Raw genomic sequence first — 57,671 nt, 5'->3', positions numbered from 1 at the left:
CCGGCGTCATGTTCGAGAAGCCCGGAGTGCTCGGTCCGACCTCGAAATTCTTCACCGGCATCAAGACGGTGTTCGAACATCCTGACGCCTATGACCATTTCTCGGTCAAGGGCGACATCGGCGTCTCCTACGACCTCGACAAGCGGCAAAGGGTGTCGGCCGAGTTTGACCTCGACTATTCGAAGATCCACGACGCTTTCGGCAAGCATACCTATCTGATCGCCAGCGTGCCGCTGCAATATGTCTATGACAGCCGCGACAACAAGCTGAACCCGACCCGGGGTTTCCGCTTCCTCGCCTATGCCGAGCCGAGCTACGACATATTGAACGGCGCCACCTTCCTGAAGCTGAAGGGCGAGAGCTACACCTACCAGTCGCTCGACACGGCGAGCCGCTTCGTGCTCGCCGAGCGCGTCGCGCTCGGCTCGATCGTCGGTACCGGGCTGCAGAGCGTGCCGGCCGACCGGCGCTTCTACTCCGGCGGCGGCGGCTCGGTGCGCGGCTATTCCTACCAGGGCATCGGCCCGAAGGACATCAACGGCCAGCCGATCGGCGGGCTGTCCTTCTTCGAGACCTCGGTCGAGATGCGCATCGGCGTCACCGACACGATCGGCATCGTGCCCTTTGTCGATGCAGGCACCGTTTCGACCAAATCCTTCCCCAATTTCTCGGATGTGAAGGTCGGCGCAGGTGTCGGCCTGCGCTACATCACGCCGTTCGGGCCGCTGCGCATCGATGCGGCGGTGCCGCTCAACCGCGATCCCAGCGATCCGCATTTCGGCATTTATGCCGGCATCGGTCAGGCGTTCTGACCATGAAGATATTCTGGCGCATCCTTCGCATCTTCATCTACACGCTGCTCCTCCTGCTGGTGGTCGCGATCGGCGCGCTTTTCGTGCTGACCGGTACAGAAGGCGGACGGCAGAATCTCGCCAGCCTGATTTCCAGGATGGCCTCGAGCGAGGACCGCAAGGTCACGATCGCCGGCATCGAAGGCATCTGGTCGGGTGCGCTGAGGCTCGACCATGTCGTGGTCGAAGATCGCGCAGGTCCCTGGCTGGTGGCGCGCAAGGTGGTGCTCGACTGGTCGCCGACGGCGCTGCTTTCCTGGAACTTCGACGCCGACCGGCTGGCCGCCGAGCGCATCGAGCTGGCGCGGTTGCCGCAGCCGAGCCAGCAGCCGTCGCAAGGCGGTTCGGGGAGTCTGCCGGTGTCGATCGACGTCAAAGCGATCGACCTGCCGGAGATCGCGCTCGGCCAGGAGCTTGCCGGCAGCGGCATTGCCGAGCTGGCCGCCAAGGGCTCGGTCAAGGCCGACCCGTCGCCGCTGGCGATCGAGAGCGTGCTCAATATCAGCCGCCATGACGGCAAAGAGGGCAATGTCGACGCCAAGATCCATTTCGCGCCGGCCGACAACAAGCTCGACCTGGATCTCAAGGCGTCGGAGCCGGCCGGCGGCATCATCGCCAATCTGCTCAAGCTGCCGAATGCGCCGCCGGTCAACATCGTCGTCACTGGTTCCGGGCCGCTGGCGAACTGGAGCGGCGTCGGCACGTTCATGGTCGACAACCAGATCGTCACCCAGTTCACCGGCCGCCATCAGTTGTCGGACAAGGGCCACCATATCGAGGCCAAGGGCGACGGCGAGTTCGAGCCGTTCATGCCGCAGAAGATAAGGGCGCTGTTCGCCGGCAAGACAAGCTTCGACGTCGCCGGTACGGCGACCACGGCCGGCGGCATCGATATCGAACGTGCCATCATCGAAAGCGAGGCCGTGCACGGCACGGCCACCGGCAATGTCGATCCGAAGGGCGCCAGCGACCTTGCCGTCGAGCTGTCCGCCAAGGGCAAGCCGGTCACCATCGATGTCGGCAACAGCGCGGTGCCGATCCTGGTCGCGATCGAAAAGGCGACGGTACGTGCTTTCGGCGACGGCAAGGCGCCGGCGATCGATATCGGGACAACGCTCAACTCGGTCGCGGTTGGCGGCACGCAGCTCAACAACATTACAGGCGAGATCCATTCCGACGGTTTCGATATCGAGAACCGCAGCGGCCCGGTCAATATCAAGCTCGCCGCGGCCGGTCTGAAGACCGACGTCGCCACGCTGGCGCCGATGGTGACGGGCAAGCTCGCCGCCGATCTGTCCGGCACGATCAGCCGCGAGAATGTGACCATCGAGAAAGGCACGTTGCGCAGCGATGCGCTCAACGCCGCGCTTACGGCGGCGGTGTCGCTTACCGACCTGTCGATGACATTGAAGATGAATGCCGACGCTGACTCGAAAGCATTGCCGCCGCAGATCAGCTCGCTGCTCGGCGATCGGGTGACGTTCTCGGCGACGGCGACACGCGATCCGCAGGGCGCGTTCGCCGCCAATTCGCTCGAGCTTACCTCCGGCTCGCTCAGCGCCAGCGGAACGGCCAGCGCGCAAGGCTCGGACATCGAGGCCAATGTCAAAGGCACGCTGGGCGATGTCTCGGCGCTGTCGTCGCTCGCCGGCACGCCGCTTGCCGGCGGGGTCAATTTCGCGCTGACCGCGAGCGGGCCGCGCCTGGCGCCGGACTTTACCGTCTCGGCCGACAGCGCCAGCCTGACGGCGGCCGGCCGCACGGTGAAGGACATCAAGCTCTCGGCCAAGGGCAAGGCCGACATCGTCAACCCGTCGGCCGATGTCTCGCTTACCGGCAGCGCCGAAGGGCAGTCGCTCGACATTGGGGCCTCGCTGGTGACGGCCGACGGCAAGCGTTCGATCAAGGGGCTGACCCTGGCGCTCGGCGACAACAAGGTTTCGGGCGATCTCGTGCTCGACGACAAGTTCCTGCCGCTCGGCACGCTGACGCTTGCTGTGCCCGACATCGGACCGCTGGCGGCGCTCGGCAACCAGAGTGCGACCGGCGACATCAACGGCACCATCGCCTTCGCCAAGGATGGCGGGGCGCCAACCGTCACCGTCAATGCCGCCAGCACATCGATCGAGCGCGGCGATCTGGCGGCAAAGGCCATCACCGTCAACGCGCTGATCGCCAATTACATAAAAGGTCCTGCGATATCTGGAACGATCAAGGCTGACAGCGTGACCTCCGGCTCGACCGTGGTCAGCGGCATCGGCATCGATCTCAAGCGCGACGGCGACTGGACCAATTTTACCGGCGGCGCCACGGCGTCCGGCATTCCGGCGACGGCCACTGGGCGCGTGAAGATCGCCAACGGCACGACCAGCGTGGAAATCGCTTCCGGCGAGGCGACGGTGCGCGGCATCAAGGCGGCCATAGCCGAGCCTTCCAGCGTGTCGGTCACCAATGGCGTCGCCACGGTCGAAAAGCTCGCGCTCAATCTCGGCGGCGGCTCGGCGACGGTTTCCGGCACGGCCGGCCAGACGCTCGACCTGACGGCCAATCTCGCCAACCTGCCGGTGGCGCTCGCCAATGATTTCGTGCCCGGCCTCGACGGCGCCGGAACGGTTGAGGGTACGGCGCATGTCACGGGTCTATCGTCCAACCCCGACATTCAGTTCAAAGCCAAGGTGGCGAGCGCCGAGACCAGCCAGACACGGCAGGCGGGGCTCGGGCCGCTCGATATCGACGCCGCCGGCAGCTATACGCTGGCAGGCGGCGTCGCCCTGGACCATGCCATGCTTTCGGGTGACAAGATCTCGGGCAAGGCCGCCGGCACCCTCAATCCCAATGGCGCCAGCGATTTCTCGCTCGACCTTACCTCGTCCGGACCCAGCCTGCCGCTGACGGTCGGCAGCGCCGCAAGTCCGATCAAGCTCGAAGTCCAGTCGCTGTCGGCAAAGATGGCGGGCGAAAGCACGCAGGCGCGGCTGGATGTGTCCGCGATCCTGCCTTCCATCGCCGCCAGCCAGGCGAAAGTCGACGGCCTGACCCTGGTTCTGCATTCGGACGCCTTCGACCTCAAGGGGCGGTCGGGCCCGGTCTCCGGCACGGTGTCGGTGGACAGGATCGGCCTCGACAATCCCATGATCGCGCCGCTGATCGCCGGCAAGGTCACCGCCAAGGTCGACGGCCGGCTGACGACCGATGCCGTCGCCGTCAACAGCGGTTCGCTGACCAGCGATGCGCTCAACAGCCAGGTTGCGGGCCGGGTGTCGCTTGGCGACGGCGTCGTCGACCTGAATCTGAAAGCCGACGTCGCGTCTTCCGCCTTGCCGGCGGCGGTGCGCGGCATGCTTGGCGAGAGCGCGCAATTGAGCGGGGCGCTGAAGCGCGACGCCCAGGGCAATGTCAGTGTCGACAGGCTGAAGTTCACTTCGGGCGCGCTCAGCGCCGACGGGCAGGCGAGCCTTGCCAATGGCAAGCTCGCCGCCGGCATCAAGGGCGCGCTAAGCGATGTTTCTGGCCTCTCGAAAGATGCCAAGGGCGCCATCGCCTTTGTCCTGAATGCGCAAGGTCCGGTCATCGCGCCCGACCTGTCGATGACTGTGGAGAGCGACCGGCTTTCGGTGGCGGCGCGCGAGATCACCGGGCTGAAGTTGACGGCGACCGGCAAGGCCGACGCCGCCAATCCGGCCGCCAATGTGCAGTTGACCGGCAATGTCGCCGGCCAGCCATTGCAGGGCAGCGCGGTGCTTGCCACCACCGATGGCAGCCGCGCGATCAACGGGCTGTTGCTGTCGCTCGGGCCGAACAAGATTTCCGGCGATCTTACGCTCGACGATGCCTTCGTGCCGGTCGGCACGGTGTCGCTCGATCTGCCCGATATCGGCCCGCTGGCGGCGCTTGCGCTGGAACAGGCCGAGGGCAATGTACGCGGCACGATCGCTTTCTCCAAGACCGCCAATGGGCCCAACGTCGTGGTCAAGGCAAACACTTCGCAGATCAAGCGCGGCGACCTCTCTGCCAGGAACGTCGCCATCGATGCGCAGATTGCCAATTACATCGCCGCACCAGTGATCGCTGGCATGGTGCGCGCGGAGAGCGTCATCTCGGGCGGCACCGCCGTCACCGGTATCGATGTCGATTTGAAACGCGACGGCGACTGGACCGGCTTCTCGGGTGGCGCGACGGTCAAGAACATTCCGGCCAAAGCGACCGGCCGGGTCAAGGTCGCGAACGGCATGACGACGATCGAGCTGTCGTCGGGCGAGGCGACGGTGCAAGGCATCAAGGCGGCGATCGCCCAGGCCTCGACCGTCACCATCGCCAACGGCACGACGACGCTGGACCGGCTGGTGCTCAATCTCGGCGGCGGCACGGCGACGGTGACGGGAAAGGTCGGGCAGGCGCTCGACATCAACGCCAATCTGTCGAGGGTTCCAGCCTCGCTCGCCAACGGTTTTGCCAAGGGTCTCGACGCGGCCGGCTCGATTTCGGGCACGGTCAAGGTCAGCGGTGCGCCGGCCAGCCCCTCGGTCGCCTTCAATATCGATGCCTCCGGCGTGCAGACTTCGCAGACGCGCGGCGCCGGGCTCGGCGCCATGAGCGTGTCTTCGTCGGGAAATTTCGCCGGCAACAGGCTCACCTTCGACGCCAATATCAGCGACGGCGCCGGGCTTGGCCTCAAGGGCGGTGGCTCGGTGACGACGGCCGGCACGCCGGCCCTGGTGCTCGACTTCAACGGCAAGGTGCCGTTCTCCTTCCTCGCCGCAAAGCTCGCCGCGCAAGGCCTGGGGCTCACCGGGACGGCCAATGTCAATGTCCAGGTGCGCGGACCCGCGTCCTCGCCGGTCATCGGCGGTACGGTGAATACCTCCGGAGCGCGCCTGATCGATGCCCGTTCGGGCCTCGCGGTCAACGACATCGCGGCCGACGTTTCGATCGGCGGAGGCGTCGCCAGGATCAATCGCCTCACCGGCACGCTGTCGACGCGCGGCAGTCTGTCGGCGAGCGGCACGGTCGGCATCGTGCCGGCGCAAGGTTTCCCGGCCGATCTGTCCATAAAACTCACCGACGGCCGCTATACCGACGGCCGCGTGGTCACCGCCAATCTCGGTGGCGACCTGACCATCAAGGGTCCGCTCGTCTCGGCGCCAGCGATTGCCGGCACCATCAACCTGGCCAGGACCGTGATCACCGTTCCGGACAAGCTGCCGGCATCGCTGTCGGAGCTGGACGTCAAGCACCGGAATGCGCCGGCCGCGGTGCGGGCGCAAGACAAGGCGCTGCGCCCGGCAACGGCCAGCGGCGGCAACAGCGGCAGCGGCCTGACGCTCGACGTCACGGTCAACGCGCCGAACCAGATCTTCATCCAGGGCAGGGGCGTCGATGCCGAACTGGGCGGCTCGCTGAAATTGACCGGTCCGGCATCCTCGCCGCAGGCCGTCGGCACCTTCACCTTGCAGCGCGGCCGGCTGACCATCCTCGCCAAGCGGCTGACTTTCACCGAGGGCACCGTCGGGTTCCAGGGTTCGCTGGTGCCCTATCTCAACATGACGGCGACCACGACGACGAGCAGCGCCACAGTCACTATCGTGGTGTCGGGCGAGGCGACCAATCCGAAATTCACCTTTTCCTCCGTGCCGGCGCTGCCCCAGGACGAGGTCCTGGCACAGCTCATCTTCGGTCAATCCATGTCCAAGCTGTCGCCGCTGCAGATCGCGCAGCTTGCGAGCGCGGCCGCGCAACTGGCGGGGGTCGGCGGTTCGACCTCGCTGCTCGAGAACCTGCAAAGCGCCATTGGCATCGACGATCTCGATGTGACCACCGACGACAAAGGCGGCACCGCCGTTTCGGCCGGCAAATACCTCAACGACCGCACCTATGTGACCATACAGAAGGGTGACAAGCCGGGCTCCGGCAAGGCGACGATCGACCTCAATGTCGGCAAGGGCGTCAAGCTGCGCGGCGAGGCCAACGACGCCGGCGAGGCCAAGGGCGGCGTCTTCTACGAGCGCGAGTATTGAGGTTGTGGCGCCCGCCCGCGGTGGGGCCAAGAAGACTTGTCCCGCGCGAGAGCGGTCCCTATCCGCCTAGAATGTCTTGATTTAATCGCCTCGGCGTTTTTCCGGGAATTCGAGGCGCAATAGCAATTTTGCGTCAAGACTGTCGCTATCGCGCGAACCGGCCTCATTCCAAAGTTGCACATTCCCTAACATGTTCTAGCTCCATGCCCTCTTTGACATGATGGTCTGGATGCGGAATGTTAAAAGGCGGAAAGCCAACAATGGGAGATAGTCATGGCATTCTACAAGAGTAATAGCGATCGCGTTCCGGATCACATCCTGGCCCTGGCTGAAGAAGCCAAGGCAGGAAAGGTCGATCGCCGCGAATTCCTGGCGCTGGCGAGCGTTTTCGGGGCGTCCACGGCGATGGCCTATGGCCTGATCGGCCTGGCCGATCCGACCCCGGCGCGCGCAGAAGACGTGCAGGGCAAGAAGGGCGGCACGCTGAAGGTCGCGCAGTGGGTCAAGGATCCGAAGGATCCGCGCAAGGCCGACTGGTCGGAAATCGCCAATGCCGAGCGCCAGGCGCTCGAGCCGCTGGTCAAGTACACCACCGACTACACTTTCCGCCCCTATCTCCTGGAAAGCTGGGACGTCAACGACGACGCGACCGAATACACGCTGCATGTACGCAAGGGCGTGACCTGGTCGAACGGCGATGCCTTCACCGCCGATGACGTCATTTTCAATCTGAAGCGCTGGGCCGACAAGAAGGCCGAGGGCAATTCGATGCCAGGCCGCCTCGGCACGCTGGTCAAGGACGACAAGCTCGACGAGAGCGCCGTGACCAAGGTCGACGACATGACCGTCAAGCTTAAGCTCGGCAAGCCGGACATCGCGCTGATCCCGAACATGTGCGACTATCCGGGTCTGATCGTCCACAAGAGCTTCGACGAGAAGGGCGGCGATTTCAAAGCCTGCCCGATCGGCACCGGCCCGTTCGAGCTCGTCTCCTACGACGTCGGCCAGAAGGTCGTCTACAAGCGCCGCGCCGACAACAAGTGGTGGGACGGCGAGGTGTTCCTCGACGGTATCGAATTCATCGACTACGGCACCGATCCGGGCGCCATGGTCAGCGCTTTCGAGGCCGGCGAAGTGCACACCAACTTCGAAACCTCGGCCGACTATGTCTCGATCCTCGACGGCATGGACTTGGTGAAGTCCGAAGTGGTGACGGCTGCCACCATCGTGTGCCGCACCAACGTCAACAACAAGCCCTACGACAACCAGAAGGTTCGTCAGGCGCTGCAGCTCGGCGTCGACAACGCCGTCGTCCTGCAGCTCGGCTACGGCAATGCCGGCACGGCCGCCGAGAACCATCACGTCAGCCCGATCCATCCGGAATATTTCGAGTTGCCGAAGATCAAGCGCGACGCCGCCAAGGCCAAGGCCCTGATGGCGGAAGCCGGCCAGGCCGATTTCGAGCACGAGCTGATCACCGTCGACGAGGACTGGCACAAGAACACCGGCGACGCGATCGCCGCACAGCTGCGCGACGCCGGCATCAAGGTAAAGCGCACCGTTCTGCCGGGCTCGACCTTCTGGAACGACTGGACGAAGTATCCGCTGTCGATGACCAACTGGAACATGCGCCCGCTCGGCGTGCAGGTTCTTGCGATCGGCTACCGCACCGGTGAAGCCTGGAACGAGACCGCCTGGTCGAACCCCGACTGGGATACCAAGCTCAACGCCGCGCTGGCCGTCGCCGACGCCGCCAAGCGCAAGGACATGATGAAGGACATCGAGCAGATCCTGCAGGATTCCGGCATTATCATCCAGCCGTACTGGCGCAAGCTCTACAGCCACTCGACCAAGGCGGTGCAGAATTACAAGATGCACCCGACCTACGAGCACGACTACGGCAAGGTCTGGCTGGAACAGGCCTGATCCGAGCGAATGGACAAAGGGGCGTTCGGCCCCTTTGTCGCCTTCCTCGCGTGATCCGGAACCGGAGAGAAGCTGCAGCAAAAAAAGTTGCGGACTCCTTGAGCGGGTCATGCATAAACTGGGTTGATCGCATTCGAAGGTCTGCTTGCCGGCTTGCTCCGCGTCGCGGCGGCGATGGTCGGCCAATCAGGCTCCCCCAACCCATCGGCAGGGGTCCGCCATGCTTTCTTTCATCCTGAGACGCCTCGGCACCATGGCGCTGACGATGCTGTGCCTGACCTTGATCGTCTTCTTCCTGATCAATCTCGGTCCCAATCTGAAGAAGCTGGCGATCAGCCAGACCGAAATGCACACATCTGCCGAGGATCTCGAGAACTGGCTGGTCGAGCATGGCTACCGGCAGAATTTCTTCGTCCGCTACGGTCAGTGGCTGGGGGTGCTGCCCAAGCAGCCGATCACCGACCCGGCGACCGGCAAGCCGGCACAGCGCTTTTCTTTCTGCAACGACCCGGTCGAGCCGAAGTTCTCGGGCGTCCTGCAGGGCGATTTCGGCTGCTCGACAAAATTCAAGACGACGGTCGCCTCGAAGCTCTTCCCGGCGCTCGGTGCCACCGGGCTTTTGATGTTCTGGGTGCTGGCTGTGATGGTGCCGATCTCGCTGCTGATCGGCATCCTTGCCGGCATGCGCGAGGGCTCGCGTACCGATCGCACGCTGTCGGTCGCCTCGATCGCCTCTACGGCGACGCCCGAATATGTGTCGGGCGTCATCTTCACCGTCATCTTCGCGTCCTGGCTCGGCTGGCTGAACGGCTCGGCGGCATCCGCCAGCCAGGGCATCACCTTCTATAATTTCACCCTGCCGGTGATGACGCTGGCCATCTATGGCATCGGCTACATCGCGCGCATGACACGCGCCTCGATGGTCGAGGTGATGACGCAGCAATATATCCGCACCGCCCGCCTCAAGGGCCTCTCCTTCGGCAGCGTCGTCGTCAAGCACGCGCTGCGCAACGCGCTGATCGCTCCGTTCACCGTGATCATGCTGCAGTTTCCCTGGCTGCTCACCGGCGTCGTTATCGTCGAGGTGATGTTCCGCTACCAGGGGTTCGGCTACACGCTGGTCGAGGCCGCCGGCAACAACGACATCGACCTTCTGCTCGGCTGCTCGCTGGTTTCGGTGTTCATCGTCTTGATCACGCAGCTCATCTCCGATGTCGGCTACGCGTTCCTCAATCCGCGCATCAGGGTTCAATAGGGGGCACGGCCGATGCAGACCGAGTATATCAACGCCTTCGGCATCATTATCGGCGTGCTCTGGCGCTTCTGGCCGGTGTGGATCGCGTTGATCCTGGTGATGGGCGCGAGCTTCACCTACAAGAAGCGGCTCGGCCTTTACGGCCAGCTCTTCGACAGCGGCGTCGGCATCGCCGGCGTGTTCATCTGCCTGTTCTGGCTGTTCACGGCGATCTTCGCCTCGACGATCTCGCCCTTCGATCCGCTGGCGCAGGTCTCGGTGATGAAGGACACGCTGCCCGGCGCGATCGAGCCGGCCTCGAAGCTGGTCTATTATTTCGGCGGCGACAAGCTGGCGCGCGACGTGTTCTCGCGCATGGTCTATGGCAGCCAGATCGTGCTGATCATTGCGCCTGCGGCGACCGGCTTCGCGCTGATGGTCGGCATCACGCTCGGCCTGCCGGCCGGCTACTATGGCGGCAAGATCGACACGATATTGTCGTTCCTCGCCAATCTGGTGCTGGCCTTCCCGGTGATCCTGTTGTTCTACCTCCTGGTGACGCCGGGGATCATGGACACGCCGATCCCCTATGCGATGGCCGGGCTGTTCTTCCTGTTCCCGATCATCTTCTTCAGCGTGTTGTTCTGGACGCGTTTTAAGAACCGGCCGGACCGGCTCTACATCCTGCTCGGCATCACGCTGATCCTCGGCGGCTGGATCTATGTCGGCCTGGTCTTCGACAAGGACCCGCTGCACATCGTCCACATCGATCCCAACCAGCTCAACATCTTCGTGGCGGTGGTGTTCGCGTCCAGTCCGGGCGTATTCCGCATCGTGCGCGGCCTGACCATGGACATCAAGACGCGCGACTATGTGGCGGCGGCGCAGACGCGCGGTGAATCGCCCTGGTACATCATGCTTTGGGAGATCCTGCCCAACGCGCGCGGACCGCTGATCGTCGATGCCTGCCTGCGCATCGGCTACACGACGATCCTGCTCGGCACGCTCGGCTATTTCGGCCTGGGCCTCGCCCCGGAAAGCCCCGACTGGGGCACCGCGATCAAGGACGCCAGCCGCCTGCTGCGCTCCTTCATCCATCCGGCGCTGCCGCCGACGATCGCGCTGATGTCGTTCGTGCTGGGGCTGAACCTGTTGGCGGATTCGCTGCGTGAACAGTCGATGAAGGATTGACGGCGGGATCTCGGATCCCACGTGATGAAGAACAAGGATTGGAGCGACCCATGAACGAGGCAGTTCGAGATCCAGCCAAGTCGACCGGTGGGCCGATCATCGAGATCGAGAACCTCTCGATCTCCTTCTTCACGCGCAAGGGCGAGATTCCGGCCGTGATGGATTTTTCGTGCACGGTGATGCCCGGCGAGGCGATGGGCATCGTCGGCGAATCCGGCTGCGGCAAGTCGACCGTGTCGCTCGGCATCATGCGCGACCTCTCCAACATCGGAAAGATCGTCGGCGGCAAGATCAAGTTCCAGGGCAAGGACATGGGCGAGCTCTCGGAAGAGGAGCTTCGCGCCATCCGCGGCAACAAGATCGCCATGATCTACCAGGAGCCGATGGCGAGCCTCAATCCGGCGATGAAGATCGGCCAGCAGCTGATGGAAGTGCCGCTGATCCACGACAAGGTGTCGAAGGAAGAGGCTTACACCAGAGCGCTTGAAATGGTGCGGGCGGTGAAGCTGCCCGATCCGGAGCGCATGATGCGGTCCTATCCGCACCAGCTTTCCGGTGGCCAGCAGCAGCGCATCGTCATCGCCATGGCGCTGTTGTCCAAGCCGGCGCTGCTTCTGCTCGACGAGCCGACTACCGCGCTCGACGTCACCGTCGAGGCCGGCATCGTCGAGCTGGTCAAGGGTCTGGGCGAGAAGTTCGGCACCTCGATGATCTTCGTGTCGCACAATCTCGGCCTCATCCTGGAAACCTGCGACAAGATCACGGTGATGTATTCCGGCGAGGCGGTGGAAACCGGCAAAATCAAAGACGTGTTCGACCGGATGCGCCATCCCTATACGCAAGGGCTGTTCCGTTCGATCCCGCTGCCCGGCGCCGACAAGAATTCGCGGCCGCTGATCTCCATTCCGGGGCAATTGCCGCTGCCGCATGAGCGGCCGAAGGGCTGCAATTTCGGCCCGCGCTGCCACCATTTCGTCGAGGGCGTCTGCAACGCCGCCGAAATCCCGATGGTCCCGGTAGAAGGCCATGAAGGCCATTTCTCGCGCTGCGTGCGCTTCAACGAGATCGACTGGGAGGCGCTGCCGCCCGGCGCCAAGAAGGTCAACGAAAAGGTCGAGCCCGGCGCGCCGGTGCTGAAGATTCAGGACCTCAAGAAGTACTACAAGGTCGGCGGCAGCGAGGTGTTCGGCTCCAGCGAGGGCCGCGTCGTCAAGGCCAATGAGACGATCTCGTTCACCGCGCGCGAATCCGAGACGGTGGCGATCGTCGGCGAGTCCGGCTGCGGAAAGTCGACGCTGGCCAAAGTGCTGCTGGGGCTTGAGACGGCAAGCTCCGGCACCGTCACCTTGGCCAACAAGGAAATACAGTCGACCGGCATCGAGAGCCGCGGCGTCGACACCGTGTCGTCGATCCAGATGGTGTTCCAGAACCCGTTCGACACACTGAACCCCAGTCACAGCGTCGGTTCGCAGATCATCCGCACGCTGGAAAAGTTCAATGTCGGCAAGAATGTCGCCGAGCGGCGGCAGCGCATGCTGGAACTGCTCGACCTGGTGAAGCTGCCGCGCGCCTTCGAGACGCGCAAGCCGCGCCAGCTTTCCGGCGGCCAGAAGCAGCGTATCGGCGTGGCGCGCGCCTTCGCCGGCGATGCCAAGGTGGTGGTGGCCGACGAGCCGGTCTCGGCGCTCGATGTCTCGGTGCAGGCGGCGGTGACCGAGCTGTTGATGGACATCCAGCGCAAGAACAAGACGACGATGCTGTTCATCAGCCACGATCTGTCCGTGGTGCGTTACATCGCCGACCGCGTGGTCGTGATGTATCTCGGCTATATCGTCGAGCAGGGCACGACCGACCAGATTTTTTCGCCGCCCTATCACCCCTATACGGAGGCGCTGCTATCGGCGATCCCGATCGCCGACACCAGCGTGGTCAAGAAGCACATCGTGCTCGAAGGCGACATTCCCTCGGCGATGAACCCGCCGACCGGCTGTCCGTTCCAGACGCGCTGCGGCTACAAGAAGCTGGTGCCGGACAATCTTTGCGAGACCAAGGTGCCGCCGGCGAAGAATCTCGGCGACGGCCATATGAGCCTGTGCTGGCTGTCGGACGAGGTGCTGGCCAAGATGGAGCCGGTTATCAAGTTCGACAAGGAGCACGCCGCGCATGAAGGCGTGCCGGAAGATGCGCTCGGTACCGGCCCGGGCTTGACCGGAACGGCGCCCAACCGGCCGCGCGGCAAAACGGGCAGCGCGGCGGCCGATGAGATCGGGGATGCCGTGGAGCAAGGCGAGGCCGGCATGCGTGCGCGCCGCCATGCAGTCCGTGACGAGGTTTCCGAAACCGGCGTTCGAAAGCCGAAGGATACGACAAGGCGGCACTAAACCCGGAGGGTGCTAGTTTCCGCACTCCCGCAACTGCGCGGCGTAATCCTGCGCCATCTTGTCGGTGGCGCGGGCGTAACCCTGGACGCCGGCGTCGCCACGGTTGCCGCGGCCGTAAGCCGTCCAGCCGAGATAATAGGCGAGATAGAGATTGTAGGTGTCGTTGCGGGCGACGCCGAACGTGTCGGCGGTCTTTGAATGATACCAGCCGACGAAATCGACGGCGTCGGAGAATTTGGTGCGGCGCGCCGTCCAGTTGCCGGTCTCGCTCTGATATTGCGACCAGGTGCCGTCGAGCGCCTGCGAATAGCCCGTGGCGCTGGAGACATGCTTCCAGGGGATGAAGCCGAGCAGCTTGGTGCGCGGCGGCCGGGCGTTGCTCTTGAAGCCGGATTCCTTGCGCACCGTCGCCATCAGCAAGGGAACGGGGATGCCGTATTTCTGCTCGGTGCGCTCGGCGGCCGACTGCCAGTTGTCGAACCAGCCGTCATTCTGGTCGAAGACGGCGCAGACATTGTTGATGTGGCTGGGCGCCGTCGCGCAGGCGGAGAGCGCCAGCAGCAGGGACACCGCTACAATTTTACTAAAACTCGACCTACGCATTGGAAGACGAATAGGCCGAAATCATAAAGGGAGTCTTGCGGCGTTCCTTAACGCGCGACCAATTCGACGCAAAATCAATTGTCATAATTTCGACCTAAGATGTCGCTTTGTTATTCATACCTGTCGAAAAATGCCGCCTTGGCTAAAATCACGCCGGCAAATGACGCAATCCTGACAGCCGGCGTTTTCGTGCGGGCGCTCTGATGCGCGCATGAGCGAACCAAGACGCAAGCGCGGCGCCGAGCGCACCAGCAACCGAGGCCCAGCCGCCATTCCGCAACTGCCGCCGCGTCGCGTGCAGAACCCTTATCCGCCGATGGCGCTATTGTCGGCCGACCAGATCGAGGCCATCCATCAGGCATCGATGCATATCCTGGAGAATTTCGGCATCGAGGTGATGAGCGCGCGAGCGCTTTCGCTGTTCGAACGCGCCGGCGCTCGGGTCGATCATGCCTCGATGAATGTGCGCATCGACCGCGGCATGGTCGAGGAAGCGCTGAAGACGACGCGCTCGACCTACACGCTGACGCCGCGCAATCGGCAAAACGTCATCCATCTCGGCGGCAACACGATCAACTTTACGCTGGTCGCCGGGCCGCCCAATGTGCACGACATGGAGCGCGGCCGCCGCGCCGGCAATCTCGCGGATTACTCGGACCTCGTGCGGCTGGCGCAGCATTTCAATTGCATCCACATGCTCGGCAACCAGGTCTGCGCGCCGATCGAATTGCCGGCGAACACCAGGCACATGGACACCTACTTCGCCAATCTGACGCTGACCGACAAATCTTTCCACGTCTCGGCCATCGGACGGGGCAGGGCGCTGGACGGCATCGAGATGATGGCGATCGCGCGCGGGCTGACGCTGGACGAGATGGCCGACGACCCCGGCATCGCCACCATCATCTCGGTCAACTCGCCGCGCCGCTTCGACGAGATGATGGCCGAAGGGTTGATGACCATGGCCGAATACGGCCAGTCGGTGGCGGTGACGCCGTTCACGCTGATGGGCGCGATGAGCCCGGTGACGCTGGCAGGCGCGTTGGCGCAGCAGAACGCCGAGGCGCTGTTCGGCATTACGCTGACGCAATTGGTGCGCCCCGGCGCGCCGGTGATGTATGGCGCCTTCACTTCCAATGTCGACATGAAGTCGGGCGCGCCGGCCTTCGGCACGCCGGAAAACACCAAGGCCAACATCGCCTCCGGCCAATTGGCGCGGCGCTATAAATTGCCCTACCGCACGACGCCGGGCTCGGCCTCAAATGCGGCGGATGCGCAAGGCGCCTATGAAACGCTGATGGCGCTGTGGGGCGCCGTGCTCGGCCACGGCAACCTCGTCTATCACGCCGCCGGCTGGCAGGAGGGCGGGCTGACGGCTTCGTTCGAAAAGCTCATCATCGATGTCGAGATGATGCAGCACATGATGGAGTTCCTGCGCCCGATCGTGGTCGACGAGGCCGAGCTGGCGGTGGAAGCGCTGGGCGCGGTGCCGACCGGCGGCCATTTCTTCGGCGAGCCGCATACGCTGGAGCGCTACGCCACCGCCTTCTACCAGCCGATGCTCTCCAATTGGCAGAATTACGAGGCCTGGCAGGAGGCCGGCGCGCCCGACACCACGGCGCGTGCGACGCGGCTGTGGAAGAAAGCGCTGGAGGAATATGTCCAGCCGGCCATGGACCCCGCCGTGCGCGAAGCGCTCGAAGCCTATATGGCGCACCGCAAGGAAGCGATCGGGCAGGGCGAGCCGTGATGCTTCCCATTTCGGTTAAACGCCCTACCATTTTGAATCCGCTCAACCGTCCAACGCGCTGAAATCAGAGAAAACTCCATGAAATCGCATGCAAAGGTCGTGGTCATCGGCGGCGGTGTCGTCGGATGCTCGGTGCTGTTCCATTTGGCACGGCACGGCTGGACCGATGTCGTGCTTCTGGAGCGCGACGAGCTGACCTCCGGCTCGACCTGGCACGCGGCGGGCGGCATGCACACGATCAATGGCGATCCCAACGTCGCCAAGCTGCAGAAATATACGATCAACCTCTACAAGGAGATCGAGGAGCTTTCGGGGCAGGCGACCGGCGTGCACCTGACCGGCGGCGTGCTTTTGGCGGCGACCGAGGCGCGGCTCGACTGGCTGCGCGGCGTGGTGTCCAAGGGCCGCTATCTCGGCATCGACCTCGAGGTGATCTCGGCCAAGGAAGCGGCGGAAATGATGCCGCTGATCGACCCGAAGCAATTCGTCGGCGCGGTGCGCAACAAGGAAGACGGCCATCTCGATCCGTCCGGGGTGACGCATGCCTATGCCAAGGCGGCGCGCAAACTCGGGGCCGAGGTCGAGCGCTTCACCAAAGTCGAGGACATCGTGCGCCGGCCCGACGGGTTGTGGCGCGTCATTACCAACAAGGGCGAGGTGGTGACCGAGCATGTCGTCAATGCCGGTGGGCTGTGGGCGCGCGAGGTCGGCCGCATGGTCGGGCTCGAACTGCCGGTGCTGGCAATGGAGCACATGTACCTTATCACCGAGGACATGCCGGAGGTCGCCGACTGGAACAAGAAGACCGGTACGGAAATCATCCATGCGGTCGACTTCGACGGCGAGCTTTACCTGCGCCAGGAGCGCGGCGGCATGCTGATGGGCACTTATGAGAAGGCCAACAAGGTGTGGTCCGAGTTCCAAACGCCGTGGAATTTCGGCCATGAGCTGCTGGAGCCGGATATCGACCGCATCGCGCCATCGCTGGAAGTCGGCTTCCGGCATTTTCCGGCCTTCGAAAAGACCGGCATCAAGCAGATTATCAACGGCCCCTTCACCTTCGCCCCGGACGGCAATCCGTTGGTCGGGCCGGTGCGCGGACTGCCGGGCTTCTGGGTCGCCTGCGGCGTCATGGCCGGTTTTTCGCAAGGGGGCGGCGTCGGCTTGGCGCTCTCCAACTGGATGATCGAAGGCGATCCCGGAGCCGATATCTGGGCAATGGATGTGGCGCGCTACGGCGACTGGGCGACGATGGCCTACACCAACGCCAAGGTGCGCGAGAACTATTCGCGGCGTTTTTCGATCCGTTTTCCCAACGAGGAACTGCCTGCCGGACGCCAACTCAAGACGACGCCGGTCTACGACACGCTTGCCGCCAAGGGCGCGCAATGGGGTGTCTCTTACGGGCTGGAAGTGCCGCTCTGGTACGCGCCGGAAGGCGTCAAGGATGAGTTCTCGTGGCGGCGCTCGACCGACTTCGACCATGTGGCGCGCGAAGTGGCCGCGGTCCGCAACGGCGTCGGCCTGGCCGAGATTTCCAACTTCGCCAAATACGCTGTGACGGGCGAGGGCGCCGCCGCCTGGTTGGACCGTATATTCGCCTGCAAGCTGCCCAAGCGCGGCCGCATGACGCTGGCGCCGATGCTGAAGGACGATGGCAAGCTGATCGGCGATTTCACGCTGGCCAATATCGACGACCCAAGTTCGAACGAGCATGAATGGTTCATCGCCGGCTCCGGCATTGCCGAGCAGTATCACATGCGCTGGTTCGAGGCGCATCTGCCCAAGGACGGTTCGGTGCGCGTCGAGGCGCTGGGCCAAAAACTCACCGGCCTGGCGATAGCCGGACCGAAGGCGAGGGAGGTGTTGGCGAAAGTCACGCGCGCCGATGTCTCCAACGCGGCCTTCCCCTTCATGGCGGTGGCCAGGATGGATATCGGCATGGCGCCGTGCCTTGTCGGCCGCGTCAGCTACACCGGCGATCTCGGCTACGAGATCTGGGTGGCGCCGGAATATCAGCGCGCTGCCTATCAGGCGCTGATGGCGGCGGGCGAAGAATTCGGCATCGGCCTGTTCGGTTCGCGCGCGCTGAATGCGCTGAGGCTGGAAAAGAACTACGGCTCGTGGGCGCGTGAGTACCGGCCGATCTACGGGCCGCTTGAGGCCGGGCTCGACCGTTTCGTCGCCTACAGCAAGGAAGCAGACTTCATCGGCAAGCAGGCGGCGCTGGCCGAGCGCAAGCAGGGCGGCAAGCTCCGCCTGCGCGCCTTCATCGTCGATGCGGCCGATGCCGACGTCATCGGCGACGAGGCGATCTGGCATGACGGCGCCGTGCGCGGTTGGGTGACGTCGGGCGGCTATGCGCACAATGCGAAGACGTCGGTCGCCATGGGCTATGTGCCGAAGGAGATCGCCGACAGGCCAGATGGGTTCGAGATCGAAATTTTAGGCAAGCGCCATGCGGCGCGCGTCCAGGCGGCCCCACTGTTCGATGCCAATTTCGAGCGGATGCGCGCTTGACCTGCAGGCGCGCATTAGCGTCGCGGTCAGCCGCGCCTGTTGTCGAGCGCGAAGGCGCCGGAGCCGGCGAAGACCAGATAGAGGAAGATGAAGCAGAACGAGATCGCCGCGTCGCCGCCGTTGTTGACGGGGAAGAAATCCTTCGGGAAATGCGCCATGAAATAGGCAATCGCCATTTCGCCGGCGAGCAGGAACGCGACCGGGCGGGTGAACAGGCCGAGCGCCAAAAGGATGCCGCCGACGAATTCGAGGATGCCGGCCGTCGTCGTCAGCCCGCTGAGGGCGTGCGGCTGGGCACTGACCGGGAAATTGAACAGTTTTTGCGAGCCGTGTTCGATGAACTGCAGCGCGGTCATGATGCGCAATATGCCCAAGGCCTGCGGCCGGTACTGGGAAAGGCTCTCAAAAAGCTTCATCTAAAACTCCATTTTTCAACCCTTCCGTCGGCCATAGAATATCGACCGGCGCTGGGCTATTCACACCCCATGGCCAGCCATCAACAATCGGTGATGGGTGGTGTTCCGCCGATCCGGCTTTCTACGATTTTTCTCTCGTTATGGTTGCATAAGTATCGCTATGGTTGTATCTATATGCAAATACCTCCAACGTGGATGCCCTTCGTCATGAGAAAAATCGTCATCAGCCTTTTTGCAATCCTTGCAGGCACCAGCTTCTCCATGGCTGACGACGCAGGCTGCGCCAAGTTCAAATGGCCGGTCGCGCGTGAGCAGTCCTTGTTCGCCACCGCGCCCGCCGCACAGCCCGGCGCTACCCTTGCCGTCGGAGCCGCCGCGGATCTGGCGCTTGAGCCGGCCGATGCGGTCAGCTTCACCGTGCCGCCCGAACGCGCGCCTGCCGCCGGCACGTTCGGCGCGACGGCGAACGTCACCGTGCCGCCGGATGGCGAGCTTCAGGTCAGCCTTTCGGGCGAAGCCTGGATCGACGTCATCCAGGACGGTCATGCCGTGAAATCTTCGGCCTTCAGCGGCGTGAAGACCTGCCCCGGCATCCGCAAGAGCGTGCGCTTCAAATTGGCCGGTGGCGCTGCGATCATCCAGGTGAGCGGCGCCAAGGAGGAGAGCATCAAGGTCGCCGTATTGGCGCCGGAATGACAGACAAGTCCCACCGCGTCGGCAGCGCAGTGGGAGCTCTTCAGTGTTATCGGACGGGCTGGATCACCGCCCCGGCGCGATCAGCGCGAAATGCGCGCCCTGCGGGTCCTGGCACTGGATGATCCACTGGCCGCTCGGCACGTCCATCGGGCCCATGATGACCTTGCCGCCATTGTCGGTGACGCGCTTGGCGGCTGCATCGATCGCATCGACGTTGAAATAGAACTGCCAGAACGACACCGGGATCTGCGGCGGCTTGTTCATGATGCCGCCGCCGGATTCCGGTCCGGCCGAGAACGTCTGGTAGATGCCCATTTCGCCCATGTCGAATTGGCCGGCGCTCTGCCAGCCGAACTGGCTGGAATAGAAGTCGAAGGAGGCATTCCAGTCGCTCGTATAGAGTTCGTGCCAGCCGACATGGCCGAAAGTCGTTGCCGGCACCGGCGGCTGGTCGGGCTGGTTGGGCTGCAGGAACATGAAGGTGGCGCCTTGCGGATCGGCGACGACGGCGAAGCGGCCGACGCCCGGAATATCGTCCGGTGCGCGGTGGACGGCGCCGCCCGCCTGCTTCACCGCTTCGGTCGAGGCGTCGGCATCCCTGGAATGGATATAGCCGAGCCAGGTCGGCGGCATGCCCATCTTGGCCGGCTCTTCCGGCATGGTCATCAGGCCGCCGACGCCGCGCAGGCTTGAGTTCATCACGATATAGCGCGGCATGCCCGGCGTGCCTTCGAAAGGCTCGGCCTTCCAGCCGATGACGGCGGTGTAGAAAGCCTCGGCGGCGTCGAGGTCGGTGGTCATCAATTCGTACCAGAAGAAGGGGCATTGGGAATTCGGCATGGTCGGTCTCCTCACCGGTTCAGGCAGCGATCGCTGTTCGATCCATCCTAGGACGTTCTGGGCGGCAGGATTCCGACATGGGCCATAAATCGATGGCGGCAAGGCCGGCATTCTTGCGCGCTCGCCTGTTTTCGACTTTGCTTGCCGTCGACGAGGGGATTGCCGATTCATGCGCCAGATGTCGCTCACGCCAGAGCTTGTCGGTCTGTGCCACCGAGAGGAGGCGGATCCAGGTCCTAGCGGAGACTGGACACAGCTGAGCGACGACGATTTCCGGGCGCTGTCGCAGCGCCTTGCCGGCGAGGCCGACGCGGGGCCGCTCTGGGTGTTCGCTTATGGATCGCTGATCTGGAAACCGGCCTTCGAATCCGTCGAGCAGCGGCGCGCATCCACTTATGGCTGGCATCGGTCCTTCTGCCTCGACCTGATCCGCTGGAGAGGCAGCAAGGAGCAGCCCGGGCTGATGATGGCGCTCGAACGCGGCGGCCGCTGCGACGGCGTGGTCTACCGCCTGCCCGATGGCGACAAGCAAGCCCATATCGAGACGCTTCTGCGGCGCGAGATCGACGATCATGAGGCGGTCAGCTCGGTCAGATGGGTTCCCGTCCGCACGGCCCAGGGGCCGTTGCGTGCCTTGGGCTTCTGGGTCGGGGTGACAGGTCGGGGAACGTCGCTCGGGCAGCCTTTGGACAAGGTTGCAGGGATTCTGGCTCGCGCCTGCGGTCATGTCGGTTCCGGCGCCGAATATCTCTACAACACCGTCAGCCACCTCGAGACATTCGGCATTCACGACCGCAATCTGTGGCGGCTGCAGGAGCTGGTCGCTGACGAGATCAGGTCAATCCATGGCCACGGGGTCTCGAACAGCGAACCGGCAGCCGCGACAGTTGCAGGAAAAACATGAGTATGATTATCATGTTTTTATTCAGGTTTTTCAGCTACTTGGCCGAAAATTGACCAATTGATAAAAAAATAAAACGTGCTAGCCTTCCCCAAAACGACAACAAGGGGAACTGGAATGGCGACTGGTCATTTCATCGAAGGCATTGCCGGCGGCCGGCTGTCTTCCGAGCAATATGCCGACAATTTTTCCGACCTGCACCCGCCGCTTGATCATCACGAGGCGCTGGTCGAATCCGACCGCTGCTATTTCTGCTACGATGCGCCGTGCATGAATGCGTGCCCGACCTCGATCGACATTCCGCTGTTCATCCGCCAGATCGCCACCGGCAATCCGCTGGGCTCGGCCAAGACCATCTTCGACCAGAACATCCTTGGCGGCATGTGCGCCCGCGTCTGCCCAACCGAGACGCTGTGCGAAGAGGTCTGCGTGCGCGAAGTGGCGGAGGGCAAGCCGGTGCAGATCGGCCGGCTGCAGCGCTACGCCACCGATGTCGCGATGAGCGAGGACAAGCAGTTCTACCAACGCGCGGAAGCGACCGGAAAGAGCGTCGCCGTGGTCGGCGCCGGACCGGCAGGGCTGGCGGCGGCGCATCGTCTCGCCCGCCACGGCCATGAGGTCACGATCCTGGAGGCGCGGCCAAAGGCCGGCGGTCTCAACGAATACGGCATCGCCGCCTATAAGAGCGTCGACGACTTCGCCCAGGCGGAGGTCGACTATGTGACCGCGATCGGCGGCATCGACATCCAGAACGGCAAGGCGCTCGGCCGCGATTTCCAGCTCGCCGACCTGATCCGCAACTACGATGCCGTGTTCCTCGGCATGGGGCTGAGCGGCGTCAATGCGCTGCGCGCCGATGGTGAGCACGCCGACGGCGTCGCCAATGCCGTCGAGTTCATCGCCGAGCTCAGGCAGGCGAGCGATCTCTCCAGCCTGCCGGTCGGCCGGCGCGTCGTCGTCATCGGCGGCGGCATGACGGCGGTTGATGCCGCGGTGCAATCGAAGCTGCTCGGCGCCGAGGAGGTGACGATCTGCTACCGGCGCGGCCAGGAGGATATGAATGCCTCCGGCTTCGAACAGGATCTGGCGGCCGCCAACGGCGTCAGCATCCGCCACTGGCTGCAGCCAAGGCGCGTCGTTGCCGAGAACGGCAAGGTCGTGGCGATCGAGCTTGAATACACCGCCATGAAGGGCGACAAGCTCGCCGGCACCGGCGAAACGCTGCGGCTTGCCGCCGACCAGGTGTTCAAGGCGATCGGCCAGAGCTTTGTGCCGGCACATCTCAACGGCAGCGGCGAGGAGATCGCGCTCGAGGCCGGCCGCATCAAGGTCGATGGCGAAGGCCGCACGTCTCTGTCAAAAGTCTGGGCCGGCGGCGATTGCATCTTCGGCGGCGACGACCTGACGGTTTCGGCCGTCGCGCAAGGGCGCGACGCGGCCGAGAGCATCCACCGGGCACTGACCTCGAACGGGAGGGCATGAGCATGGCAGACATTCGCAACAATTTCGTCGGCATCAAATCGCCCAATCCGTTCTGGCTGGCCTCGGCGCCGCCGACCGACAAGGCCTATAATGTCGAGCGCGCCTTCAAGGCGGGCTGGGGCGGCGTGGTTTGGAAGACGCTGGGCGAAGAAGGCCCGCCGGTCGTCAACGTCAACGGCCCGCGCTACGGCGCGATCTGGGGCGCCGACCGCCGGCTGCTTGGCCTCAACAACATCGAGCTGATCACCGATCGTGACCTGCAGACCAATCTGCGCGAGATGAAGCAGGTCAAGATGAACTGGCCGGACCGGGCGCTGATCGCCTCGATCATGGTGCCTTGCGTGGAGGAAAGCTGGAAGGCGATCCTGCCGCTGGTCGAGGAGACCGGCGCCGACGGCATCGAGCTCAATTTCGGCTGCCCGCACGGCATGAGCGAGCGCGGCATGGGCTCGGCGGTCGGCCAGGTGCCGGAATACATCGAGATGGTGGTGCGCTGGTGCAAGCAGTATACGCGCATGCCCGTCATCACCAAGCTGACGCCCAACATCACCGATATCCGCAAGCCGGCGCGGGCGGCGCATGCCGGCGGCACCGATGCGGTGTCGCTGATCAACACCATCAACTCGATCACCGGCGTCGATCTCGACTCCTTCGCGCCGCAGCCGACCATCGACGGCAAGGGCTCGCATGGCGGCTATTGCGGCCCGGCGGTGAAGCCGATCGCCATGAACATGGTGGCCGAGATCGCGCGCGATCCCGAAACCCGCGGCCTGCCGATCTCCGGCATCGGCGGCATCACCACCTGGCGCGACGCCGCCGAATTCATGGCGCTCGGCGCCGGCAACGTGCAGGTCTGTACGGCGGCGATGACCTACGGCTTCAAGATCGTGCAGGAGATGATCGCCGGCCTGGAGAACTGGATGGACGAGAAGGGGCATGCCTCGCTCTCCGACATCATCGGCCGAGCCACGCCCAACGTCACCGACTGGCAGTATCTCAACCTCAACTATGTCGCCAAGGCGCATATCGATCAGGACGCCTGCATCAAATGCGGCCGCTGCCACATCGCCTGCGAGGACACCTCGCACCAGGCGATCACCAGCATGGTCAATGGCGCGAGGCATTTCGAGGTGATCGAGGCCGAATGCGTCGGCTGCAACCTGTGCGTCAATGTCTGCCCGGTCGAGGGCTGCATCACCATGGAGCCGCTGGCGGCCGGCGCGATGGACGAGCGTACCGGCAAGCCGGTGTCGCCGATCTACGCCAACTGGACGACGCATCCGAACAATCCGATGGCCAAGGTCGCGGCGGAGTAGGGTTATCTTCGCAGTTTTAGCTCAATCGCCCCGTGTATTCGCATGGGGCGATTTTGTTTGGCACGCGGCGCCTCGATTTGAGAAGTTCGCGCCGCCCCTCATCCGCCCTTCGGGCACCTTCTCCCCGTGAACGGGGAGAAGGCAAGCTGTGGCGCCCTCGGCGCTTTTCTTGCAACGCTGACGATTGGCGAAATCATAGGCGAAGGCGTCTTTCGCCCCGTTTACGGGGAGAAATGCCCGGCAGGGCAATGAGGGGCAGCGCCGACTCCTCACGAGAATGAACAACGAATTCCTTAGCTTTCCGTCCCTCCGCGAGCGCAACCCAATATCGCCATGGGCCGTATATGAATCTCCGCATTCTCTTATTGCAGATAAAAATTATCCAGGATAAAAGATATCCATGAATTGGAGATCGGCATCATGAAGCTGGGCGAGGGCGTCGAGGCGGCCATCCACTGTGCGGCCACGCTGGCGAGCGTCGACGGCAACAGCACGATGCCGGGCGCTGCGCTGGCGGAGTGCTTCGGGCTGTCGCCGAGCTATCTGCTCAAGCATCTCAACCAACTGACCGCGGCGCGCATTCTGGAATCGGTGCCGGGTCCGGCCGGCGGCTACCGGCTGGCGCGGCCGGCCGACCGCATCACGCTGCTCGATATCGTCCTGGCGGTCGAGGGCCGCGAGCCCGCCTTCCGCTGCGGCGAGATCCGCCGCAACGGTCCGGTCAAGGTCGATGCGTCGGCCTATGTCAAACCCTGCGGCATCAATGCCGCGATGCTGAAGGCCGAGCGCGCCTACCGGGCGGCGCTCGCCGAAGTGAAAGTGTCCGACGTCGTGGCGGAGTATGCGGCGGAAGGCGACCCGCGCGCCTTCGCGGCGAGCTGCGCTTTCGTCGAGCGCCACCAGCGGCCGCAGAAATCCGGTTCAACCAAGCAAACCTAACCCGCCAGACAGATGTGAAAGGAAAGACGATGAAACAGAGATTGCAGTTCTACGCCAAGGCGCCGGCGCTGATGAAAGCGGTGACCGAGCTCAACAATGCCGTCGAGGCGAGCGGGCTCGAGGCCAGCCTGATCCATCTGGTCAAGCTCAGGGCCTCGCAGATCAATGGCTGCTCCTACTGCGTCGACATGCACAGCCGCGAGGCCCGGCGCGACGGCGAGACCGAGCAGCGGCTCTATCTGGTCGCCGCCTGGAAGGAGTCGCCGCTGTTTTCCGAGCGCGAGCGTGCGGCGTTCGCCTGGACCGAGGCCGTGACCAACATTTCCGACAATGGCGTTCCGGACGATCTCTATGCCGGCACGCTGGAGCATTTTTCCGAGGAGGAGTTGGTCAAGCTGACCGTGCTGGTCGGCATGATCAACATGTGGAACCGCCTCGCCATACCCTTCCGTTCGGTCCATCCGGTCGAGAAGGCCAAGGCTGCCTAGAGCAACGAGGCGCGCGGACGAGAAATCCACGCGCCTGGCAGCTACGCGGCGAACCGCAACCCACCATCGCAGGTCAGCACCTGGCCGGTCATGAAGCCGTTGGTGACGAGGAAGGCGATGGCGTCGGCGACGTCCTCGGCGCGGCCGATGCGGCCGACCGGGGTCTTGCCGGCATATTCGGTGAAGACCGCTTGCCGCTGTCCGTCGGGCAGGAAATCCCACCAGGGCGTGTCGATGACGCCGGGCGCCACGACATTGACGCGCAGCGGCTTCAGCTCGATCGCCAGGATCGGCGCCACGGTCAACAGCATGCCGTTGATGGCGCCGATGCCGGCGACGCCGGGCGCGGCAATCTGCGCCGACACGGCCGAGATGAACGTCACCGAGCCATGCTTGTTCAGCGTCGGCAGGGCCGCCTGCAGGCAGGAGAGCTGCGGCTTGATTTTTTCGTCGATGCCGCTGCTGATGTCGGCGAGGTCGAGCGTCGCGAACGGTCCAAGGCCTTTGCCGCCGCTTGCCGCGAGAACCAGGTGATCGAACGGGCCGAGATTCGCGAAGAACTGGCGGACCTCGTCCGGTTTCGTGGCGTCGAAAGCGGCCTTGTCTGCGGTGCCGTCGAGGCTCTTCCAGGCGCTCTGAAGCTTCTCCTCGTTGCGACCGGTGATCGTCACTTTCATGGTGGGGCTAACCAGCCGCCTGGCCGTGGCAAGGCCGATGCCGGACGAGCCGCCGATGACGACGCAATGTTCGATGGTCATGACTATTGTTCCTTTGATTTTGCTGATGGCTGCCCGATCAGGTCGAGGCTCAATTGCCGCAACTGACGGCGGGCTTTCTGGTCATAGGCCTGCGCGTCGGCGCGCGATTCCCGCTGGCCGTCGAAATAGAGGCCGCTGCGCCCTTCGAGCACCGGCGATGCCGCGAGGTTGAGGATGGCGTCGGCGCCGGTCTCGATCGAACTCCATGGCGTCACGCCGGCCTGCCGGACCATGGTGGTGTCCATGTAGCTTGCCGGATGGAGCGCATTGACGGTGACGCCGGAGCCCTCGATCTGCTCGGCCAGGTCGATGGTGAACAGGATCTGCGCCAGCTTGCTCTGGCAATAGGCGCGCACGCCGCTATAGCCGCTGGTCAGCATGACGTCGGCGAAATCGATCGCCTGCTGGCCGGCCGAGGCGACGTTGACGATGCGCGCCGGCGCGCTGGCCTTGACGAGCGGCAAGAGTTCGGAGGTCAGCAGGAAGCCGGCGAGATAGTTGACGGCGAAGCGCAATTCGTAGCCGTCGGCGCTCACCTGCCGTTTCGCGCCCTGGCCGCCGGTGCCGACGCCGGCATTGTTGATCAATATGTCGAGCCGGCTGGTCTTCGCGCGGACGGCATCGGCAAGCCGCCGCACCTCGGCGAGCGATGAGAGGTCTGCGATCAGAAATTCGGCCTTGCCGCCTTCTGCCTCGATGGCGGCAACCGTCGCCTTGCCGCGGGTTTCATCGCGGCCATGCACCAGCACGCGGGCGCCGGCTGCGCCGAGCCTTTCGGCTACGACGCGGCCGACGCCGTCGGTCGAGCCGGTGACTAGAGCTGTTTTGTTCTTGAGATCCATGTTCAGAGCCTCCTTGTGCTCATCCGAACGCAAAGATGGGACAGGCCGCGCATCCCAAACAGTTCAAACTTTATCCTGGTATCGGTACTGCTATAGTAAGCGGATGGATGCCATCGCCCATTCCCCTGAAGATCATCGCCGGCGCGAGCTCGGCGCCTTCCTGCGCTCGCGCCGCGAGAAGCTCTCGCCTGATGTTGCCGGCATCGCCTGCGGCGCGCGGCGACGCACGCCGGGACTGCGGCGCGAGGAAGTAGCGATGATCGCCGGCGTCGGCACGACCTGGTACACTTGGCTGGAGCAGGGCAGGGATGTGCGGCCTTCGGTCGAAGTGCTTTCAGCACTCAGCGAAGCACTGAGGCTCGACGCCGCCGAGCGGCGGCATCTGTTCACGCTCGCCGGGCGCCAGCAACCCGAGCGGCGGCGCATCCTTGCGGGCAAGGTCGAAGGGCCCTTGCTGCACATGCTGCAGAGCCTGGTGCTGCAGCCCGCCTATGTCGTCGGCCCGCGCTGGGACGTGCTGGCCTGGAACGACGCGGCCGTGGCCATTTTCGGCGATTACGGTCTGCTGGAGGGCGACGCCCGCAACATCATCCATGGCGTGTTCACCGATCCGCACCGGCGGCATTTGCTGGTCGACTGGGAACAAGTGGCCCGCGCGACGCTCGCCGCGTTCCGCGCCGAGAGCGCGAAATATGTCGGCGATCCCGATTTCGAACGGCTGATCGCGCTGATGATGCGCTCCAGCCCGGAGTTCCGCGAATGGTGGCCGCAGCGCGACGTCGTGCATCGGCTGTCGGGCCTGAAGCATCTGCGGCACCCGATTGCCGGCGCGATGGCGTTCGAGCATATGAGCCTGTCGATCGACGATGGCTCGGACATGAAGCTGATCGTCTATACGCCGCTGGCGGAACAGAATTCGGTCGCGAAGCTCAAGAAGTTGCTTGAGGAGCTTCCCGGCGAACGGCGCAGCGCCTGAGGCTTCGTCATCCACGGGCGGAGCGGGAGCGAAGCGGACGCGGAGACCCGAGGATCCATTCCGTTACCTTGATTGTAGGCCGCAGCGGAGCAGAATTCTGCACCGTGGTAACGCCTTGAAGTCACGGAATGGATCCTCGGGTCTGCGCTGCGTCGCTACGCTTCTTGCTCCGCCCGTGGATGAAGAAGCGGAGGGGCTGTGGCCAATCCTCAGCGGCAGCAACTACCAAAAGACGAGACGCTAATCCTTCGGCTTCAATCCATCCAGAAACAACTGCTCCAAAAACCGCGCCGCATCCTCGAAGCGGCCGTCGCCGCCGCGGTCGGCGCCCAGCACTGCGCGCACCTGCACGTCGAAATCAGCATAGTGCTGCGTCGTCGCCCAGATCGAGAAGATCAGATGCCAGGGGTCGGTCTTGGCAATCTTGCCGGCGCGCATCCAGCCCTTGATGATGGTAGCCTTCTCGTCGACCAGCGTCTTCAGCTCGCCTTCCAACAGCGGCATGATGCGCGGCGCGCCTTGCAGGATCTCGTTGGCGAAGAGCCGGCTTTCGCGCGGAAAGTCGCGCGCCATTTCGAGCTTCCTGCGGATGTAGCTGCGGAGCTCGGTCAGCGGATCGCCGATGTCGTCCAGTTCCCGCAGCGGCGCAAGCCAGGTGTCGAGCAGGCGCTGCATCAAGGTCTCGTGAATGTCTTCCTTGCGCCGGAAGTAATAGAGGAGGTTGGGCTTCGACATGCCGGCGGCTTCGGCGATCTGGTCGATGGTCGAGCCGCGAAAACCGTTGGTGGAGAAGACTTCGAGCGCGGCTTCGAGGATCAGCTCGCGCTTTTCCTGCTGGATGCGGGTACGGCGGGGAGCGGAGCCTTCCATCGTGTCCGTCATCCTTGCGGGCTGTCGTGACGGGCTGTGTCTGGACCAATTGTCTGGACCAGTTTTTCCCTGAGCTGTGGAGCGCGCATTCGATGCCGCATTTCCGCTAGTAATCCCCTGACCGCCGGCTGGCGGCGCTAACGTTTGTCCAACCGGTCAAAATTTTGCGTAGCACGAAAACGCAGCAAAGACCAAGCGTTGGCCGCACCGAAACACGCTTACAAGGGGAAGTCCTGGTCATGTCCAACCGGCTGAAAGTTACGCCGAACGATCTCAGCGCATTCTGGATGCCGTTCACGGCAAACCGGCAGTTCAAGCAGGCGCCGCGCATGTTCGTGTCCGCCAAGGACATGCATTACACCACCAGCGACGGCCGCAAGGTGCTGGACGGCACGGCCGGACTGTGGTGCGTCAATGCCGGCCACTGCCGGCCGAAGATCACCGAGGCGATCCAGCAGCAGGCGGCGGAGCTCGACTACGCGCCGGCCTTCCAGATGGGCCATCCCATTGTGTTCGAGTTGGCGAACCGCCTGGTCGACATCGCGCCGAAGGGCATGGACCATGTATTCTTCACCAACTCCGGTTCGGAATCGGTCGACACCGCGTTGAAGATGGCGATCGCCTATCACCGCGCCCGCGGCGAGGGCGCGCGCACCCGGCTGATCGGCCGCGAGCGCGGCTATCACGGCGTCAATTTCGGTGGCATCTCGGTCGGCGGCATCGTCACCAACCGCAAGATGTTCGGCACGCTGCTCGGCGGCGTCGACCATCTGCCGCATACGCATCTGCCGGAGAAGAACGCGTTCTCGAGGGGCGTGCCGGAGCATGGCGCGGATCTCGCCAACGAACTCGAGCGCCTCGTCACGCTGCATGACGCCTCGACCATCGCGGCCGTCATCGTCGAGCCGGTCGCCGGCTCGACCGGCGTCATCCTGCCGCCGAAGGGCTATCTGCAGAAACTTCGGGAAATCTGCACGAAGCACGGCATATTGTTGATTTTCGATGAAGTGATCACCGGCTTCGGCCGCCTCGGCGCGCCGTTCGCGGCCGACTATTTCGGCGTCACGCCGGACATCATGACCACCGCCAAGGGCGTCTCCAACGGCGTCATCCCGATGGGCGCGGTGTTCGTCAAGAAGGAAATCCACGACGCCTTCATGACTGGCCCGGAGCACATGATCGAGTTCTTCCACGGCTACACCTATTCGGGCAATCCGATCGCCTGCGCCGCGGCGCTCGGCACGCTGGATACCTATAAGGAAGAGGGTCTTCTGACGCGCGGCGAGGAGCTGGCGCCCTACTGGGAAGATGCGCTGCATTCGCTGAAGGGCGAGCCGCATGTCATCGACATCCGCAACATCGGCCTGATCGGCGCGATCGAGCTGGCGCCGATCGCCGGCAGCCCGACCAAGCGGGCGTTCTCGGCCTTCGTCAAGGCGTTCGAGCGCGGCGCGCTGATCCGCACCACCGGCGACATCATCGCGCTGTCGCCGCCGCTGATCATCACCAAGGGCCAGATCAACGAGCTGATCGACCATGTTCGCGATGTGCTGAGGTCGATCGACTGATGACAGCGGATAAGGCGCGGCGCTCTAAGGTGCCGCGCCTTATCCTCACTTGTCGATGCTGACGGTGCCGGAGAGAGCTGCGCTAAGCAGGCTGCGCGCCGATGCCTGTCAGGATGACCCGCTTGATGTTCTCCTTGGCTTCCTGCCACTGTCGGTTGGACAGTGACTTGCCGCCATTGAGTGTCTCGATCTGGTGGCCGAAATCGGCATAGTGCTGGGTCGTGGCCCAGAGCATGTAGAGCAGATGCCGCGGGTCGACCGGGTCCATCTTGCCCTCTTCGATCCAGCGCCGGATGATCTCGACGCGGCCGTCGGTCCATTCGCGCAAAGTCGATTCCATATAGTCCTGAAGCACCGGCGCGCCGTGCATCACTTCGGAGGCCCAGACCTTCGAGCCGTCCGCATGGCGGCGCGATATTTCCATCTTGGCGTCGATATAGGCGCTGATGCCGTCCACCGGGCCGCGCGCCGCGTCGAAGCAGTTGGCCGCCTGCAGCCAGATCTCGAAGATGTTCTGGACGACGGAGCGGTAGAGCTCTTCCTTGGTGGCGAAATAATAGTGAAGGTTCGCCTTCGGCAGCCCTGCCAGGTCGGCGATCAGCTGCATGGTGGCGCCGCCAAACCCTGCTTCCGCGAACACTTTTTCGGCGGCCAGCAGGATGGCTTTTTCGTTCTCCCGTCGGATGTCCTGTCGCCGCATGGGACGGGTGGGTTCGGTCATGTCTCCCCCAAGATTCTCATTGACCGGTTGGTCAGGTTGTGTAGTCTGAAAGCTGACCATACGGTCAGGATGCAAACCACTCAAGAGGCGACAAGACCTCTGGTGAAAATGGGAACCGCAAATGGCCGCACCCGGCGAGAATCTGCGAATCAATTCAGATCGCTTGTGGGATTCCATCATGGAGATGGCGAAGATCGGCCCCGGCATTGCCGGCGGCAACAATCGCCAGACCGTGACAGACGAGGATGGTGAGGGCCGGCACCTTTTCAAGCGCTGGTGCGATGCCGCCGGGCTCGAAATGGGCGTCGACGAGATGGGCACCATGTTCGCCCGCCGCGAGGGCACTGATCCCAGCCTGCCGCCGGTCTATGTCGGCAGCCATCTCGACACGCAGCCGACCGGCGGCAAGTATGACGGGGTGCTCGGCGTACTGGGTGGCCTCGAGGTCGTGCGCTCGCTCAACGACCTCGGCATCAAGACGAAACATCCAATCGTCGTCACCAACTGGACGAACGAAGAGGGCGCGCGTTTCGCACCGGCGATGATGGCGTCTGGCGTCTTTGCCGGCGTGCTCGACCAGGCCGATGTCTATGAGCACACCGACAAGAATGGCAAGAAATTCGGCGAGGAGCTTGAACGTATCGGCTGGAAAGGCTCCGAGAAGGTCGGCGACCGAAAAATCCACGCCTTCTTCGAGCTGCATATCGAACAGGGGCCGATTCTCGAGGACGAAGGCATCGACATCGGCGTCGTCACCCACGGCCAGGGGCTGAAATGGCTGCAAGTGACGCTGACCGGCAAGGAAGCGCATACCGGCTCGACGCCGATGCCGAAGCGCCGCAATGCCGGGCTCGGCATGGCCCGCGTCATCGAACTGGTGCACGAGATCGCGATGGACTACCAGCCCGACGCGGTCGGCGCGGTCGGCCATATGGAAGTCTATCCCAACTCGCGCAACATCATTGCCGGCCGCACAGTCTTCACCATCGACATCCGCTCGCCGGAAAAGGAAGTGCTCGACGCCATGGATGGGCGCATCCGCGAGGGCATCGACACGATCTGCGATGCGCTCGACATCAAATACAAAATCGAGCAGGTCGGCCATTTCGACCCGGTCACCTTCGACAAGAATTGCGTCAAGGCGATCCGCGATGCCGCGGAGAGGCTGGGCTACACGCATCGCAACATCGTCTCCGGCGCCGGCCATGACGCCTGCTGGATCAACCGCGTCGCGCCGACCGCCATGGTGATGTGCCCGTGCGTTGATGGGTTGTCACACAACGAGGCCGAGGACATCACCAAGGAATGGGCGGCGGCCGGCGCCGACGTGCTGTTCCACGCGGTGGTGGAGACGGCGGGAATCGTCGAATGACCGACTAGACCTCGCAAACGCAGCTCGCAAAGAAGCGCGAAAGAACAGGGGAACAGACATGACCAAAGTCATCAAGAACGGCACTGTCGTCACAGCCGACCGTACCTGGAAGGCCGATGTGGTCTTCAGCCATGGCAAGATCATCGCCATAGGTTCGGACCTGCATGGCGACCACGAGTTCGACGCCACCGGCTGTTATGTGATGCCGGGTGGCATCGATCCGCACACCCATCTCGAAATGCCCTTCATGGGCACCTATTCGGCCGACGATTTCGAGTCCGGCACGCGCGCGGCATTGTCCGGCGGCACGACGATGGTGGTCGATTTCTGTCTGCCGGCGCCGCAGCAGTCGCTGCTGGAAGCCCTGCAGATGTGGGACAACAAGACCTCGAAGGCGGCCTGCGACTATTCCTTTCACATGGCGATCACCTGGTGGGGCAAGCAGGTGTTCGACGAGATGGCGATCGTGGTCGATCGGGGCATCACTTCGTTCAAGCACTTCATGGCCTACAAAGGCGCGCTGATGGTCGACGACGACGAGATGTATGCGTCGTTCCAGCGCTGCGCCGATCTCGGCGCGTTGCCTTTGGTGCATGCCGAAAATGGCGACGTGGTCGCAGCACTTTCGCAGAAGCTGCTCGCCGCCGGCAACAACGGTCCGGAAGGTCATGCCTATTCGCGTCCGCCGGAAGTGGAGGGCGAGGCGACGAATCGCGCCATCATGATTGCCGACATGGCCGGCGTGCCGCTCTATGTCGTGCACGTCTCGTGCGAGCAGAGCCACGAGGCGATCCGCCGCGCCCGCCAGAAGGGCATGCGGGTGTTCGGTGAGCCGCTGATCCAGCACCTGACGCTCGACGAGACCGAGTATTTCAACAAGGACTGGGACCATGCGGCGCGGCGCGTGATGAGCCCGCCCTTCCGCAGCAAGTGGCATCAGGATTCGCTGTGGGCCGGCCTGCAGGCGGGCTCGCTGCAGGTGGTCGCGACCGACCACTGCTCCTTCACCACCAAGCAGAAGCGCAACGGCGTTGGCGACTTCACCAAAATCCCGAACGGCACCGGCGGCCTCGAGGACCGCATGCCGGTGCTTTGGACCACCGGCGTCAACACCGGCCGGCTGACGATGAACGAGTTCGTCGCGGTGACGTCGACCAACATCGCAAAGATCCTCAACACCTATCCGAAGAAGGGCGCGATCGTCGAAGGCGCCGACGCCGACATCGTGGTCTGGGATCCGAAGCGCAAGAAGACCATCTCGGCCAAGAAACAGCAGTCGGTGATCGACTATAACGTCTTCGAAGGTTTCGAGGTGACCGGCCTGCCGCGCTTCGTTTTCTCGCGCGGCGAGCTGTCGATCGAGGAGGCGGACGTCAAGGCCAAGGTCGGCCATGGCGAGTTCGTTGCTCGCGAGCCGAACGCCGCGATCAACCGCGCGCTGTCGACCTGGAAGGAAATCTCCGCGCCGCGCAAGGTCGAGCGCACCGGCATTCCGGCAACGGGAGTTTGAGATGCGGCGCGGGGGACTGTTCTTAGGCGCTGCCTTGGTGCTTGCTGCCGGCCATGCATCGGCCGCCGGCATTGATCTCAGCAAGCCTTACGGGGACAAATATGGCTGCATCAACCGGAACGGCCAGGAGGTCGCCGCCGACAAGATGTTGCTTCTGACCGACAAGGAGCTGGTCACCGCCGCCAGCGCCTGCACCTTCAGCGACAAACAGGCCCAGGCCGACGGCTCGCTGGTGGTGACGGCGAAGTGCGAGGCGGAAGGCGAGGACGGACAGGCGCCGACCAAGTTCACCATCAAGCGCAGCGCGAAGAATGCGAAGAAGCTGGTGGTGGCCGACGAAGACGGCAATGTGATGGGCGAAGTTTCCCGGTGCAAATAACGGCAGTCCCGCCAGCTTCAAGCAACCAGAGCATCCAGTTCCGGCAGCAGGACGACGCTTTCCTGCTCGTTGGGATCGGTGCGGGCAATTACGGCCGAGGAGGGCGCGTTGCTGAGATTTGCCGGCAGATGCGGTACGCCGGCCGGGATGTAGAAGAGGTCGCCGGCCTTGACGACGATGTGGTGCTCGAGCCGGTCGCCATACCAGGTGTGGACCTCGCCGGAGAGCACGTAGATCGCCGTCTCGTGGTTCTCGTGCAGATGCGCCTTGGCGCGGGCGCCGGGCGGCATGGTGAGCACATGCATGCAGATGCCGGAGGAGCCTACCGTCTCGGTGGCGATGCCGGCGAGATAGGTCAGGCCCTGCTTGCCTTCATAAGAGGTTTCGGGGCGGATAAGATGACAAGTGGGTTTGGGCGACATCGGCAAGGCTCCGGGCGGCGTCGATCTGTTGGGACTGGACGAGTGGAAAACAACATCGACGCAAATGCAACAAGCTTTCATCCGGCGCGGCAGCGGCTGCGAAAGGCAGGCTGCCAGCAATGACCGGAACCTCGCCAGCCGTCGTAGCGGCAAGCAAGCTCGGCCTCACCTTCCAGACCAATGACGGTCCGGTGCAGGCGCTGTCCAATGTCGACCTGACCATCGGCAAGGGCGAGTTCGTCTCCTTCATCGGCCCGTCCGGCTGCGGCAAGACGACCTTGCTGCGCGTCATCGCCGATCTGGAGAAGGCGACTTCGGGGACGATCTCGGTCAACGGCATGTCGCCGGAGCAGGCGCGCGAGAAACGCGCCTATGGCTATGTCTTCCAGGCGGCCGCGTTGTTTCCGTGGCGCACCATCGAGCGCAATGTCGCGCTGCCGCTGGAGATCATCGGGCTCAGCCAGGCCGAGCAGGCGGAGCGCATCAAGCGCACGATGGAACTCGTCAACCTCTCCGGGTTCGAGAAGAAATATCCCTGGCAGCTCTCCGGCGGCATGCAGCAGCGCGCTTCAATCGCGCGTGCGCTTGCCTTCGACGCCGACCTCTTGTTGATGGACGAGCCGTTCGGCGCGCTGGACGAGATCGTGCGCGATCATTTGAACGAGCAACTCCTCGATCTCTGGGCCCGCACCAACAAGACGATCTGCTTCGTCACCCATTCGATCCCCGAGGCGGTGTACCTGTCGACGCGCATCGTGGTGATGTCGCCACGGCCCGGCCGCGTCACCGACATCATCGAATCGACGCTGCCCAGGGAGCGCCCCCTAGACATACGCGAGACGCCGGAATTCCTTGCGATCGCGGCGCGGGTGCGCGATGGGCTCAGGGCTGGGCACAGCTATGACGATTGAGGCGATGAAGGATGAGTGCGGACGAGGCGGCCGCCACGCCTTCGTCATCCTAGGGCGGAGTGACGCGAAGCGGAGCGCAGAGGGAGCATCCCACCTTAACTTCGTCATCCTAGGGCGAAGCAAGGAGCGAAGCGACGCGGCGCAGACCCTAGGATCCATGCCGTTACCTCGACGCTCCGCAGCGATGCAAAATACGGCTCCCTGTGCTGCGCTCTGCTCATTAGCTATTCTGAACCGCTTTGACCCTTCGACCAACGTCACGGCATGGATCCTAGGGTCTGCGCTCCGCTTCGCGTCGCTACGCCCTAGGATGACGAAGTCGCGAAGGTTGTCGCCACTACGGTCGAAGGTGCCCGGCCTTCGCTTCGCTCCGGCCACCCTCTCCCCGGTGGGGAGAGGAGAAGGGGAGCGCTGATGGACTCCTTCCGCTCCAAGATCATCCCCGTCACCTCCATCCTCGCCGGCGTGGTGGTGCTCTGGTATGTCTTTGCCGTCATCCTCAACGCGCCGTTCCAGCGCGATCTCGATAAGCGAGCCAATGAGACGCCCGGCGCGGTCGAATTCATCGGCAAGACGCTGGCGCAGCCGAAGCCGACGCTGCCGGCGCCGCATCAGGTGGCGGCTAATTTCTTCGAGAACACCTTCCTGCGCTCCGTCACCTCGAACCGCAGCCTGGTCTATAATGCCTGGGTGACGCTGTCCTCGACGCTGCTCGGCTTTGCCTTCGGCACGGCGCTCGGCATCGTCATTGCCGTCGGCATCGTGCATGTGGCGACGCTCGACCGCAGCCTGATGCCGTGGATCATCGCGTCGCAGACGATTCCCATCCTGGCGGTGGCGCCGATGATCATCGTGGTGCTGGCGGCAATCGGCATCACCGGCCTGATCCCGAAAGCACTGATCTCGACCTATCTGTCGTTCTTCCCGGTCGCGGTGGGCATGGTGAAGGGCCTGCGCTCGCCCGAACTCATGCATCTCGACCTGATGCACACCTACAATGCCAGTGCCTCGCAGACTTTTTGGAAACTGCGCGTGCCGGCCTCGGTGCCGTTCCTGTTCACCTCGATGAAGGTGGCGGTGGCGGCGAGCCTTGTCGGCGCCATCGTCGGCGAATTGCCGACGGGCGCGGTGGCCGGCATCGGCGCGAAGCTGCTCGCCGGCGCGTATTACAGCCAGACGATCGACATCTGGTCGGCGCTGGTCGCCGGCTCGGTGGTCGCGGCGCTGCTGGTGATGCTGGTCGGCATCGCCGGACGCCTCGTCGACCGCGCCATGGGCGGGAGGCCGGCATGACCTGGCTGAAACCCTCCTGGCAAGCGGTTCTTGCCGTCCTGCTTTGCCTGGTAGCACTGACGCTCGGCGCCATGACGAAACCGGAAGCCGCGGCCCTTGCGCAGCCTGCAGTGACCGTTGCCTACCCCTATATGGGCGCTAAGGCGCTGATCATCGGATTGCTGCTGGTCGCGGCTCTTGCCTCCATGGTGAAGCTCGCGCCGATCATCGAGGCGGTGTTGTTGTTCGTCGGCGCCCATGCCGTCGCCTGGCTGCTGATCAAGGGCATAGGAGGCTTCGAAGGCACGGCGCTGGCGCCCTATTTTCTGCTACTTGCGGCTGCCTGGCTGCTTGCCTGGCGCTGCGTTGCCCTGTTGTCCTCATTGCGTCCGAGCCAAAGCGTGGCCAGGAACGCACTCCGCCTGATCATCCCGGCGATCTTCGGCGCCTGGATCCTGATCATCTGGGAAGCGGTAACGCGCGGCGCCGGCATCCCGTTCATCCTTTTGCCGCCGCCAAGCGCCATCGGCGCGCGCATCGCCGGTTCGCTGCCGGTGCTGGGCGCCGATGTCCGGCAGACGATCTTCAAGGCGGTGCTGTTCGGTTATGTCGTCGGCAGCGGCGCCGGCTTCGCCGTCGCCATCCTTGCCGACCGCGTACCGTTCCTGCGGCGCGGGCTCCTGCCGATCGGCAACATGGTCTCGGCGCTGCCGATCATCGGCGTGGCGCCGATCATGGTCATGTGGTTCGGCTTCGACTGGCCGTCCAAAGCGGCTGTCGTCATCATCATGACCTTCTTCCCGATGCTGGTGAACACGGTCGCCGGGCTTGCCGCTTCCGGCCATATGGAGCGCGACCTGATGCGCACCTATGCGTCGGGCTATTGGCCGACGCTGCTCAAGCTCAGGCTGCCGGCGGCAATGCCTTTCATCTTCAATGCGCTGAAGATCAATTCGACGCTGGCGCTGATCGGCGCCATCGTCGCGGAGTTCTTCGGCACGCCGGTTGTCGGCATGGGATTCCGCATCTCGACCGAGGTCGGGCGGATGAACATCGACATGGTCTGGGCCGAAATCGCAGTTGCAGCACTGGCGGGTTCGGTCTTTTATGGCGTGGTCGCTCTCATCGAGAGAGCCGTCACGTTTTGGCATCCCTCTGTCCGCGGTGGATAGGGGCGGTGGGTATGGGTACTAACTTCAGAGGGTAAAAACATGAAAAGACTGCTGATTTCTGCTTTGGCCGGCGCCATGTCGCTGGCAGCGTTCCAGGCGATGGCCGCCGACAAGGTGACGCTGCAATTGAAATGGGTCACGCAGGCCCAGTTCGCCGGCTACTATGTCGCCAAGGCCAAGGGTTTCTATGACGCCGAAGGCCTCGACGTCGACATCAAGCCGGGCGGCCCGGACATCGCGCCGGAGCAGGTGATTGCCGGCGGCGGCGCCGACGTCATCGTCGACTGGATGGGCGGCGCGCTCGCGGCCCGCGACAAGGGCGTGGGGCTCGTCAACATCGCCCAGCCGTTCAAGAAGGCCGGCATGGAACTGGTCTGCCCCAAGGACGGACCGATCAAGACCGAGGCCGATTTCAAGGGCCATACGCTCGGCGTCTGGTTCTTCGGCAACGAATATCCGTTCTATGCCTGGATGAACAAGATCGGCCTCAAGACCGATGGCGGCCCGGACGGCGTGACGGTGCTCAAGCAGAGCTTCGACGTGCAGCCGCTGATCCAGAAGCAGGCCGACTGCATCTCGGTCATGACCTACAATGAATACGGCCAGGTGCTGGATGCCGGTTACAAGCCGGAAGACCTGGTCGTCTTCAACTACTCGGCCATGGGCAACGACCTCTTGGAAGACGGGCTCTACACGCTTGAGGACAAGCTCAAGGATCCGGCCTTCGAAGACAAGATGGTGCGCTTCGTGCGCGCCTCGATGAAGGGCTGGAAATACGCCACCGAGAACACCGACGAGGCGGCCGGCATCGTCGTCGACGCCGGTGGCCAGGACGAGAACCACCAGAAGTTCATGATGAAGGAAGTGGCCAAGCTGATCGACAACGCCGACGGCAAGCTGATCCCGGCCGCTTACGAGCGTACCGCCAAGGCGCTGCTCGACCAGAAGATCATCAGCAAGGAAGCGAGCGGCGCCTACACGACCGCGATCACCGACAAGGCGATCAAGTAGGCTCCAGCGGCCGGAACGTGAAAGGGGCGGGCGACCGCCCCTTTTTCGTTGCGGTAAAATAAGCGTGTTCCGGGAAACATCGGCCCATTCATCCGTTGCAGTTCTTGCATCCGCGCGCCGGGGAGCCGTGGAGGATGCTGTCATCAACGGAGGTTCTTCATGCGCATCCTGTCTGCGCCGATGCTCTCGGCACTCGCCGTTTCGACCGCTTTCCTGCTCGCGTCGCCGGCCATGGCCGAGACGATAAAATTCAAGGCGACGCTCGACGGCTCGCAGCAGAGCCCGCCCGTCACCACCAAGGGCAAGGGCACCGCGACATTCACCTTCAACACCACCAGCAAGAAGCTCAGCTGGAACGTTAAATATTCCGGTCTGAGCGGACCGGCCGTAGCCGCACACATTCACGGTCCGGCCGACATGGGCGCCAACGCTCCGCCAGTCATCCCGTTCAAGGCCCTCAAGAGCCCGATCAAGGGGTCGGCGACGCTGACCGATGCGCAAGCCGCTGACCTGGAGGCCGGCAAATACTACGTCAACGTCCACACCGCCGCGAACAAGGACGGCGAGATCCGCGGCCAGATCGAGAAGGCGATGTAGGGCGTCGCAGGCCGAGATTTTGGATGCCGGCGGGACAGCGCCCCCCTCTGTCCTGCCGGACATCTCCCCCACGAGGGGGGAGATCAGATGTCACGCCGGCTTTCGCCAATCACCAGCGTTGCAGGAATGGCGAGGCGATCGAACAGCCAATCTCCCCCCTCGTGGGGGAGATGGCCGGCAGGCCAGAGAGGGGCGCGAAGGAACTCGGCCTAAACTCTCTAATCTACTCTCAGCTCTTGTCGCGGATCTGCGTCAGTGTGCGGGTCGGCGTGATCGCCTCGGGATCGAGCTTGATCTCGACGATCGCCGGCTTGCCGCTGGCGCGCGCGCGCTCGAAGGCCGGCGCGAAGTCGGCGGTCTTCTCGACCGTCTCGCCATGGCCGCCATAGGAGCGGGCAAGCGCGGCGAAATCAGGGTTCTTCAGACTGGTGGCGACGACGCGGCTCGGATATTCGCGCTCCTGATGCATGCGGATCGTGCCGTAGATGCCGTTGTTGACGACGATGACGATGATCGGCAGGTCATATTGGACGGCGGTGGCGAATTCCTGGCCGTTCATCAGGAAGCAGCCGTCGCCGGCGAAGGCGACCACGGTGCGATCCGGGAACAGCGACTTGGCGGCGACGGCCGCGGGCGTGCCATAGCCCATCGAGCCGGATGTAGGCGCCGCTTGCGTGCCGAAGCGGCGGGTGCGGTAGAAGCGATGTACCCAGGTGGCGTAGTTGCCGGCGCCGTTGGTGAGGATGGCGTCTTCCGGCAGGACCTTGCCGAGATGCTCGATGATCGGCCCCATCTGGACCGCGCCTGGGCCGGTCTGCGGCGGCGTCGACCATTCGAGATAGGCGGCATGCGCCTTCTCCGTCTCGGCTGCCCAGGACGGCTTGGCCGAAGGCTTGCGCTTGGCAAAGGCCTCGACGAAGGCGGCGGGCGAGGCGTTTATGGCTATGGTCGGTCGGTAGACGCGGCCGAGCTCGCCGGCGTCGGCGTGGACATGCACCAGCGCCTGGTCAGGGTAAGGGCTTTTCAGCAGCGTGTAGTCCGACGACGGCATCTCGCCCAGGCGGCCGCCGAGCAAGAGCACGACATCGGCTTCCTTGATCCGCGCCGCCAGCTTCGGGTTGATGCCGATACCGACATCGCCGGCATAGTTCGCATGCAGATGGTCGAACAGCATCTGGCGGCGGAAAGAACAGCCGACGGGCAGCGACCATGTTTCGGCGATCGCGCGTATGTTTGCCACGGCCTGCTCGTCCCAGCGCGTGCCGCCGAGAATGACGAACGGACGCTTGGCATTGGCGAGCAGCATCTCGAGCGCGTCTAGCTCGGCTTCGCCGGGACGCGTTTCGACCGGTGTGTGCGGCAGCGCTTTCGGAGCCTCGACCTCGTCGGTCAACATGTCTTCCGGCAGCGAGATGACCACCGGGCCGGGGCGGCCGGAGGTCGCCACCGCGAAGGCGCGGGTGACGAATTCCGGGATGCGGGAGGCATCGTCGATCTCCACCACCCATTTGGCGATGTCGCCGAAGAAGCGCTTGTAGTCGACCTCCTGGAAGGCTTCACGCTCCTTGGCGTGGCTGGCGACCTGGCCGATGAACAGGATCATCGGCACCGAATCCTGCATGGCTATATGGACGCCGGCCGAGGCGTTGGTGGCGCCGGGGCCGCGGGTGACGAAGCAGATGCCGGGCTTGCCGGTCAGCCGGCCCTGGCAGTCCGCCATCATCGCGGCACCGCCTTCCTGGCGGCAGACGATGGTGCGGATCGAGGAGTCATGCAGCGCGTCGAGCACCGCGAGATAGGACTCACCCGGAACGCAGAAGATGCGATCGGTGCCGTTGGCTTCGAGCGCCTCGACGATCAGTTGTCCGCCCGTCTTCATTTTGCTCTCTCCAATTCGGCAAGGATTTCGTCCGTGTGCTCGCCAAGCCGCGGCGAGGCGCGCTCATAGACCAGCGGCGTTCCCGACATCACCATCGGCGCGCGCACCGAAGGCAAGAGGTTGCCGTGGCCGTCGTCGAGGTCGAGCCGCATGCCGCGCGCGATCGTCTGCGGGTCGGCGAACATCTGGCCGATCGTGTTGATCGGGCTCGCCGGAACGCCCGCTTCTTCCAACTTGGCCAGCAGCGGATCGCGGTCGAATGCGGCCAGCGTCGCGACGATCGTCTCGCGCAGTTTCGCGCGGTTGGCGACGCGCGCCGGGTTGGTGGCGAAATCTGGATTGGCGGGCAGATCGGTCAGGCCCACGACTGCGCAGAATTTTGCGAACTGGCCGTCATTGCCGACCGCCAGGATGATGTGGCCGTTCTTCACCGGAAGCACCTCGTAGGGCGCGATGTTCATATGAGCATTGCCCATCTGGACAGGCGACTTGCCGGAGACGAGATAGTTGAGGTTCTGGTTGGCGAGCGCCGAGATCTGGCTGTCGAACAGCGCCATGTCGATATGCTGGCCTTCACCGGTCTTCTCGGCATGGCGCAATGCCGCCTGAATGGCGATCACCGAATAGAGGCCGGTGAAGAGGTCCGAGATGGCAACGCCCGCCTTCTGCGGCTCGCGGCCGGCCTCACCGGTGACCGACATCATGCCGGCCATGGCCTGGATGATGAAGTCGTAGCCGGCGCGTGGCGAATACGGCCCATCCTGGCCGAAGCCGGTGATCGAGCAATAGACGAGGCGCGGGTTGACCGCTTTCAAGCTTTCGTAGTCGAGGCCGTATTTCTTCAGGCCGCCAAGCTTGAAATTCTCGATCAGCACGTCGGAGGTGGCGACGAGCCGGCGGAGCGTTTCGGCGCCCTCAGGTTTGGAGAAGTCGATGGCGATCGAGCGCTTGCCGCGATTGCAGCAATGGTAATAGGCGGCCGACAGGTTCTCGCCGTCATGGCTCATGACGAAGGGTGGGCCCCATTTGCGGGTGTCGTCGCCGCCGTCCGGGCTCTCGACCTTGATGACATCGGCGCCGAGGTCGGCAAGCTGCTGCCCGGCCCAGGGGCCGGCCAGGATGCGGGCGAGTTCGATAACGCGGATGCCTTTCAGCGGAGGTTCTGCCATGGATCACCGTGTTGGATGAAGCGCAGCCTCTAGCAACAGGGGGCGGCCGTGTCACGACCCATGCGATAGGCCACGCCGGTCACGACTTCAGCAAGCTGTCGGCCCAGGCGGCGAAATCGCTCGTGACGGCGTCGCGGTTGATCTCGTTGAGGCTTTCGTGGCGGGTCTCGGCGTAAACCTTTGAAACAAGATTCGAAAACCCCATCGCCCGCATGCGTCTGGCGAGATGGTGGACCGCCTTGCCGTAATCCGAGGCCGGGTCCTTGTCGCCGCCGATGAGGTTGATGGGCAGGTCGCGGCGAACGCCGGCGAAGCTCGAATCCTTGCCGGCATGCTGCGCCATGTTGACGACATCGCGCCACATCGAGACCGACGCATCCCAGCCGCAGAGCGGGTCGGCGACATATTTGTCGACCTCGGCCGGGTCGCGTGACAGCCAGTCGAACAGGGTGCGGTGGTTGGGCACCGCCTTGCCCCAGGCCTGGAAGGTTAGCTTGGGCAACAAGCGTGACGGCACGTCGGAGCCAAGCCGCATCCGTTCCCAGCCGAGGATGGCCAGCGCCAGTTGACCGAGGAGGCCTTGCGAGAAATTGCCATTCCAGATCGCGGCGGCATGGACGCGCCCGGAATGGCGCAGCACGAAGTTCAGCGCGATCGAGGCGCCGAGCGAGTGCCCGAAAACGATCACCGGCAAGCCTGGGTGCTCGGCGGCGATCAGGTCATGCACCGCGCCGACATCGGCGATCACCTTGCCGACGCCGTCGGCATCGGCAAACTTGCCGAGCGGCGCATCGGGCGCCTTGGTCGCGCCGTGGCCGCGATGGTCTTGGGCGTAGACGTGAAAGCCGCGCGGCGCCAGGTAATCGGCAAAGCGGGCATAGCGCGCCGCATGCTCGGCCAGTCCGTGATTGATCTGGATCACGGCGCGCGGGCTCGCCTTTGCGTGTTTCACATAGAGGTTGAGCTCGGCCCCGGTCGGTGAGGCCAGTCTCGTCTGCTTGTCGAATGGCATGTCTCGCTCCTTCGGCGACTGTTGGGCGAGCGTTTGGCCAGCGTCAAGAGAGTGCGCCGAGCGCGCAGGTGGGTTGAATGCCGGCAAACCCCGCGAACCGGCAATGGTTGCTGGGGATAGTTTGCCTGGCGGCGTGAAAAAGATCGCAATTCTGACACGTCCACTGTTCTAGTGTGATGAATCCAATACGGTTCAAACGATCGCCGGGAGGGACGGAATGCGGGTCTGGACATTGTGGGGTTCGATGTTTCTGGCCTTGGCCGGCGCAAGCGTGGCGCAGGCCGACGTCAAGATGAGCGGAACCTTCGTGGCCGACGGCGCCTGTCCGGCGACGCAGGCCATCAAGAGCGGCAAGAACCCGGGCAACGTCTCGACCGAAGCGGGCAAGAGCTATCAGCTGCTTTCCGGCAACAAGGACCAGCCCACCCACTATCTCATCCAGGTGCCGGGCGCCGATCCGGAGCGGCGCTGGGTGGCGATCACATGCGGCCATGTTACAGGCGGCAACGCCGCGACCACGCCGGCCGATCAGGGCAAGCCATCGAAGTCGGCCTCCGGCAAGCCGGAATATGTCTTCGCGCTGAGCTGGCAGCCGGCCTTCTGCGAGACCAAGGCCAGCAAGCCGGAATGCAAGGCGCAGAACCCCGGCGAGTTCGACGCCACGCATTTTACCTTGCATGGGCTGTGGCCGCAGCCGAACGGCAATTTCTATTGCCAGGTCTCGGCAAGCGACAAGGCCAATGACAATCCGGCGCATTGGGGCGATCTGCCGGCGGTCGATCTCGACGCCAAAACCCGCGCCGAGCTCGACCAGGTGATGCCGGGCACGGCTTCAAAACTCGAGCGCCACGAATGGATCAAGCACGGCACCTGCTACGGCAAGAACCAGCAGGACTATTTCGCCGACGCGCTCAACCTGATGCGGGCGGTGAACGCCTCGCCGGTGCGCGACCTGTTCAACCAGAATGTCGGCAAGCAGCTGACCTCGGAGCAGATCCGCAGCGCATTCGACAAGGCCTTCGGCGCCGGCGCCGGCGACCGGGTGCGCGTCTCCTGCCTGGTCGATCCGTCGAGCGGGCGCCGGCTGATCGGCGAATTGACGCTCGGTCTTTCCGGTCCGATCGCTTCGGACAGCAAGCTCGGCGATTTGATGTTGGCCTCGGCGCCAACGGCCAAAGCCGGCTGTCCGAAGGGCACGGTCGACGCGATCGGCTTCCAGTAGGCTGGTGCGCTAGGCGATTCTGGGCGCCGCTTGAAGGATGATCGCCTCGCTGCCCGGCTCGCCGACGACGCGGTCGCGGCCGCTGAGCTTGGCCTTGTAGAGGCGCTGGTCGGCCAGGGCGAAAATGTCGGCCAAGGACCGCGTCGTCTCGCTGACGGTGGAGATGCCGACGCTCACCGTGATGTTGAAGCGGCTGGTATGCGCCGAAGTCTTGGCCGCGTTCCTGATGGTTTCGCCGAGCAGCCTGGCCGGTCCGTGCGACTGCTGGGTGAACACGGCGAATTCCTCGCCGCCGATGCGGAACACCTGGTCGTTGCCGCCGACGGTCTCGGCGAGCATCGCGGCCATCGACTTCAGCACCTTGTCGCCTTCGGCGTGGCCGAAACGGTCGTTGATCGACTTGAAATGGTCGACATCGACGATGAGCAGGCTGAGCGGCTTGCCGGTCCGGATGGCGGCGGCGACGGCGGATTCGCCGTCGGCGTCGAAACTGCCGCGATGCAAGAGCCCGGTCAGGCCGTCGCGGCCGACATATTTGATCAGCGCTTCGTAGCGCTCGCGATAGGTGAGGGTGTCGAAAATATCGGATAGGCCGCGCGGCACGGCGATGTCGTTGTCCTCGATCCATTTGAGATAGGCGACGAGCATGCCGCTGTAGGCGAGCGCTGCCGCCATCTTGGCGAACCAGCCGCCGAAGAAGACTTCGATCGGCGCGCCGGCGACAAAATGCAGCGCGGTGAAGAAGCCGGCCTGGTCGAAGGTCAGCACGCAAGCGACCGAGGCCAGGATGCGTAAAAACGGCTGCTGACGCAGATAGGCGCCGAGCTTTTCGTAGAGCAGGATGATCAGGATGGCGTCGATGAACAGGAGCGTGGTGCCCCAGACCATCAGCCAGCCCATCTGATCGATGAAGCCGATATCGGGAACCTTGCCGTTGGGAAGCGGCGCGATGGCATGCAGGCGAAGGATCAGCACCAGGCCGATCATCAGCGCATTGCCGAGCAGCAGGCCGTAGATCGGCTGGCGCACGGTCGCCGCATCTTCCTTCATGTAGAGCAGGAGGATCATCACCAGCTTGCCGGAGAAAAGCACGGCCGAGCCCGGCGAGACCATGCCGAAAGGCAGCGCGACATAGAAGACGCTGGCGAGATAGGTCTCGAGGAAATGCATGACGCCGAGCGCGCAGATGAACACGCCAAGGCCGATCCGACGCCTGAAGCGGAAGAGTGTCACCATGGCGCCGAAGTACAGAACCGCTTCGGCAAGGAGCAGGGCACCGTTCAGCACGTCGTCGTTCCGATCTTTCCCCGAAATCGCGGTCCGCCCTGCGATTCCCCAACCTACATCGTTTTGCAGGCCAATGGTTAACCGCTTCTTTCGTACAATGCGGGAGGCGGCGAAAAGCTGCTGACAAACCGAGTGGGCGCAAAATGGGCGAATGCGCACGGATCGGCGCCCTGTGCACCGAAAGCGATTGCCGTTCGCCGCTTCATCGCCTACATAGCGCGCAACCCCCATCCAACCCGACACTTCAGTTTCCAGGGAAAGCGCGCGTGGCTCGCCAGTTCATCTATCACATGTCCGGCCTGTCCAAGGCCTATGGCACCAAGAAGGTGCTCGATAACGTTCACCTGTCCTTTTATCCGGACGCCAAGATCGGCATTCTCGGCCCCAACGGCTCGGGCAAGTCGACGATCCTGCGCATCATGGCCGGGCTCGACAAGGAGTTCCAGGGCGAGGCGTGGCTGGCCGAGGGCGCCACCGTCGGCTACCTGGCGCAGGAGCCGCAGCTCGACAATTCCAAGACCGTGCGTGAAAACGTCATGGACGGCGTTGCCCGGAAGACCGCCATCATCGAGCGCTACAACGAGCTGATGATGAACTATTCCGACGAGACGGCCGACGAGTCGGCCAAGCTCCAGGACGAGATGGACCGGCTCAACCTTTGGGACCTCGAGCAGCAGGTCGAGATGGCGATGGACGCGCTGCAGTGCCCGCCGCCGGAGTCCGAAGTGACCAACCTGTCGGGCGGCGAGCGCCGCCGCGTGGCGCTCTGCCGGCTGCTGCTCGAACAGCCCGACCTGTTGCTGCTCGACGAACCGACCAACCATCTCGACGCCGAGACCACGGCATGGCTGGAAAAGCACCTGCGCGACTATCCGGGCTCGGTGCTGATCATCACCCACGACCGCTATTTCCTCGACAACGTCACCGGTTGGATCCTCGAGCTCGATCGCGGCCGCGGCATTCCCTATGAGGGCAACTACACCAAATATCTCGATGCCAAGGCCAAGCGCCTGATCCAGGAAGGCCGCGAGGACGATGCGCGCCAGAAGTCGATCTGGCGCGAGCGCGAATGGATCCAGTCCTCGCCGAAGGCGCGCCAGACCAAGTCGAAGGCGCGCATCAAGGCCTATGAGGAACTGGTCGAGCAGTCGCAGAACCGCAAGCCGACCGACACGCAGATCGTCATCCCGGCGAGCGAGCGCCTCGGCAATGTCGTCATCGAGGTCGAGGGCCTCAACAAGGGCTTTGCCGACGAGCTCCTGATCGAGAACCTGTCGTTCCGGCTGCCGCCGGGCGGCATCGTCGGCGTCATCGGCCCGAACGGCGCCGGCAAGACGACGCTGTTCAAGACCTTCACCGGCCAGGAAAAGCCGGATTCCGGCTCGATCCGCATCGGCGAGACGGTCAAGCTTGGCTATGTCGACCAGAGCCGCGACGCGCTCGATCCGAACAAGACGGTCTGGGAAGAGATCTCCGGCGGCGCCGAAGTCATCAAGCTCGGCAAGCACGAGGTCAACAGCCGCGCTTACTGCTCGTCCTTCAACTTCCGCGGCGGCGACCAGCAGCAGAAGGTCGGCAACCTCTCGGGCGGCCAGCGCAACCGCGTGCATCTGGCCAAGATGCTCAAAGGCGGCGGCAACGTCCTGCTGCTCGACGAACCGACCAACGACCTCGACACCGAAACGCTGGCAGCACTTGAAGACGCGCTCGAAGCCTATGCCGGTTGCGCCGTGATCATCAGCCACGACCGCATGTTCCTCGACCGCATGGCCACCCACATGCTCGCCTTCGAGGGCGACGCGCATGTCGAGTGGTTCGAAGGCAATTTCGAGGAATATGAGAAGGACAAGCTGCGGCGCCTCGGCGCCGAAGCGGCGGCGCCGCACCGCATGACGCACAAGCGGCTGACGCGGTAATATCTAAGCGGCGGCGGGCATAGTGAGGTGACAAAATGGCTGACTGGTCCGCCGCCCAATATCTGAAATTCGAGGACGAGCGCACGCGGCCCGCGCGCGATCTCGTCCAACAGGTGCCGGTCGATTTTCCGCGCCGCGTTGTCGATATCGGCTGCGGCCCCGGCAATTCGACGGAGTTGCTGGTCGAGCGCTGGCCGGACGCCGAGGTCAGCGGCTTCGACACCTCGCCCGACATGATCGAGAAGGCGAGGGCGCGGCTGCCCAATGTCAATTTCGCGCTCGCCGACGCCGCCAAGTGGCAGCCGGAGCAGCCGGTCGACGTCATCTTCGCCAACGCCGTCTTCCAGTGGCTGCCGGAGCATCCGGCGGTGTTCCAGCGCCTGATGGGATTTCTTGCGCCCGGCGGCGCGCTTGCGATCCAGATGCCCGACAATCTCGGCGAGCCGTCGCATCAGTTGATGCGCGAGACCGCGGCGGAAGTGCCGTTCGCGGCCAAGCTCAAAGGGGCGGCGCGCGGGCCGCTGCCCCCGGTGTCGTTCTACTACGATCTGTTGTCGCCGCTCGCCGACCGGCTCGACATCTGGCACACGGCCTACAACCATCCGCTTGCCGACGCCGAGGCGATCGTCGAATGGGTCAAGGCGACCGGCCTGAAGCCGTTCATCGACCCGCTCGACGCTGACGAGAAGAAGCAGTTCCTCAACCTCTATACGGCCAAGATCGCCAAGGCCTATCCGAAGACCGCGAACGGCAAGGTGCTCATACGCTTTCCGCGCATCTTCATCATCGCCAAGCGGGCCTGAGCAAATTCCGGCGATGTGCTTTTCGCCGCGATGCCAGCGAGGGTTGTCGATTTAAGCTGGCATAAACCGGTCATATGCGACATGGGTTGCGCCGGGTCGCTTATGCGCCCACATCAGAGCCCGTTACGCCCGGGCTATTGGTTCCAACGCAATTCCGGACGGAAAGCCGGGTCCCTCTTTTCCTGGAATTGCTGTAGACGGATTGGACATGCATCGCGTCATCATCAGCGGCATCGGCGCCGAAATCCCTCAACCCGTCATCACCAATGAAGAGTTGGTCGAAAGCTTCAACAGCTGGGTCGACGCCGAGAATGCGCGCCGCGCCGATACCAGCGAGGCGCCGCTGCAGAAGTCCGCCGCCGACTTCATCGTGCATGCTTCGGGTGTGAAGAGCCGACACGTCATCGAGCGCGAAGGCATCCTTGATCCGACCCGCATGACGCCGCGCATTCCGGCGCGGCCGGACGATGCGCTGTCGCTCGAAGCCGAGTTCGGCGTCGCTTCCGCCAAGAAGGCGCTCGACCATGCCGGATTGGACCCGTCCGAGATCGACCTTATCATCTGCTCGGCTTCGCACCACCAGCGGCCTTATCCGGCGATCGCCATCGAGATGCAGGAAGCGCTCGGCACCAAAGGTGCCGGCTTCGACATGGGGCTCGGCTGTTCTTCGGCCGCGGCGGCGCTGCACATGGCCGTCAATCTGGTGCGGTCGGGCGCGCATAAGCGCATCCTGGTGACGACGCCCGAAATCATCACCGGCCATCTCAATTTCCGCGACCGGCAGACGCATTTCATCTTCGGCGACGCCTCGGTGTCGATGGTGGTGGAGGGGCTCGCCCAGGGCGACAAAAGGCCGGGGCGCTTCGAGGTGCTCGACACCCGCATCTGGACGCAGATGTCGAACAACATCCGCACCAATCTGGGCTATCACACCCGCACCGCCCAGGACGACCCTTATATGATCAAGCTCGAGGGCAATCTGATCAAGCAGGTTGGCAACAAGGTGTTCAAGGAAGTCACCGTCGCCGGCCAGAAATTCATCGTCGAGTTCCTGGCCGAGCATGGGCTGACGCCGCAGGCGATTCGCCGCTTCTGGCTGCACCAGGCCAATGCGCGCATGAACGCGATGATCCTGAAACTGTCCTTCGGCCACGACGTCGACCACGACCGCGCGCCGATGGTGCTGGAGCGGCTCGGCAACACCGCCGGTGCCGGCGCGATCGTTGCGCTGTCGGAAAACCATGCCGACATGAAGGCCGGCGATTTCGGGCTGATCTGCGCCTTTGGCGCCGGCTATTCGATCGGCGGCGCGCTGCTTCGCATGCTTTGAGAATGCGGTTTCAGGCCGGGGCGAAGGGCACCAGCATCGGCACGCGCCTGGCATAGTCGTCATAGGCCGGGCCGAGTTCGCCGCGCAGAAAGCTTTCCTCCAGCTTCGCCTTGACGACGATGCCGATAAGCAGCAGTGCTGCGCCCGCAATGCCCCATATCGTGCCTTTGACGGCCGCCGTGGCGAGGACCGAGAGCAGCAGCTCAGTGTAGATCGGGTGGCGGACCAGTCCGTAAGGGCCAGTATCGACGACGTGATGATCGGCTTTGGCCGTCACATTGGCCGACCACAGCCGGCCGAGATGCAGGCGCGCCCACCAGGCAAACGCGATGCCGGCGGCGATCAGGGCAACGCAGATCCAGGCTTCGGTCCGCGTCGGCATCCAGAGCCGCATGCGGCCGACATAGTCATGCGCCGGCACGAACAGCATCGCGGTGCCGGCCAGCCAGAGAATGCGATAGCGGATCTCCGACCTGAGATCCGCGCGCTTTTGCGCCGGATCGGCCCATGATGCTGCAAGCAGCCAGGATACCAGCCAGAACAGCCATAGCGCGGCGACAGCGTGTCCAACCTGCATGAAACCGAACCTTCCCGATTGCGCGTGATCGTTTATGTGGACGGCGCGTCAGCATTGCGGCGCGCGGCGATCGGCGAAAGGGCTTTGCGGTAAGAAGATCGTGATCGCCATCAAGCGGCGTGATCGGATCATCAGCGCTTTCGACTGGACCGCAATCCGCGAGGTCTTTAGACCAACCCTATGCAGGAAACGAACCTCGAGCTTTTCCCGACGGCGTCGCCGGCAATCGATGTCGAGCCCGGCCGCAAGCTGACGGCCAGGGTCGCGGCGCTCTATGCCGCGCCGTTCGATCGTTTCGAGACGGGCCCGGTCGAGGAATTGCATCTTAGCTTCGACGGCATCCCAGGCGATTTCCATGCCGGCGCGACGCGCCGCTCGGGCGGGCGCGAGCCCTGGTATCCGCGCGGCACCGAAATGCGCAACGAGCGGCAACTGTCGCTGGTGGCGGCCGATGAGCTTGCCACCGTCGCCGCACTTATGGGTCTCGATGAGATCAAGCCGGAATGGATCGGCGCCAATCTGCTGGTCGAGGGCGTGCCGCATCTTTCAATGCTGCCAGCCGGCTCGCTGCTGTTCTTCAAGGGCGGTGTGACGCTCAAGATCGACGGCCAGAACAAGCCGTGCCGCATCGCCGGCCAATCGATCGCCGAGCACGTCCGCGCGGCCGATCGCGATGCCACGGCGCTGCTGTTCCCGAAAGTGGCCAAGCGTCTGCGCGGCCTTGTCGCCTGGGTCGAGAAGCCCGGCATCGTGCGGGCAGGGGAGGAGATTTCGGTGCGCGTGCCGGAGCAGTGGATTTACAGGGCCTGAAGGGAGAGGCCAACGCCGCTTGGCCTCATTCGTCCTCGTCGTCTTCCTCGAGCAGCCGTGTCGCGCGCCATCGAGTCAGCACGTCGTTGGTCTGGTTGATGACGAAGAAGCGCGCCGAGTCGCGGTCATAGCCTTCGGCAAGCAGTTTCTCGTAATCGGTGTGGGCATGGCGGACATGGGCGATGGTGGCCAGCCAGACGGCGATGGTCGGCGGCAAGGTCTTCATATGCACGGAGCCTGCGTCGGCACGGATCTTTTCCATGTCGGCGTAGGGCGCGAGCGGCAGCAGCGCGGTCAGCGCCTTGGCGATGGCGCGGCGTCGTCCGGTGGGCGCGCTCATTTTTCGTCCCGCCCCGCGATGGTCGCTTCGGGGAAGGCATCGGTCGAGGCGTAATAGGGCTTGATGTCGATGACCGGCGTGCCGTCGAGCACATCGATGGCGTCGATCTCGATGCGCCCGGCCTCGATATCGACCTGGATGAGCTTCGCGACATGGAGGCCGATGGGGTTGGGCCGGGCAGGGGAGCGCAGCGAGAAAACGCCTTTGGGTTCAGCCGCATGGCGCGGTTTCTGCACAATCAGAGTCCGCGGCGCGTGATGCAGCCAGGACAGGACCACGACGTGGCTGGCGCGTTCGAGGTTCTGCAGGCCTGGCCGATAGGGCGCGTCGATCAGAACCGTGGCCTTGCGCCCGGTCTCGCGGGCCTGGCGCATGTTCTTCGGGCAATCCTCGCGGCTCGTCCAGGGTGAGACGATGCGGCCGATGAAGACGACATGCCCGTCCGGCGCCATATCGGCCGGGTCGGTTTCCAGAAGTTGTTCGCCGTCACGCTTTTCGAACATCGTCCCGCTCAATTCACAGGCCGTCCGCCGGACGCGGAGCATGGCTGCGGCATTTTCTTGTCCGGAAGCGACATAGCGCTTGCCACGGTTTCAAAATCGACATAAACATATCTTTATATCTTTCAACGAAAGCCTGCTCATGCACGTCTCGCTCGACACAATGGTAGATACATTGAAGGCGGCGGCCGAATCCAGCCGGCTGCGCATCCTGGTGCTGTTGTCGCGCGGCGATCTTACCGTCTCCGACCTCACCGAGATTCTCGGACAGTCGCAGCCGCGCGTTTCGCGCCACCTGAAGCTTTTGCTCGATGCCGGGCTGATCGGCCGCTACCAAGAGGGCTCCTGGGCCTTCTTCCGGCTGACCGATACCGATAATTCGCGCGAGTTCGTGCAGCGCCTGGTCTCGAACGTCCGCGAGGCCGATCCGCAGGTTGTGCGGGATCTCGAAAGGCTGGCTTCGGTCAAACGCAAGCGGCAGGACCGCGCCGCCGAATATTTCTCCGAGAATGCGGCGAGTTGGGATCATATTCGCTCCCTGCATGTGCCGGACCGGGCAGTGGAAGCAGCGCTGCTCAAGCTGGTCGGCAAGCGTCCCTTCCAGTCGATGCTCGACCTCGGCACCGGCACGGGCCGGCTGCTGGAAATCTTCGCGCCGCTCTATCGCCGCGGCGTCGGCATCGACATGTCACGCGAGATGCTGACAGTGGCGCGCGCCAATCTCGACAAGGCGGGTGTGGCCAATGCGCAGGTTCGCCAGGGCGACATTTTCTCGCCGCCGGTCGAGCGCAACGCCTTCGACCTCGTCACCATCCACCAGGTGCTGCACTATCTCGACGATCCGGCGCGCGCCATTGGCGAGGCGGCGAGGCTGCTCAGGCCATCGGGCCGGCTGATCGTCGTCGACTTCGCGCCGCACAGCCTCGAGTTCCTGCGCGACCAGCATGCGCATATGCGGCTCGGCTTCTCCGACCGCCAGATGGCGGAATGGTTCGCCGAAGCCGGGCTCGACCTCGAGGACAGCCAGGAGTTCGAGCCGCGCGGCGGCAGCGAGGCTAGGCTGACCGTCAAGCTCTGGCTCGGCCGCGACCGCCGCCTACTGATCGCCGATCCGTCCAACGATGCATTTCCGGTAAGGGAAACAGCCTGATGAACCAGTTCCGTTTTTCCCGCCGCCCCGACATTGGCGACAAGGTCAAGGTGTCGTTCGAGTTCTTCCCGCCCAAGACCGACGAGATGGAGGCAAGGCTCTGGGACACCGTCACCAGGCTGGAGCCGCTCAAGCCGAAATTCGTCTCGGTGACTTATGGCGCAGGCGGCTCGACGCGCGAGCGCACGGCGCGCACGGTCAAGCGCATCCTCAACGAGACGACGCTGACGCCGGCCGCGCACATGACCTGCGTCGACGCGGCGCGTGACCACGTCGATGCGGTCATCCGCGAATTCGCCGACATGGGCGTCAAGCGCTTCGTCGCGCTGCGCGGCGATCCGGCGGCGGGCGTCGGCACGATCTATCGTCCGCATCCTGACGGCTATGCCAATGGCGCCGAGCTGGTCGGCGCGCTGAAGGGCGCCGGCGATTTCGACATCTCGGTTTCGGCCTATCCGGAAAAGCATCCGGAGAGCCCGGACTTCGCTACCGACATCGACATGCTTAAGCGCAAGGTCGACAATGGAGCGACGCGCGCCATCACCCAGTTCTTCTTCGACAACGATCTCTACGAGCGCTATGTCGAGCGGGCGCGGCGCGCCGGCATCTACATTCCGATCGTGCCGGGCATCCTGCCGGTGCACTATTTCACCCAGGTCGCGAACTTCTCCTCGCGCTGCGGCGCGCTGGTGCCGGCGTGGCTGGCAGAGCGCTTCGAAGGGTTGGAGAACGATCCGCAGACGCATGCGCTGGTCGCTTCGGCGGTGGCGGCCGAGCAGGTGCTCGATCTGGTGGAGCGCGGCGTCGGCGATTTCCACTTCTACACGATGAACCGCGCCGACCTCGTGTTTGCCATTTGCCACATGATCGGCATCCGCTCGCATGAAGCAGAGGCTGCGGGCTCGGCAGCGGCCTGAAATGGAAAAGGCCGAGTCGAACCCGGCCTTTTCGAACTGTTGGACTATCTCGGTGCTTGGTCTTCCCGGATTTGGCGGGTCAGGGAAGAACGCCTATGATAAGGGCACCGATAAATGCGAATGCGGCACAAATCATCAAAGCGTTGATCGGCCTCGTCAGTCCCATGCCATAGCCTCCTCTTCAGAGCTATGGCAGGAGTCTAGGGTCATTTGTGCCACAGGCAAGCGGAAAACGTGCTGCAATGCGACATGATTGTGGAATTTGCGACCCGGGATTTGCCGTTAGCCGTTGAAACTCTTCGGCAAAAACCGGCTGCGGCGTTGTGAATAAATTGTGGCGGCGATGTGGCATGACACCGCTACCATTTGCCGAACAGCCGCCCGTCGATGGTGATGAGGCCTAACCCGATCAGCGTCATGCCGCCGATCTCGAACAGCGCCAGCCGCTCGCCGAGGAAAAGAAAGCCGAGCAGCACCGCGCTGACCGGCACGACCAGCGTGACCAGCGAGGCATTGGTGGCGCCGGCAGAAGCGACGAGGTTGAAATAGAGGATATAGGCGAAGGCGGTGGACAGCAGCGCCAGGCCAAGCACCGCCGCCCAAACGGGCGGCGAGACGGAGAAGAGCCCGGACGGGCCATAGGCGATGAGCACGACCGGGATCATGATGATGGTCGAAGCGGTCAGCTGGCCGGTGGCGACAACCGGCGAGGGGATGCCCTTGAAGCGGCGCGCTATCATCAGCGCCACGGCGTAAGAGAGCGAGGCGCCGATTAGCGCAAACTTCGCCCACACCGGTCCGCCGAGACCTGCGACCAGTCCGGGACCGATCATCACCGCTGTGCCGGCAACACCCAGCCCGATGCCGGCAAGCTTGTTCCAGGAAAGTTTCTCGTCGGTGGTGAGCGCGTTGGCGAGGACCAGCGTCCAGAACGGCGTCGTGGCGTTGAGCACCGAGGCGACGCCGGCGCCGAGCGCGGTCTGGCCGGCGAAGATCAACGAGAAGGGCACGACGTTGTTGGTCAGCGCCAGCAGGAAGAACAGGCCGGCATGCGGGAAAGCCAGGCGAAAGGACGGGCCGCGGATCGCCAGATAAAGCTGGAGCGCCGCCGCCGCGATGGCGACGCGAAACAGCACCAGCGCCAGCGGATGGATTTCCGAGACCGCGACGCGGGCAAAGAAGAACGATCCGCCCCAGATCGCGCCGAGCAGCAGAAGCTGCGCCCAATCCTGGAGCGTCATCGGTCCCCGCGTCGGCGCGGCGCTTGCCGTAACGGACATGTCCTGTTCCTCCCCGGGCAGAGCGCAATCTCGTCCCATCAACACCTCACCAACTGATATCGAGTTTGGCGGCAAGGGCCACCCGAATCCTGACCGCTGGTTTAGCGTTCTCGGAGATTTGCGCCGGCGGCGCGCGATGGCGAGACACAGAACTGTTTTCTTTAGCCGTTAGCTTGGATTAATTGTGCACGGCCTGAGGTTAGGGATTCGTCCATGCAGCGATTTGAAAATGCCCGCGAGGCGGCCTTGGCGCTTCGCCCGGACGATCCGGTCTATTGTTTTCGCCCGCAAGTGCTGAAAGCCGATGCGCTCCAGTTCATGGGCATGTTTCCCGGCAAGACGGCTTATGCGGTGAAGACCAATGGCGAGCAGATCGTGCTGAAGACGCTGGTCGAAGCCGGCGTCAGCGCCTTCGACGTCGCTTCGCCCGGCGAATTCGCCGCCGTGCGCGCCGTCTCGTCCGATGCCGAGATGCTCTACATGCATCCGATCAAGGCGCAGTCGGACATCAAATTGGCGCTCGAGAAATACGGCATCCGGGTGATTTCGCTCGACCATGAGGACGAGATCACCAAGCTTACGCGCGTGGTGCGCGCGCTCGATATCGACCCGGGCGCCGTCACCGTCTTCGTGCGTATCCAGACCAAGGGCCATGCGGCTTACGAATTGTCGAAAAAATTCGGCGCGGGTCCGGCCAATGCCGTGGAACTCGCCGAGCGGCTGAACCGCACCGGCTACAAGGTGGGGCTGTGCTTCCATGTCGGCAGCCAGATCGAGGATCCGGACACTTATGAGCGCGCCTTGGCTTCGGCCGACTGGGTGCGCAACCGCCTGACCTTCGACATTGCCGGGCTCGATGTCGGCGGCGGCTTTCCAGCCGAATACGGCCATGATCCCAACCGCAAGCAGGTCGAGATGCCGTCGCTCGGCCAGCTGATGTCGCGCTTGGCCGGCGACCTGAAGGAATACCAGTTCGACCAGATGCCGCTCGTCGCCGAGCCCGGCCGCGTGATCGTGGCGCGGTGTCTCTCGCTGATCGTGCGCGTGCTGCTGCGCAAGGGCAAGCGGCTCTACATCAATGACGGCATCTGGGCCTCGCTGTCGGATTCATGGACCGGCAAGATCACGCTGCCGGCCCGCTTCATCCCCGATCCGGCGATCCGCACACGCAATGGCGACGAGAAAAACATTGTGCCGTTCAAGGTCTGCGGCGCGACCTGCGATTCCGTCGACATCCTTTCCAGGCCGTTCTGGCTGCCGGAAACGGTCGATACCGGCGACTGGATCGAGATCGGCCATATCGGCGCTTACTCGCTGTCGCTCAGGACGCGCTTCAACGGGTTCTATCCCGATACTTTCGTCGAGGTGACGACGCCGTTCGACGAGGGCGATGCGCCGCAGGGGTTCGCGAGTCTGGAGACGATGGCGGATTGAGCTCTTCCCTTCTCCCCTTGTGGGAGAAGGTGTCGCCGCAGGCGACGGATGAGCAACTGTGTTTGTCAGAACCTGTTTGGATTCCAAGGTTCGTTGTTTCGGATCATTGCACTGAG

Annotated in this window: 48 protein-coding genes (1 of these 48 running past the window's edge); 32 read left to right on the top strand and 16 right to left on the bottom strand. The window is 63.8% G+C overall.

Annotation, left to right across the window (positions count from 1 at the left end):
- From FJ988_RS24995 to FJ988_RS24970, 6 genes are all read left to right on the top strand, one after another.
- On the top strand, positions 1-812 hold the end of the coding sequence (locus FJ988_RS24995; RefSeq protein WP_140821022.1) for an autotransporter assembly complex family protein. The gene continues 1,117 nt to the left of window position 1, outside the view; 812 of the gene's 1,929 nt are visible here — the last part of the coding sequence; its start codon lies beyond the left edge, outside the window; the stop codon is at positions 810-812.
- A gap of 2 nt (positions 813-814) precedes the next feature.
- Positions 815-6,865: a translocation/assembly module TamB domain-containing protein gene (locus FJ988_RS24990; protein WP_140821021.1), complete on the top strand. Its 6,051-nt coding sequence runs from the start codon at positions 815-817 to the stop codon at positions 6,863-6,865.
- 273 nt (positions 6,866-7,138) lie between these two features.
- Positions 7,139-8,791 carry an ABC transporter substrate-binding protein gene (locus FJ988_RS24985; RefSeq protein ID WP_140821020.1) on the top strand — a complete coding sequence of 551 codons (1,653 nt, stop codon included), beginning with the start codon at positions 7,139-7,141 and terminating at the stop codon, positions 8,789-8,791.
- Positions 8,792-9,011: 220 nt separating this feature from the next.
- Positions 9,012-10,046 (top strand): ABC transporter permease, encoded by a 1,035-nt coding sequence (locus FJ988_RS24980; protein ID WP_140821019.1) that lies wholly within the window; start codon positions 9,012-9,014, stop codon positions 10,044-10,046.
- A gap of 12 nt (positions 10,047-10,058) precedes the next feature.
- A complete protein-coding gene (locus FJ988_RS24975) occupies positions 10,059-11,216 on the top strand; it encodes an ABC transporter permease (protein WP_140821018.1) in 1,158 nt (385 codons plus the stop codon).
- 50 nt (positions 11,217-11,266) lie between these two features.
- Positions 11,267-13,597: an ABC transporter ATP-binding protein gene (locus FJ988_RS24970; RefSeq protein WP_140821017.1), complete on the top strand. Its 2,331-nt coding sequence runs from the start codon at positions 11,267-11,269 to the stop codon at positions 13,595-13,597.
- Positions 13,598-13,609: 12 nt separating this feature from the next.
- Here the strand turns inward: FJ988_RS24970 and FJ988_RS24965 are convergent, their stop codons facing one another.
- The gene (locus tag FJ988_RS24965) at positions 13,610-14,200 is read right to left on the bottom strand and encodes a transglycosylase SLT domain-containing protein (protein WP_140821016.1); all 591 of its coding nucleotides are present in this window, start codon (positions 14,198-14,200) and stop codon (positions 13,610-13,612) included.
- A 211-nt stretch (positions 14,201-14,411) separates the two neighbouring features.
- On the opposite strand from FJ988_RS24965, the gene FJ988_RS24960 reads away from it, so the two are divergent.
- Entirely contained in the window at positions 14,412-15,950 is a 1,539-nt protein-coding gene (locus FJ988_RS24960; protein ID WP_140821015.1) for a trimethylamine methyltransferase family protein, read from the top strand.
- Positions 15,951-16,028: 78 nt separating this feature from the next.
- Positions 16,029-18,470, top strand: coding sequence for an FAD-dependent oxidoreductase (locus FJ988_RS24955; protein WP_140821014.1), 2,442 nt, complete (start codon positions 16,029-16,031; stop codon positions 18,468-18,470).
- Positions 18,471-18,496: 26 nt separating this feature from the next.
- Here the strand turns inward: FJ988_RS24955 and FJ988_RS24950 are convergent, their stop codons facing one another.
- Positions 18,497-18,886 (bottom strand): DoxX family protein, encoded by a 390-nt coding sequence (locus FJ988_RS24950; protein ID WP_140821013.1) that lies wholly within the window; start codon positions 18,884-18,886, stop codon positions 18,497-18,499.
- A 207-nt stretch (positions 18,887-19,093) separates the two neighbouring features.
- On the opposite strand from FJ988_RS24950, the gene FJ988_RS24945 reads away from it, so the two are divergent.
- Positions 19,094-19,582, top strand: coding sequence for a hypothetical protein (locus tag FJ988_RS24945; RefSeq protein ID WP_140821012.1), 489 nt, complete (start codon positions 19,094-19,096; stop codon positions 19,580-19,582).
- Positions 19,583-19,645: 63 nt separating this feature from the next.
- Here the strand turns inward: FJ988_RS24945 and FJ988_RS24940 are convergent, their stop codons facing one another.
- Positions 19,646-20,422, bottom strand: a complete 777-nt coding sequence (locus FJ988_RS24940; protein WP_140821011.1) for a VOC family protein — start codon at positions 20,420-20,422, stop codon at positions 19,646-19,648.
- A 169-nt stretch (positions 20,423-20,591) separates the two neighbouring features.
- Between FJ988_RS24940 and FJ988_RS24935 the strand changes: the two genes are divergently transcribed.
- The 5 genes from FJ988_RS24935 (at position 20,592) to FJ988_RS24910 (ending at position 25,548) form a co-directional block, all read left to right on the top strand.
- Positions 20,592-21,326: a gamma-glutamylcyclotransferase gene (locus FJ988_RS24935; protein ID WP_140821010.1), complete on the top strand. Its 735-nt coding sequence runs from the start codon at positions 20,592-20,594 to the stop codon at positions 21,324-21,326.
- A 114-nt stretch (positions 21,327-21,440) separates the two neighbouring features.
- Positions 21,441-22,805, top strand: a complete 1,365-nt coding sequence (locus FJ988_RS24930) for an NAD(P)-dependent oxidoreductase (RefSeq protein ID WP_140821009.1) — start codon at positions 21,441-21,443, stop codon at positions 22,803-22,805.
- 2 nt (positions 22,806-22,807) lie between these two features.
- Positions 22,808-24,121, top strand: coding sequence for an NAD-dependent dihydropyrimidine dehydrogenase subunit PreA (gene preA, locus FJ988_RS24925; RefSeq protein ID WP_140821008.1), 1,314 nt, complete (start codon positions 22,808-22,810; stop codon positions 24,119-24,121).
- A gap of 420 nt (positions 24,122-24,541) precedes the next feature.
- Positions 24,542-25,060 (top strand): Rrf2 family transcriptional regulator, encoded by a 519-nt coding sequence (locus tag FJ988_RS24915; protein ID WP_140821006.1) that lies wholly within the window; start codon positions 24,542-24,544, stop codon positions 25,058-25,060.
- A 29-nt stretch (positions 25,061-25,089) separates the two neighbouring features.
- Positions 25,090-25,548 carry a carboxymuconolactone decarboxylase family protein gene (locus FJ988_RS24910; RefSeq protein WP_140821005.1) on the top strand — a complete coding sequence of 153 codons (459 nt, stop codon included), beginning with the start codon at positions 25,090-25,092 and terminating at the stop codon, positions 25,546-25,548.
- 41 nt (positions 25,549-25,589) lie between these two features.
- On the opposite strand, the gene FJ988_RS24905 is transcribed toward FJ988_RS24910, so the two are convergent.
- Complete coding sequence (locus tag FJ988_RS24905) at positions 25,590-26,306, bottom strand: SDR family oxidoreductase (protein WP_181183663.1); 717 nt, start codon at positions 26,304-26,306, stop codon at positions 25,590-25,592.
- 2 nt (positions 26,307-26,308) lie between these two features.
- Positions 26,309-27,148 carry an SDR family oxidoreductase gene (locus FJ988_RS24900; RefSeq protein ID WP_140821003.1) on the bottom strand — a complete coding sequence of 280 codons (840 nt, stop codon included), beginning with the start codon at positions 27,146-27,148 and terminating at the stop codon, positions 26,309-26,311.
- 103 nt (positions 27,149-27,251) lie between these two features.
- Here FJ988_RS24900 and FJ988_RS24895 point away from each other — a divergent pair, with 103 nt between their 5' ends.
- The gene (locus tag FJ988_RS24895; protein ID WP_140821002.1) at positions 27,252-28,124 is read left to right on the top strand and encodes a helix-turn-helix transcriptional regulator; all 873 of its coding nucleotides are present in this window, start codon (positions 27,252-27,254) and stop codon (positions 28,122-28,124) included.
- Between the two features lie 240 nt (positions 28,125-28,364).
- Here FJ988_RS24895 and FJ988_RS24890 read toward each other — a convergent pair whose 3' ends face one another.
- The gene (locus FJ988_RS24890) at positions 28,365-28,994 is read right to left on the bottom strand and encodes a TetR family transcriptional regulator C-terminal domain-containing protein (protein ID WP_140821088.1); all 630 of its coding nucleotides are present in this window, start codon (positions 28,992-28,994) and stop codon (positions 28,365-28,367) included.
- Positions 28,995-29,233: 239 nt separating this feature from the next.
- Here FJ988_RS24890 and FJ988_RS24885 point away from each other — a divergent pair, with 239 nt between their 5' ends.
- On the top strand, positions 29,234-30,562 hold the full coding sequence (locus tag FJ988_RS24885) for an aspartate aminotransferase family protein (RefSeq protein WP_140821001.1): 1,329 nt from the start codon (positions 29,234-29,236) through the stop codon (positions 30,560-30,562).
- Between the two features lie 82 nt (positions 30,563-30,644).
- Here FJ988_RS24885 and FJ988_RS24880 read toward each other — a convergent pair whose 3' ends face one another.
- Positions 30,645-31,283 (bottom strand): TetR/AcrR family transcriptional regulator, encoded by a 639-nt coding sequence (locus tag FJ988_RS24880; protein ID WP_140821000.1) that lies wholly within the window; start codon positions 31,281-31,283, stop codon positions 30,645-30,647.
- A 121-nt stretch (positions 31,284-31,404) separates the two neighbouring features.
- Here FJ988_RS24880 and FJ988_RS24875 point away from each other — a divergent pair, with 121 nt between their 5' ends.
- Genes FJ988_RS24875 through FJ988_RS24865 form a run of 3 tightly spaced genes read left to right on the top strand, consistent with a single transcriptional unit; the run spans position 31,405 to position 34,544 of the window.
- Positions 31,405-32,655 carry a Zn-dependent hydrolase gene (locus FJ988_RS24875; RefSeq protein WP_140820999.1) on the top strand — a complete coding sequence of 417 codons (1,251 nt, stop codon included), beginning with the start codon at positions 31,405-31,407 and terminating at the stop codon, positions 32,653-32,655.
- Positions 32,656-32,713: 58 nt separating this feature from the next.
- Complete coding sequence (hydA, locus tag FJ988_RS24870; RefSeq protein ID WP_140820998.1) at positions 32,714-34,165, top strand: dihydropyrimidinase; 1,452 nt, start codon at positions 32,714-32,716, stop codon at positions 34,163-34,165.
- A gap of 1 nt (position 34,166) precedes the next feature.
- Entirely contained in the window at positions 34,167-34,544 is a 378-nt protein-coding gene (locus tag FJ988_RS24865; protein ID WP_140820997.1) for a hypothetical protein, read from the top strand.
- Positions 34,545-34,561: 17 nt separating this feature from the next.
- Here FJ988_RS24865 and FJ988_RS24860 read toward each other — a convergent pair whose 3' ends face one another.
- Positions 34,562-34,966 carry a cupin domain-containing protein gene (locus FJ988_RS24860; protein WP_140820996.1) on the bottom strand — a complete coding sequence of 135 codons (405 nt, stop codon included), beginning with the start codon at positions 34,964-34,966 and terminating at the stop codon, positions 34,562-34,564.
- 119 nt (positions 34,967-35,085) lie between these two features.
- On the opposite strand from FJ988_RS24860, the gene FJ988_RS24855 reads away from it, so the two are divergent.
- From FJ988_RS24855 to FJ988_RS24835, 5 genes are all read left to right on the top strand, one after another.
- Complete coding sequence (locus FJ988_RS24855; RefSeq protein ID WP_140820995.1) at positions 35,086-35,877, top strand: ABC transporter ATP-binding protein; 792 nt, start codon at positions 35,086-35,088, stop codon at positions 35,875-35,877.
- 414 nt (positions 35,878-36,291) lie between these two features.
- Positions 36,292-37,170, top strand: coding sequence for an ABC transporter permease (locus tag FJ988_RS24850; protein WP_140820994.1), 879 nt, complete (start codon positions 36,292-36,294; stop codon positions 37,168-37,170).
- Positions 37,167-38,321 (top strand): ABC transporter permease, encoded by a 1,155-nt coding sequence (locus FJ988_RS24845; RefSeq protein WP_140820993.1) that lies wholly within the window; start codon positions 37,167-37,169, stop codon positions 38,319-38,321. The genes FJ988_RS24850 and FJ988_RS24845 overlap by 4 nt, the downstream gene beginning before the upstream one ends.
- A 39-nt stretch (positions 38,322-38,360) precedes the next feature.
- The gene (locus FJ988_RS24840; protein ID WP_140820992.1) at positions 38,361-39,332 is read left to right on the top strand and encodes an ABC transporter substrate-binding protein; all 972 of its coding nucleotides are present in this window, start codon (positions 38,361-38,363) and stop codon (positions 39,330-39,332) included.
- Positions 39,333-39,491: 159 nt separating this feature from the next.
- Positions 39,492-39,929 (top strand): CHRD domain-containing protein, encoded by a 438-nt coding sequence (locus tag FJ988_RS24835; RefSeq protein ID WP_140820991.1) that lies wholly within the window; start codon positions 39,492-39,494, stop codon positions 39,927-39,929.
- Between the two features lie 229 nt (positions 39,930-40,158).
- On the opposite strand, the gene FJ988_RS24825 is transcribed toward FJ988_RS24835, so the two are convergent.
- The 3 genes from FJ988_RS24825 to FJ988_RS24815 all read right to left on the bottom strand — a co-directional run bounded on the left by FJ988_RS24825 (position 40,159) and on the right by FJ988_RS24815 (position 43,989).
- On the bottom strand, positions 40,159-41,808 hold the full coding sequence (locus tag FJ988_RS24825; RefSeq protein ID WP_140820990.1) for a thiamine pyrophosphate-binding protein: 1,650 nt from the start codon (positions 41,806-41,808) through the stop codon (positions 40,159-40,161).
- The gene (locus FJ988_RS24820) at positions 41,805-42,977 is read right to left on the bottom strand and encodes a CaiB/BaiF CoA-transferase family protein (protein WP_140820989.1); all 1,173 of its coding nucleotides are present in this window, start codon (positions 42,975-42,977) and stop codon (positions 41,805-41,807) included. Before FJ988_RS24820 ends, FJ988_RS24825 begins: the two co-directional genes overlap by 4 nt.
- Positions 42,978-43,056: 79 nt before the next feature.
- Positions 43,057-43,989 (bottom strand): alpha/beta fold hydrolase, encoded by a 933-nt coding sequence (locus tag FJ988_RS24815; RefSeq protein WP_140820988.1) that lies wholly within the window; start codon positions 43,987-43,989, stop codon positions 43,057-43,059.
- 217 nt (positions 43,990-44,206) lie between these two features.
- On the opposite strand from FJ988_RS24815, the gene FJ988_RS24810 reads away from it, so the two are divergent.
- A complete protein-coding gene (locus tag FJ988_RS24810) occupies positions 44,207-45,211 on the top strand; it encodes a ribonuclease T2 family protein (protein ID WP_140820987.1) in 1,005 nt (334 codons plus the stop codon).
- A gap of 9 nt (positions 45,212-45,220) precedes the next feature.
- Here the strand turns inward: FJ988_RS24810 and FJ988_RS24805 are convergent, their stop codons facing one another.
- Positions 45,221-46,498 (bottom strand): diguanylate cyclase, encoded by a 1,278-nt coding sequence (locus tag FJ988_RS24805; protein ID WP_140820986.1) that lies wholly within the window; start codon positions 46,496-46,498, stop codon positions 45,221-45,223.
- Between the two features lie 266 nt (positions 46,499-46,764).
- Here FJ988_RS24805 and ettA point away from each other — a divergent pair, with 266 nt between their 5' ends.
- The 3 genes from ettA to FJ988_RS24790 all read left to right on the top strand — a co-directional run bounded on the left by ettA (position 46,765) and on the right by FJ988_RS24790 (position 50,547).
- Positions 46,765-48,414 (top strand): energy-dependent translational throttle protein EttA, encoded by a 1,650-nt coding sequence (gene ettA / locus FJ988_RS24800; protein WP_140820985.1) that lies wholly within the window; start codon positions 46,765-46,767, stop codon positions 48,412-48,414.
- Between the two features lie 35 nt (positions 48,415-48,449).
- On the top strand, positions 48,450-49,217 hold the full coding sequence (gene tam, locus FJ988_RS24795; RefSeq protein ID WP_140820984.1) for a trans-aconitate 2-methyltransferase: 768 nt from the start codon (positions 48,450-48,452) through the stop codon (positions 49,215-49,217).
- A 208-nt stretch (positions 49,218-49,425) separates the two neighbouring features.
- A complete protein-coding gene (locus FJ988_RS24790; RefSeq protein ID WP_140820983.1) occupies positions 49,426-50,547 on the top strand; it encodes a beta-ketoacyl-ACP synthase III in 1,122 nt (373 codons plus the stop codon).
- Between the two features lie 10 nt (positions 50,548-50,557).
- Here FJ988_RS24790 and FJ988_RS24785 read toward each other — a convergent pair whose 3' ends face one another.
- Positions 50,558-51,124 (bottom strand): isoprenylcysteine carboxylmethyltransferase family protein, encoded by a 567-nt coding sequence (locus tag FJ988_RS24785; protein WP_140820982.1) that lies wholly within the window; start codon positions 51,122-51,124, stop codon positions 50,558-50,560.
- A gap of 180 nt (positions 51,125-51,304) precedes the next feature.
- Between FJ988_RS24785 and FJ988_RS24780 the strand changes: the two genes are divergently transcribed.
- On the top strand, positions 51,305-51,934 hold the full coding sequence (locus tag FJ988_RS24780) for an MOSC domain-containing protein (protein WP_140820981.1): 630 nt from the start codon (positions 51,305-51,307) through the stop codon (positions 51,932-51,934).
- A gap of 25 nt (positions 51,935-51,959) precedes the next feature.
- On the opposite strand, the gene FJ988_RS24775 is transcribed toward FJ988_RS24780, so the two are convergent.
- Positions 51,960-52,274, bottom strand: coding sequence for a DUF2293 domain-containing protein (locus tag FJ988_RS24775; RefSeq protein WP_140820980.1), 315 nt, complete (start codon positions 52,272-52,274; stop codon positions 51,960-51,962).
- A complete protein-coding gene (gene tsaA / locus FJ988_RS24770) occupies positions 52,271-52,777 on the bottom strand; it encodes a tRNA (N6-threonylcarbamoyladenosine(37)-N6)-methyltransferase TrmO (RefSeq protein ID WP_181183661.1) in 507 nt (168 codons plus the stop codon). Before tsaA ends, FJ988_RS24775 begins: the two co-directional genes overlap by 4 nt.
- A gap of 139 nt (positions 52,778-52,916) precedes the next feature.
- Between tsaA and FJ988_RS24765 the strand changes: the two genes are divergently transcribed.
- Both FJ988_RS24765 and metF read left to right on the top strand, forming a co-directional pair.
- Entirely contained in the window at positions 52,917-53,924 is a 1,008-nt protein-coding gene (locus tag FJ988_RS24765) for a metalloregulator ArsR/SmtB family transcription factor (RefSeq protein WP_140820978.1), read from the top strand.
- A complete protein-coding gene (metF, locus tag FJ988_RS24760; RefSeq protein ID WP_140820977.1) occupies positions 53,924-54,841 on the top strand; it encodes a methylenetetrahydrofolate reductase [NAD(P)H] in 918 nt (305 codons plus the stop codon). Before FJ988_RS24765 ends, metF begins: the two co-directional genes overlap by 1 nt.
- A 359-nt stretch (positions 54,842-55,200) precedes the next feature.
- On the opposite strand, the gene FJ988_RS24755 is transcribed toward metF, so the two are convergent.
- Entirely contained in the window at positions 55,201-56,121 is a 921-nt protein-coding gene (locus FJ988_RS24755; protein ID WP_140820976.1) for a DMT family transporter, read from the bottom strand.
- 213 nt (positions 56,122-56,334) lie between these two features.
- Here FJ988_RS24755 and FJ988_RS24750 point away from each other — a divergent pair, with 213 nt between their 5' ends.
- Positions 56,335-57,555: an alanine racemase gene (locus FJ988_RS24750; RefSeq protein ID WP_140820975.1), complete on the top strand. Its 1,221-nt coding sequence runs from the start codon at positions 56,335-56,337 to the stop codon at positions 57,553-57,555.
- Positions 57,556-57,671: the final 116 nt, after the last annotated feature.

It is taken from the genome of Mesorhizobium sp. CU3, assembly GCF_006442965.1.
Taxonomy (GTDB): Bacteria; Pseudomonadota; Alphaproteobacteria; order Rhizobiales; family Rhizobiaceae; genus Mesorhizobium.
Note: the sequence above shows the minus strand (reverse complement) of the source record. Positions and strands in the feature narration are given on the sequence as shown.

Coding starts and splice junctions, on each gene's coding strand:
- FJ988_RS24835 (WP_140820991.1), top strand. CDS start 39,492: ATGCGCATCCTGTCTGCGCCGATGCTCTCGGCACTCGCCGTTTCGACC.
- preA (WP_140821008.1), top strand. CDS start 22,808: ATGGCAGACATTCGCAACAATTTCGTCGGCATCAAATCGCCCAATCCG.
- FJ988_RS24855 (WP_140820995.1), top strand. CDS start 35,086: ATGACCGGAACCTCGCCAGCCGTCGTAGCGGCAAGCAAGCTCGGCCTC.
- FJ988_RS24910 (WP_140821005.1), top strand. CDS start 25,090: ATGAAACAGAGATTGCAGTTCTACGCCAAGGCGCCGGCGCTGATGAAA.
- FJ988_RS24820 (WP_140820989.1), bottom strand. CDS start 42,977: ATGGCAGAACCTCCGCTGAAAGGCATCCGCGTTATCGAACTCGCCCGC.
- FJ988_RS24860 (WP_140820996.1), bottom strand. CDS start 34,966: ATGTCGCCCAAACCCACTTGTCATCTTATCCGCCCCGAAACCTCTTAT.
- tam (WP_140820984.1), top strand. CDS start 48,450: ATGGCTGACTGGTCCGCCGCCCAATATCTGAAATTCGAGGACGAGCGC.
- FJ988_RS24750 (WP_140820975.1), top strand. CDS start 56,335: ATGCAGCGATTTGAAAATGCCCGCGAGGCGGCCTTGGCGCTTCGCCCG.
- FJ988_RS24945 (WP_140821012.1), top strand. CDS start 19,094: ATGAGAAAAATCGTCATCAGCCTTTTTGCAATCCTTGCAGGCACCAGC.
- FJ988_RS24900 (WP_140821003.1), bottom strand. CDS start 27,148: ATGGATCTCAAGAACAAAACAGCTCTAGTCACCGGCTCGACCGACGGC.
- FJ988_RS24865 (WP_140820997.1), top strand. CDS start 34,167: ATGCGGCGCGGGGGACTGTTCTTAGGCGCTGCCTTGGTGCTTGCTGCC.
- FJ988_RS24850 (WP_140820994.1), top strand. CDS start 36,292: ATGGACTCCTTCCGCTCCAAGATCATCCCCGTCACCTCCATCCTCGCC.
- FJ988_RS24955 (WP_140821014.1), top strand. CDS start 16,029: ATGAAATCGCATGCAAAGGTCGTGGTCATCGGCGGCGGTGTCGTCGGA.
- FJ988_RS24965 (WP_140821016.1), bottom strand. CDS start 14,200: ATGCGTAGGTCGAGTTTTAGTAAAATTGTAGCGGTGTCCCTGCTGCTG.
- FJ988_RS24885 (WP_140821001.1), top strand. CDS start 29,234: ATGTCCAACCGGCTGAAAGTTACGCCGAACGATCTCAGCGCATTCTGG.
- FJ988_RS24975 (WP_140821018.1), top strand. CDS start 10,059: ATGCAGACCGAGTATATCAACGCCTTCGGCATCATTATCGGCGTGCTC.
- FJ988_RS24990 (WP_140821021.1), top strand. CDS start 815: ATGAAGATATTCTGGCGCATCCTTCGCATCTTCATCTACACGCTGCTC.
- FJ988_RS24905 (WP_181183663.1), bottom strand. CDS start 26,306: ATGACCATCGAACATTGCGTCGTCATCGGCGGCTCGTCCGGCATCGGC.
- FJ988_RS24825 (WP_140820990.1), bottom strand. CDS start 41,808: ATGAAGACGGGCGGACAACTGATCGTCGAGGCGCTCGAAGCCAACGGC.
- FJ988_RS24895 (WP_140821002.1), top strand. CDS start 27,252: ATGGATGCCATCGCCCATTCCCCTGAAGATCATCGCCGGCGCGAGCTC.
- FJ988_RS24765 (WP_140820978.1), top strand. CDS start 52,917: ATGCACGTCTCGCTCGACACAATGGTAGATACATTGAAGGCGGCGGCC.
- FJ988_RS24785 (WP_140820982.1), bottom strand. CDS start 51,124: ATGCAGGTTGGACACGCTGTCGCCGCGCTATGGCTGTTCTGGCTGGTA.
- hydA (WP_140820998.1), top strand. CDS start 32,714: ATGACCAAAGTCATCAAGAACGGCACTGTCGTCACAGCCGACCGTACC.
- FJ988_RS24960 (WP_140821015.1), top strand. CDS start 14,412: ATGAGCGAACCAAGACGCAAGCGCGGCGCCGAGCGCACCAGCAACCGA.
- FJ988_RS24790 (WP_140820983.1), top strand. CDS start 49,426: ATGCATCGCGTCATCATCAGCGGCATCGGCGCCGAAATCCCTCAACCC.
- FJ988_RS24940 (WP_140821011.1), bottom strand. CDS start 20,422: ATGCCGAATTCCCAATGCCCCTTCTTCTGGTACGAATTGATGACCACC.
- FJ988_RS24915 (WP_140821006.1), top strand. CDS start 24,542: ATGAAGCTGGGCGAGGGCGTCGAGGCGGCCATCCACTGTGCGGCCACG.
- FJ988_RS24845 (WP_140820993.1), top strand. CDS start 37,167: ATGACCTGGCTGAAACCCTCCTGGCAAGCGGTTCTTGCCGTCCTGCTT.
- FJ988_RS24875 (WP_140820999.1), top strand. CDS start 31,405: ATGGCCGCACCCGGCGAGAATCTGCGAATCAATTCAGATCGCTTGTGG.
- FJ988_RS24930 (WP_140821009.1), top strand. CDS start 21,441: ATGGCGACTGGTCATTTCATCGAAGGCATTGCCGGCGGCCGGCTGTCT.
- FJ988_RS24815 (WP_140820988.1), bottom strand. CDS start 43,989: ATGCCATTCGACAAGCAGACGAGACTGGCCTCACCGACCGGGGCCGAG.
- FJ988_RS24985 (WP_140821020.1), top strand. CDS start 7,139: ATGGCATTCTACAAGAGTAATAGCGATCGCGTTCCGGATCACATCCTG.
- FJ988_RS24880 (WP_140821000.1), bottom strand. CDS start 31,283: ATGACCGAACCCACCCGTCCCATGCGGCGACAGGACATCCGACGGGAG.
- FJ988_RS24890 (WP_140821088.1), bottom strand. CDS start 28,994: ATGGAAGGCTCCGCTCCCCGCCGTACCCGCATCCAGCAGGAAAAGCGC.
- FJ988_RS24935 (WP_140821010.1), top strand. CDS start 20,592: ATGCGCCAGATGTCGCTCACGCCAGAGCTTGTCGGTCTGTGCCACCGA.
- tsaA (WP_181183661.1), bottom strand. CDS start 52,777: ATGTTCGAAAAGCGTGACGGCGAACAACTTCTGGAAACCGACCCGGCC.
- FJ988_RS24755 (WP_140820976.1), bottom strand. CDS start 56,121: ATGTCCGTTACGGCAAGCGCCGCGCCGACGCGGGGACCGATGACGCTC.
- FJ988_RS24840 (WP_140820992.1), top strand. CDS start 38,361: ATGAAAAGACTGCTGATTTCTGCTTTGGCCGGCGCCATGTCGCTGGCA.
- FJ988_RS24950 (WP_140821013.1), bottom strand. CDS start 18,886: ATGAAGCTTTTTGAGAGCCTTTCCCAGTACCGGCCGCAGGCCTTGGGC.
- FJ988_RS24980 (WP_140821019.1), top strand. CDS start 9,012: ATGCTTTCTTTCATCCTGAGACGCCTCGGCACCATGGCGCTGACGATG.
- FJ988_RS24970 (WP_140821017.1), top strand. CDS start 11,267: ATGAACGAGGCAGTTCGAGATCCAGCCAAGTCGACCGGTGGGCCGATC.
- metF (WP_140820977.1), top strand. CDS start 53,924: ATGAACCAGTTCCGTTTTTCCCGCCGCCCCGACATTGGCGACAAGGTC.
- FJ988_RS24810 (WP_140820987.1), top strand. CDS start 44,207: ATGCGGGTCTGGACATTGTGGGGTTCGATGTTTCTGGCCTTGGCCGGC.
- FJ988_RS24775 (WP_140820980.1), bottom strand. CDS start 52,274: ATGAGCGCGCCCACCGGACGACGCCGCGCCATCGCCAAGGCGCTGACC.
- FJ988_RS24780 (WP_140820981.1), top strand. CDS start 51,305: ATGCAGGAAACGAACCTCGAGCTTTTCCCGACGGCGTCGCCGGCAATC.